This is a genomic window from Streptomyces sp. NPDC107538, assembly GCF_055657445.1.
In genome coordinates this window covers 114863-168951 of record NZ_JBVKAY010000006.1, presented here as the reverse complement: position 1 = coordinate 168951, position 54089 = coordinate 114863, and the positions used below count along the sequence as shown (strand labels likewise).

The window sequence follows — 54089 nt, the reverse complement described above, 5'->3', positions numbered from 1 at the left end:
CCGGCAAGCCGCCGAACCCTCCGCGATGAGGCCTTGAGCGTGCCCGCGGCCGGCGACGGACCTCTGTACGACGACGCCGCCGGGCGTCTGGTGCGCCCCTACACCGTCATCAACGGCCGGACCCGGCCGACCACCGCGCTCGATCTCCTCTCACAGGTGATGGCCACCGGGGCGACCCCCCTCGGCTATCTGGGCCCTGAACACGCACAGGCACTCGACCTGTGCCGGGCACCCGTCTCGGTCGCCGAGGTCGCCGCTCACCTCAAGCTGCCGGCGGCGGTCACCAAGGTGCTGCTGTCCGACCTCGTCGACTGCGGGGCCCTCACCACCAAGCCCCCGGTTTTCCACCACAACCCGACAGACCGGTCTCTTCTGGAGGCAGTGCTCGATGGACTACGACGACAGCTCTGACCCCTTTCCCACCGCACTCAAAATCCTGGTGGCGGGCGGGTTCGGAGTCGGCAAGACGACCTTCGTCGGCGCGGTGAGCGAGATCGCGCCGCTGAGCACGGAGGAACTGCTCACCACCGTGAGCGAGGCCACCGACAATCTCGACGGCATCGAGAACAAGGTCGAGACGACCGTCGCGATGGACTTCGGCCGCATCACCCTCGACCCCCGCCATGTGCTCTATCTGTTCGGCACCCCCGGACAGCAGCGGTTCTGGTTCATGTGGGACGAACTCTCCGAGGGCGCCCTCGGAGCGGTCATCCTCGCCGACACCCGGCGCCTGGAGGACTGTTTCGCCGCGGTCGACTTCTTCGAGCAGCGCGGCCTCGGTTTCATCGTCGCCATCAACGAGTTCGACGGCTCCTTCCGCTACGACGCCGACGAGGTACGGGCCGCCCTCGACCTCGACCCGGAGATCCCCGTCGTCTGCTGCGACGCCCGGATCTCCAGTTCGGGCGTGCAGACCCTACTCACCCTCGTACGGCACCTCCTCGACCACACCCCGGCCCAGCTGCCGAGCCACGGAGCCCACACGTGACGTACGACCCGCCGCGTCCGGTCGGCCGGCTGCTGCTCACCCCCGAGGACCCCGGCGCCCCCGAACGCGTGGAGCGGCTGCGGCTGCTGGGGCTCGGAGCGTGCGCCGAACCGTCCTTCGACGCCTTCGCGGACCGCCTCGCCGAGGTCGCCGCGGTGCCGTACGCGATGGTCAACTTCATCGACGAGAACCGGCAGTTCTTCGCCGGACTGCATGTGTCGGCGGAGCCCACCGCGGAGACCACCGTGCTCGGCGTGGACCGGCGCCTCGCCCGTGACCACGGCTTCTGCCCCTATGTGGTGGTCCGCCGCAAGGGGCTCGTCCTCGAAGACGTGCGCGAATACCCGAAGTTCGCCGGCAATCCCGTCGTCGACGACCACGGCATCCGCTCCTACCTCGGCGCCCCGCTCCTCGACCGTACCGGTGTCGCCCTCGGCACGGTCTGTGTCATGGACGTCCAGCCGCGCCCCTGGGGCCGGGCGGGCCTGGAGACCATCAAGTCGATGGCCGCGGAACTCACCGCCCGCATCGAGGGACGGGAGGCGTTCCCGTGACGCCGGGCGCCCGGCACTTCATGGCAGATCGGCGGGGTGTGTGAAGGAAAGCTGCGGCGGAGGTTAAGAAAACCTCGATGGACCGGGGCGGCGCCGTACGGCAGATTGATCGGCGATCCCACCCCTCTCCCCGGTACGGGCGTGTTCGCCATGCCCCGCGCCGGGGGCGCACCCCACAGGAGCCGTAGCGTGAAGGCGCTGGTCAAGGAGAAGGCGGAGCCCGGGCTGTGGCTCGTCGACGTCCCGGAGCCCGAGATCGGCCCCGGAGACGTACTGATCAAGGTGGAGCGGACCGGGATCTGCGGCACCGATCTGCACATACGGTCCTGGGACGGCTGGGCCCGGCAGAGCATCCGTACCCCGCTCGTGGCCGGTCACGAGTTCGTCGGCAAGGTCGTGGACACCGGCCGTGCCGTCGCCGACATCCGGGCGGGGGACCTGGTCAGCGGCGAGGGCCATCTGGTGTGCGGCAAGTGCCGCAACTGCCTCGCCGGCCGCCGCCATCTGTGCCGCGCCACCGTCGGCCTCGGCGTGGGACGCGACGGCGCGTTCGCGGAGTACGTCGCCCTGCCCGCGACCAATGTCTGGGTGCACCGGGTCCCCGTCGACCTCGACGTGGCCGCGATCTTCGACCCGTTCGGCAACGCCGTGCACACCGCGCTGTCCTTCCCACTGGTGGGGGAGGACGTGCTGATCACCGGCGCGGGCCCCATCGGTCTGATGGCGGCGGCGGTGGCCCGGCACGCGGGGGCCCGCAATGTCGTGATCACCGATGTCAGCGAGGAGCGGCTGGCACTGGCCCGCAAGATCGGCGTCAGCCTCGCGCTGAACGTGGCGGAGGCTCGGATAGCCGACGGGCAGCGGGAGTTGGGGCTGCGGGAGGGCTTCGACATCGGTCTGGAGATGTCCGGCCGCCCCGACGCCATGCGGGACATGATCGCCAACATGACCCACGGCGGCCGGATCGCCATGCTCGGGCTGCCGTCCGAGGAGTTCGCCGTCGACTGGTCCCGGATCGTCACCTCCATGATCACCGTCAAGGGCATCTACGGCCGTGAGATGTTCGAGACCTGGTACGCCATGACGGTGCTCCTGGAGGGCGGCCTCGACCTCGCCCCCGTGATCACCGGCCGCTACGGCTACCGCGACCACGAGGCCGCGTTCGAGGACGCGGCGAGCGGCCGCGGCGGCAAGGTCATCCTCGACTGGACCGCGTAAGCCACCTGCTTCTTCCTGGACCGCGTAAGCCACCTGCTTCTTCCTGGACCGCGTAAGTAACCTGCCTCTTCTGGGAGTTCACGATGTTCGACTCCGTGCGCGACGACCTGCGCACCACCCTCGACGAGATCCGGGCCGCCGGGCTGCACAAGCCCGAGCGGGTCATCGGCAGCCCGCAGTCCGCGACCGTCGCCGTGACCGCCGGTGGCCGTCCCGGTGAGGTCCTCAACTTCTGTGCCAACAACTACCTGGGCCTCGCCGACCACCCCGAGGTGATCGCCGCAGCGCACGAGGCCCTGGACCGCTGGGGCTACGGCATGGCCTCCGTCCGCTTCATCTGCGGGACGCAGGAGGTCCACAAGGAACTGGAGGCGCGGCTGTCGGCGTTCCTCGGCCAGGAGGACACGATCCTCTACTCCTCCTGCTTCGACGCCAACGGCGGTGTCTTCGAGACCCTGCTCGGCCCCGAGGACGCGGTGATCTCCGACGCCCTCAACCACGCCTCGATCATCGACGGCATCCGGCTGTCCAAGGCCCGCCGCTTCCGCTACGCCAACCGTGATCTCGCCGACCTGGAACGGCAGTTGAAGGAGGCCGCCGAGGGCGGCGCCCGCCGGAAGCTGATCGTCACCGACGGCGTCTTCTCCATGGACGGCTATGTCGCCCCGCTCCGCGAGATCTGCGACCTCGCCGACCGCCACGACGCGATGGTCATGGTCGACGACTCCCACGCGGTCGGCTTCACCGGGCCCGGCGGTCGGGGCACCCCCGAGCTGCACGGCGTCATGGACCGCGTGGACATCATCACCGGCACCCTCGGCAAGGCGCTCGGCGGCGCCTCCGGTGGCTACGTCGCCGCTCGCGCCGAGATCGTCGCCCTGCTGCGTCAGCGCTCCCGCCCGTACCTCTTCTCGAACACGCTCGCCCCGGTGATCGCGGCGGCCTCCCTGAAGGTGCTCGATCTCCTGGAGTCGGCCGACGACCTGCGCGTGCGTCTCGCCGAGAACACCGCGCTGTTCCGCCGCCGGATGACCGAGGAGGGCTTCGACCTCCTCCCCGGCGACCACCCCATCGCCCCCGTCATGATCGGCGACGCGGCGCGGGCGGGCCGCCTGGCCGAGCTTCTGCTGGAGCGAGGCGTGTACGTGATCGGCTTCTCCTACCCGGTCGTCCCCCAGGGACAGGCTCGCATCCGAGTCCAGCTCTCCGCCGCCCACTCGACGGCGGACGTGAACGGGGCGGTGGACGCGTTCGTCGCGGCACGGGCCGAACTGCCGGCCTGAGCGGGACCCGATCCGAGGGAGGGTTGAGCCCCGCCGCGGGCCGCCCCGGCTACCCGCCCACCGGGGCGCCCGCGGGTGCCCCGCCCATGCCGGCCGCGCCACCGCCCGGTGGCGGCCGTCCCGGTGCCGTCCCGTTCGGCCGCCCGCCGCCCGCCGCCCGTCGCCCGTCGCTCCGGCGCGCGGCGGGGCGCATGCGCTATCGGATCGAGATCGACGGCCCCCCACCGGGCATTTGAGAGAATCGATCGCATGATCGAGGCACGGCGGCTCCACATCCTCCGTGCGGTGGCCGACCACCGCACGGTGACGGCGGCGGCCGCCGCGCTCTATCTCACCCCGTCCGCCGTCTCCCAGCAGCTGACCGCCCTCGAACAGGAGACCGGGCACCGCCTGGTCGAGCGCGGAGCCAAGGGCGTACGGCTCACCCCGGCCGGTGAGATCCTGCTCGGCCACACCAACGCGGTCCTCGCCCAGCTGGAGCAGGCGGCGGCGGAACTGGCCGCGTACGGCTCGGGCGAGGCCGGCACCGTCACGGTCGCCTCCTTCGCCACCGGTATCGCCCAGGTCGTGGCGCCCGCGCTGGCCCGCCTCGCCGCCTCCGCGCCCGGCATCCGGATCCGCGTCCAGGACGCCGAGGGCGACGCGAGCCTCCCGATGGTCCTGGACCGGCAGGTCGACATCGCCGTGGCCGTCGAGTACCGGGGCGCCCCGGCCGCCGACGACCCCCGCCTGACCCATGTCTCCCTGTACGCCGAGCCCTTCGACGCGGTCGTACCCGTCGGCCACCGGCTCGCCGGCGCGCCCGAGGTGCCGCTCGCGGAACTCGCCAAGGACCCCTGGATCGGGCCCTACCCCGGCAACCCCTGCCATGACGTCGTGGTCCTGGCCTGCGAGAACGCAGGCTTCCAACCTCGCCTCGAACACTCCTCCGACGACTTCCGTGCCGTCCTCGCCCTCGCCTCCGCCGACGCGGGCGTCGCCCTCGTCCCCCGCTCGGCGCTGCGCGGCACGGACCTCACGGGCGTGGTCGTACGCCCCGTGGACGGAGTGGCCCCCACGCGCCGCGTCTTCGCCGCCGTACGCCGGGGCGCGGAGGGCCACCCACTGATCCGGCCGGTGCTGGAGGCACTGGGGGAGGCGGCGGCGGAGTGAGGTGAAGCACTCCCAGTGTTTCCCATATTAGGGATAGCATCCCGGATATGGGAAACGTCGAAGAAGTGGCTACGGCGGCCGTGCTGGACCCCGTCGACCTCCGCCTGGCCGCCCGGCTCGCCGAGCTACGGGCCGAACACGGTTGGTCCCTGGGGGAGTTGGCGGACCGGAGTGGGGTGAGCCGCTCCACCCTCTCCCGGGCCGAACGCGCGGAGACCAGCCCCACGGCCGCCCTTCTGAACCGCCTCTGCCATGTCTATGGCCGGACGATGTCCCAGCTGCTCAGCGAGGTCGAGTCCGAGCCGGTCTCCGTCGTGCGCGCCGGGGAGCAGACGGTGTGGGAGGACGGCGCCTCCGGATTCGTACGGCGTTCCGTGTCGCCGCCGGCGGCCGGGCTGCGCGGCGAACTCGTCGAGGGGCGGCTCGCGGCGGGCGCGGACCTCGCCTACGACGGGCCGTCCGTGCCCGGTCTCGAACAGCACATCTGGGTCCTGGACGGCACCCTGCATGTGACCGACCGGGAGGTCGAACACCGGTTGACCGCCGGGGACTGTCTGCGGATGCGGGTGTGGGGCGCGACCCGGTTCAGGTGCCCGGGGCCCGGCGGCGTGCGGTACGCACTGGTGGTGGTGAAGCCGTGACGGTGAACTCGGTGATCTCCCGGCTCGACGGTGAGTGCCTGCTGGCCCTGGCCGGGGAGTTGGCGGACCTGATGGTCGACACCGTGGCCGGCGGCGCCTCGATCGGCTTTCTGGCACCCCTCGACCGGGAGGCCGCCGCCGGCTGGTGGCGGGAACGGGCCGACGCGGTCTCGGCGGGCGCGCAGGCCGTGTGGGTGGCGCGCGACGGCGGCGGGCGCGTGGTCGGCACGGTCGGTCTCGTCCTCCCGGACAAGCCCAACAGCCGTCACCGGGCCGAACTCGTCAAGCTGATGGTCCACCGGGACGCCCGTGGCCGGGGCCTCGGCAGGGCCCTCCTCGCGACCGCCGAGCGGGCCGCCGCCGACGCGGGCGTCACCCTGCTCCACCTGGACACCGAGACCGACAGCCCGGCCGAGCGGCTCTACGCCGGGACCGGCTGGACCCGGATCGGGGCCATCCCCGACTACGCGGCGGACCCCCACGGGACCCTGCGACCCACCTCGATCTACTACAAGAGGCCGGGAGCGGGGTCGGAGGCGGCGGAACCCGCTCGGTGATTGTCAGTGGTCACCGCTACCGTGCGTCCCATGCCCGATGCAGAAGACGTACGACGTGTCGCCCTCTCCCTGCCCGACACCACGGAGAAGGAGGCCTGGAGCATGCCCACCTTCCGGGTGGCGGGGAAGATGTTCGTGACCCTGCCGGAGGACGAGTCGTCCATGGCCGTGCGCTGCCCCAAGGTGGAGCGGGACGAGCTGGTCCTCGCCGAGCCCGACAAGTTCAGGATCGCCGAGCACGAGGCGGGGTTCGCCTGGGTGCGGGTGCGGCTGTCCGCCCTGGAGGACGAGCCCGAGCTGCGCGACATCCTCGCCGACTCATGGCGCCAGGCGGCCCCGACCAAACTCCTCGACAGCTACCCGGAGTTGGGACTCCCGGCCGCCGACTGACCGGCCGGGTCGCCGATTGACCGCCCGGCCGCCGACTGACCGGTTGGGTCGCCGACTGACCAGCCCGGCCGCCGGCCGTCCTCCTCCCCGCCTCCCCGGGTCCGTCAGCGCAGGAACCCCGTGATCCGCTCCCGCAAGCCGGCCGCGTCCAGCCCGTGCGCGGCCACATGTTCCTCCAGCTGCCCGTAGCGCCGCAGCTCCCGCCGCCCCACGCCCAGTCCGAGCACCCGGTGCGGGACATCGGCGAGCGCCTCGTTCGCGGCGGCCGTCGAGGTGCCCGCCAGATACGGCTCGACGAGGACGACGTCCGTGCCCGCCGCCCCGGTGGCCCGGCGTAGCGCGGCCGAGTCGAAGGGGCGGACGGTGGTCGCGTAGAGCACGGTCACATCGAGCCCCGTCACGGCCGCGAGGACGGAGTCGAGCAGCGGGCCGACGGCGACGACGACCCCGCGCCGCCCCTCGCGCACGGTGAGAAACCGCTGTCCGTCCACCGGGAGCGCCCGCCCGTTGGACTGCGCGGACAGCCGTACGTACACCTTGTCGTCCTTGCCCTCGCCCGCGCCGACCGCGTGCCGCAGCAGGGTCTCGGCCTCGTCGGGGTGGCCCGGCACCTGCACGGTCCAGCCGTCGAGGGTGTCGAGCAGGGCCACGTCACCGGGTGCCATGTGGGTGAAGCCGCCCGCGGGCCAGTCGTAGGAGGCGGCGGCGCTGACCAGTACCGCGCCCACGTCCTGGTGCCCGAGATCCAGCTTCACCTGTTCGAACGGGCGCTCCACCAGGAAGCTCGCGAAGGTGTGCAGCACGGGCCGCATGCCGGCCAGCGCCAGGCCCGCGCCCGCCCCGATCAGCAGTTGTTCCCGGATACCGACGTTGAGCACCCGGTCCGGATGCCTGCGCGACGCCTCCGTGAATCCGTCCCTGCCGATCTCGGCGAGGACCACCGCGACCCGGGGATCCTCGTCGAGCAGCCGGGAGACGACGGGGGCGAGACGGTCCCGCATGGTGTCCATGAAGTCTCAGTCCTTTCAAGGGAGTTGCCCGTTCTCAGGCGTTCTTCGGCTCCACCCGGGCCACCACGACCCGTGGCCGGCCCGGATGCGGCGCGGTGAAGGCGGCGTACAGCGCCTCGTGGTCGCGGCCGTCCACGGTCTCGGCGGACCAGCCCGCCACCTCGAACCGCGCGGCGATCCCGCCGGGCCGGGCATGGCTGGCGGAGGAGTTGTCGATCACCACGGTGTGCAGCCGGTCGAGCCCGGCGGGTCCGGCGTACGCGATCGCCTCATGGTTGCTGCCCTCGTCCAGCTCCGCGTCCCCGACCAGCACCCACACCGCCGGGTCGACCCGCCCCTGGGCGCGCAGCCCCAGCGCCGTCCCGACCGCGATCGGCAGCCCGTGCCCGAGCGACCCGCTGCCGATCTCCGCGCCCGGCACCAGCACCCGGTCCGGGTGGTGGCCGAGCGGCGAGTCGTACGCCCCGAATCCGGGCAGCCGGTCCACGGCCAGGAACCCCTTCGCCGCGAGCACCGCGTAGTACGCCATCGGCCCGTGCCCCTTGGACAGCAGGAACCGATCCCGCTCCGGGTCGTCCAGCCGCTCCGGCCCCACCCGCAGGACCCGGTCGTAGAGCACCCACAACACATCCAGCGTCGACGTGGCCGCCGGTCCGTGCTTCTCGGCCCCCGTCATCAGCCCCATCAACCCGGGCAGATCCATGAACCCGTACGTACGCTCCGCTGTCGTCGTCATACACGAGAGCCTGCAACCTCAACCGAGCTTCAGGTCAAGCGACGGTCGCCGCGCCCCCTCGCCCCGCATAAACGGGTGCGCGACCACCGGCCCGAGTGCGGTATTGTTTCCGTGCGCGTTCAGCCAGGGGAAACCCCAGGTCAGACGGGCAACGGGACGTGGCGCAGCTTGGTAGCGCACTTGACTGGGGGTCAAGGGGTCGCAGGTTCAAATCCTGTCGTCCCGACCAGCTTTTGGCAGGTCGGAAGCCGTTCTCTCGCACAGAGGGAACGGCTTCTCGTGTGTTCGGGGTGTGATCGCCTTCGGGCGGGACGCTGTACCTTCGGGGGCGTGGAGACGACAGCGCAGGCCGGTTCCGTCGAGCGGCCCCGGGCGCCGTTGAGCAGGCAGCGGGTTCTGGCCGCCGCCGTGGTCCTGGCCGACGAGGGCGGTGTCGACGCGCTGAGCATGCGCAGGATCGCGCAGACGCTCGGCGTCGTGCCCATGGCGCTGTACAAGCACGTGGCCAACAAGAACGAGCTGCTGGACGGCATGATCGACGCCGTCGTGGAGGAGATCGATCCACCGGTCGTCGGCGCCGACTGGAAGACCGCCGTGCGCCGGCGGGTGCTGTCGGCCCGCCGTATGCTCCTGCGCCACCCCTGGGCGCCCCAGGTCATCGAGTCGCGGATCAAGGCGCGGACCAGCCCGACGCCCGCGGTCATGGCATACCTGGACTCGATGATCGGGATCTTCCGGGCCGGGGGGTTCTCGATCGATCTGACCCATCACGCCATGCATGTCATGGGCAGCCGACTGCTGGGCTTCTCCCAGGAGCTGTTCGAGGACTCCGCCGGCCGCGAGCCAGATGCGGACGCGCTGCCGCCCGAGGAGATGGCCGCGCGCTACCCGCACATCACCGCGCTGGCCATGGCGGTCGCGCACGACCGGGATTCCGTCGTCGGCTCCGGCTGCGACGACCAGTTCGAGTTCGAGTTCGCCCTCGATCTGACGCTGGACGGTCTGGAACGGCTCCTGGGCCAGGGCTGACGCCCGGCTGAGCACACCCCCTCTGTTCCACTTCCGCACTCACCTCTTGACCGGTGTACGGCGTACACCTACCGTGCCATCGCAGGGGTGTACGCCGTACACCGGCAACTCGGCGAGCGGATGGGGGAGATCGATGAAGGCGATCGTGCAGGAGCGGTTCGGCCCGCCGGAGGTCCTGCGGGAGGCGGACGTCGAACGGCCCGAACCCGGGGCCGGTCAGGTGCTCGTGCGGGTGCGCGCCGCCGCGCTCAACCCGTACGACTGGCACATGCTGCGCGGTGACCCGTATGTGGCGCGGCTGCTGGGAGGCGTGGGGCTGACGCGGCCGAAGTGCCGGGTGGCCGGGATCGACGCGGCGGGGCACGTGGAGGCGGTCGGCGCCGGCGTGCGCGGGCTCAGGTCCGGCGACGAGGTGCTGGGCTTCTGCCCCGGCTCCTTCGCCGAGTACGCGTGCACCACCCCGGATCTGCTGGTGCCCAAGCCGGTCGGTCTGACGTTCGAGCAGGCCGCGGCCGTACCCGTGGGGGCGGTGACCGCTCTGCGCGGCATCAGGACCGTGGGGCGGGTGCGGGCCGGACAGCGGGTGCTGGTCAACGGGGCGGGCGGGGGCGTGGGCACGTTCGCCGTGCAGATCGCCGTGGCGCTGGGCGCCGAAGTGACCGGGGTGTGCAGTGCGGGCAACGCCGACCTGGTGCGCTCACTGGGCGCCGCGCATGTCGTCGACTACACCCGGGACGACTTCACCGACCGGCTCGGGCACTACGACGTCGTCCTCGACAACGTGGGCAACCACCCGCTGGGCAGACTGCGCCGGGCGCTCACCCCGACGGGGACGCTGGTGGCCAACGGCGGTGGCTCGCCCGGCCATGTGTTCGGGGCGATGGGTGCCATGCTGCGACTCGCCGCTGTCGGCCCGTTCGTCCGACAGCGGCTTCGTCCCATCCTTCCGTCGCCCCCGTCCGGACCCGTCCACGAGGACCTGCTCGCCGTCATCGCCCTCATCGAGGCCGGCGGCCTGACCCCGGTCGTCGACCGGACCTACCCCCTGGCCGACACCGCCGAGGGTGTGCGGCACGTGGAGCGGGGCCACGCCCGCGGCAAGGCCGTGGTCGTCATGCCGTGACCGGTCGGGCGGGCACCGGGCGGCTCGGGTAGTCGGTGAGCGGGGCGCGGGTGAGGGCGCGGCGCATGGTGGTGATTCGGGGTGTGTCGGGGGTGCTCGGTGGACTGGACGGAGAGGTGGTCGGTTGGATGGGGGCGCGGGGTGATCCGTGGTGTCACGGGTCGACGACCGCGGGCCCACGACACACCCGACACGCGCCGGAGATGAGCTGCCATGGTGACCGACCGGTACGGCAACCGCCTGCACGAGTGCACCGCCGAAGGGGCCGGCCATCTGGACCGGGCTGTGGAGGGCTTGCTGTTCTTCCGGCCCGACTTCCCTACCGCCGTCGCGGACGCGGTGGCCGCGTCACCGACCGCACCGATGGCACAGGTCTTCTCCGCCTATCTGGGGCTCCTCGGGACCGAGTCCCGGGACGCCGCCGAGGCGCGCCGCCGGTTCACCGAGTTCGGCGCCGGACTCGACCGCTCGGCGCTGCCCCGGCGCGAGCGGATGCACATGGCGGCGGCGGACGCCTGGCTCGGCGGCGACCTGGGCCGGGCCGGACAGGTCCTGGAGGAACTCGTCGAGGAGTGCCCCCGTGACCCGCTCGCCCTGGCCGTGGGCCATCAGCTCGACTTCTTCACCGGCGACGCGACACGGCTGCGGGACCGGATCGGCGGAGCCCTGCCCGCTTGGGACGCCGACGACCCCCACCGCGGCCCGCTGCTGGGCATGTACGCGTTCGGTCTGGAGGAGTCGGGGCACTACGGCCGGGCCCAGGAGGTGGCACGCGCCGCCGTCGAGCGGAACGCCCATGACATCTGGGCCATCCACGCCGTCGCCCATGTGCACGAGATGCAGGGGCGGTTCGCCGAGGGCATCGACTTCTTCGACGCACACCTCGACGGCTGGGCGAGCGGCAGCCTGCTGACGGTGCACAGTTGGTGGCACTACGCCCTGTACGCGCTGGAGGCGGGCGACACCGGCACGGCCCTGCGGATCTACGACGCCGTCCTGCACCACAAGGACTCGTCCGGGTTCGTCATGGAACTCCTCGACGCCGCCTCGCTGTTGTGGCGGTTCCTCCTGGACGGCTCGGACCAGGACGCCCGTTGGCAGGCCCTGGCCGAGGCGTGGGCCACGCGCGAGGACCCGCCGTTCTACGCCTTCAACGACGTGCACGCCGTCATGGCCTTCGCGGGAGCGGGACGGCTGGACACGGCCGACGCGTTCGTCGCCGACCGGCGGCGCTGGCTGCGGGCGGCCCGGGAGGACGGGCGGCCCTCCGCGCACGACACCAACCGTGTGATGACCGGGGAGATCGGCCTGCCCGTGTGCGAGGCGCTCGTGGCGTACGCCCGCGAGGATTACGCGACGGCGGTGGAGCTGCTCTGGCCGATCCGCCGCCGGCTGCACACCTTCGGCGGCAGTCACGCCCAGCGGGACGTGATCCAGCGGACCCTGCTGGAGGCGGTCCTGCGCGCGGGGCGGCACGACCTGGCACGGCTCCTGCTTGGCGAACGCACCGGACTGAGCCCGCACAGCCCCTACAACTGGCTCGGGCAGGCCCGGCTCGCCGACGCCCTCGGCGAAGCCGGCCGCGCGGCCGTCGCCCGCGATCGGGCGACCGCACTGGCGGCACCCGCGGCGGAGAGGCTGAGCCGCGGCCCGCACGACGCCCGTCTCGCACGGACGCCCTGAGCCCCGGCGCGCGCCGCCGGGTCCCCGGGCCGCGCCGCCGCGATGTCCTCCGGCCGCCACGGCCCGCGTGCGTGACCGGGCCCGCGTGCGTGACCGGGCCCGCGTGCGTGACCGGGCCCGCGTTCGTCGCTAGGACAGACAGCCCACGTGGGCCAGGGCCTGCTTCAGCAGGACTCCCTGGCCGCCCGGCATCTCGTTCTGGACCGACGCCGACGCCGCCTCCTGCGGGCTGAACCACACCAGGTCGAGGGCGTCCTGCCGGGGGCGGCAGTCGCCGGCCACGGGGACGATGTAGGCGAGCGACACCGCGTGCTGACGCGGGTCGTGGAACGGGGTGATGCCCTGCGTCGGGAAGTACTCGGCGACGGTGAAGGGCTGCAGCGCGGACGGGACACGGGGCAGCGCCACCGGACCGAGGTCCTTCTCCAGGTGGCGCAGCAGCGCGTCCCGTACCCGCTCGTGGTGCATCACGCGGCCGGAGACCAGATTGCGGCTGACCGTCCCGTCCGGGCCGATGCGCAGCAGCAGCCCGATGCTGGTCACTTCGCCGCTGTCGTCGACGCGCACGGGCACGGCCTCGACGTACAGGATCGGCATCCGGGCGCGCGCCGACTCGAGCTCGTCGGACGGCAGCCAGCCGGGCGTGGTTTCGGTCATGTCAGACATTGGCCGATCATACTTTCAACGTCAGCCGGAGCGCGCGTCGCTCCGATCACACCTGTCAGAGATGCCCCGGCCGCCGCGCTCGCATGCGCGACGTCGGTGACCGGTCCTGGGTCGGCCGTGGATCAGCCGACGATCGGCCGACGATCAGTCGTGCGCGGCCCACATTCCGCGGACGTGACCGAGGTGGCGGGTCATCACCGTGTGTACGGCGGCCTCGTCGCGGGCGAGCAGCGCGTCCAGGAGTTCCAGGTGTTCCTGGGCCGAGGACAGCAGCAGGCCCGACTCGGCGAGTGCGGTCAGACCGTAGAGGCGGGCCCGTTTGCGCAGGTCGCCGACCACCTCGACGAGATGCGCGTTGCCCGCGAGGGCGAGCAGTCCGAGATGGAAACGGGTGTCGGCCTCGACGTACGCGATGAGGTCCCCGGCGGCCGCGGCGGCGACGATCTCCCGGGCGGCCGGGCGCAGCGCCTCCAGGGAGACCGGGTCGGCGGTCCGGGCCAGGCCCACGGTGGTCGGGATCTCGATGAGCGAGCGGATGTGGGTGTACTCGTCGAGCTGCTTCTCGGTGACGACGGTGACCCGGAACCCCTTGTTGGGCACGGTGTCGACCAGACCCTCCTTGGCCAGATCCAGCATCGCCTCCCGCACCGGTGTCGCCGAGACACCGAAGCGGGTGGCGAGCGCGGGCGCGGAGTACACCTCGCCCGGCCGCAGCTCACCGGCGATCAGCGCGGCCCGCAACGCGTCGGCGACACGCTCGCGGTAGCTGCTCTTCTTGCCGCCGAGCACGGGCAGGGCGGGGCCGGCGGCAGGGGCTGACGGGGCCATCGGGCCACTCCTGGAGAACGGGTCCGGACGGGAGACGACGGGAGACTTCCGGACGGGAAACATCCGGACGAGAGATATCCGGACGAGAGATATCCGGAGAGAGACTGGAGAGACTAGAGAACGAATCCGGACGGGAACGGGTCGGACGGGTCGAGCAGATACTGGGCCGTGCCCGTGATCCAGGCGCGGCCGGTGAAGCTTGGCAGCACGGCGGGCACACCGGCCACCTCGGTCTCGCCGAGCAGTCTGCCGGTGAAGTGGGTGCCGATGAAGGATTCGTTCACGAACTCGGTGTGCAACGGGAGTTCACCCCGGGCGTGCAGCTGTGCCATGCGCGCGCTGGTGCCCGTACCGCAGGGGGAGCGGTCGAACCAGCCGGGGTGGATGGCCATGGCGTGACGGGAGTGCCGGGCGGTGGCGCCGGGCGCGTACAGATGGACGTGGTGGACGCCGTGGATCGACGGGTCCTCCGGATGGACGGGCTCCGCCTCGGCGTTGATGGCCTCCATGAGGTCCAGGCCCGCCCGCAGGATGTCGTCCTTGCGGGCGCGGTCGAAGGGCAGCCCGAACTGCTCCAGCGGCAGGATGGCGTAGAAGTTGCCGCCGTACGCCAGGTCGTACGTCACCGTCCGCCCGTCGGCGAGCGTGGCCTTGCGGTCGAGGCCGACGGAGAACGACGGCACGTTCCGCAGGGTGACCGCCCTGGCCGCGCCGTCCTCCACCGCCACCTCGGCCACGACGACGCCCGCCGGGGTGTCGAGGCGGATGGTGGTGACCGGTTCGACGACCTCGACCATGCCGGTCTCGACGAGCACGGTCGCGACGCCGATGGTGCCGTGGCCGCACATGGGCAGATAGCCGGAGACCTCGATGTAGACCACGCCGTAGTCACAGTCGGGGCGGGTCGGCGGCTGCAGGATCGCACCGCTCATCGCCGCGTGCCCGCGCGGCTCGTTCATCAGCAACTGCTTGACGTCGTCGCGGTGTTCACGGAACCACAGCCGGCGTTCGTTCATGGTCGCGCCGGGGATCGTACCGATCCCGCCGGTGATCACCCGGGTGGGCATGCCCTCGGTGTGCGAGTCGACGGCGTGCAGGACGAGTTTGCTGCGCATGGGCGGTCCTCCCTTTCCGCTGTGTCTGCTGTGTCTGCTGTGTCCGCTGTGGGTTACGCGAGCCCCGCCGCGACGGCCTTCTCGGTGGCCGCGCGGATCACGGCCTCCTGCTCCGGCAGCAGTTCGACGCGGGGCGGGCGGCAGCGTCCGCCGTGCCGGCCCACGATGTCCATCGACAGTTTGATCGCCTGTACGAACTCGACCTTGGAGTCCCAGCGCAGCAGCGGGTGCAGTTGCGCGTAGAGGTCCTTGGCGGTGGCGAGGTCGCCGTCCACCGCCGCGTGGTACAGCTCCACGGTTGCGGCGGGCAGCGCGTTCGGATAGCCCGCGACCCAGCCCTTGGCGCCCGCCAGCGCCAGTTCCAGCAGGACGTCGTCCGCGCCGATCAACAGGTCCAGTTCCGGGGCGAGTTCGGCGAGCTGGTACGCGCGGCGGACATCGCCCGAGAACTCCTTCACCGCCCGGATGTACCCCTCGCCGTGCAGCTTGGCGAGCAGTTCGGGGACCAGGTCGACCTTGGTGTCGATCGGGTTGTTGTACGCCACCACCGGGACGCCCGCCTTCGCGACCTCGGCGTAGTGCGCCAGTACCGACCGCTCGTCGGCGCGGTACGCGTTCGGCGGCAGCAGCATCACCGAGGCGCAGCCCGCGTCCCGCGCCTGCTCGGCCCAGCGCCGGGACTCGGCGGAGCCGTACGCGGCGACGCCCGGCATCACCCGCGTACCGCCGATCGCGGCGACGGCCGTCTCGACGACCTTGGCCCGCTCCTCGGGCGTCAGCACCTGGTACTCGCCAAGCGAGCCGTTCGGTACGACACCGTCACAGCCGTTCTCGACCAGCCAGGCGCAGTGCTCGGCGTACTTGTCGAAGTCGACGGAGAGATCGTCGCGGAGGGGGAGCGCGGTGGCGACGAGGACGCCGCGCCAGGGGTGGTTCGGGGTGCGGGTCATATCGGGGTCCCTCTCGGTCTTGGTGGGGTGTGTCAGGTGGGGTGTGACATGTCACTGATGGTGATCGGGGTCGCGGGCCAGCACGCCCAACGGCACCGGCTGGGCGAACGGCCGCCGGGTCACGCCCTGTTCGCATCCGGCGAGTCCCGCGACCGCGGGCCCGCACATCCGGCCCTGGCACCAGCCCATCCCGGCACGGGTGAGCAGTTTCACCGTGCGGATGTCCCCGGCGCCGAGGTCTCCGACGGCCTCGCGGACGGCCCCGGCGGTGACCTCCTCGCACCGGCAGACGATCGTGTCGTCCGTGACCTGCTCGGTCCAGTGCGCCGGGGGAACGAAGACGGTGTCGACTGCCGCGAAGAACTCCCGCAGTTCCGCACGGGACTTGGCGGCCCCCGCCCACGCGGCCGGGTCCGGCACCCACCCCTGGAGCCGGGCGGCCGCCGAGCGTCCGGCGATGTGCCCCTCGGCGAGGGAGAGCGCGGCGCCGCCGATCCCGGTGGTCTCGCCCGCCGCCCAGACCCCCGGCACGTCGGTGCGCTGCTCCTCGTCGACCCATACGCGCGGCCCGGCGGACTCGATCCGGCAGCCCAACGTCTCGGCGAGGTCCGTGTGCGGCACCATGCCGTGCCCGACGGCGAGCGTGTCGCAGGGGATGCGCCGCTGGCTGCCGGGCCGGACCCGCCCTTCGGCGTCGAGCGCGGCGACGGTGACGGCCGTCAAGCGGTGGGTGGTTGCGGCCGTCAAATGGTGGGCGGTTGCAGCCGTGGTCTGGTCGGCGGTGGCTACCAGTTGGTCGGCGGGCGCGGCCTCGTGCCGGTTGCCGGTCGCGGGCTTCGATCGGTCGGGGGTCGAAGTATTTGGCTGGTCGCCGGGCGCGGCCTTCAGCCGGTCGGCGGTCGCAGCCTTCGGTTGGTCGTCGTGCGGTGCCTCCCGCCGGCCGCCGGTCAGCGCCCCCTGCCGGTTGCCGGGCGGTGCCTCATGCTCGTCGGCGGTCAGTTCCTCGTGCCGGTTGCCGGTCAGTGTCTCCCGACGGTCGCGGGTCAGCGCTTCCCGCAGGTTGCCGGGCAGTGCCTCAGGACGGTCGGCGGGCAGTGCCTCATGCCCGTCGGCGACGTGCGCTTCGATCACGGTGTGGCGGACGAGGGTTCGTACCCGGTGGCGTAGCAGCTCGGTCGCGTATCCGGCCCCTTCGGCGAGTTTGTCCGCTCGGCCGGTCAGCGCTCCGGCGTGGCGTGCCAGGGTCCTGGGGTCGGCGGACTCCACCAGCGCGGTGACCTTGACGCCCGCCGCCGCGAGGCCGGTGGCCACCGGTAGCAGCAGGGGGCCGGTCCCGGCGACGACCGCGGTACGGCCGGACACCACCAGTCCGCCCTTGAGCATGGCCTGCGCGCCCCCGGCGGTGACCACGCCGGGCAGGGTCCAGCCGGGGAAGGGCAGCACCTTCTCGTAACCACCGGTCGCGAGCAGGACGGCGTCCGCGTGCACCTCGACGCCGGTCTCCTGGCCGGGGCCGAGCAGGGCGTGGACGGTGAAGCGCCGGGGGTGGACGGCGGAGCGCGGGGGGCCGTCCTCGGGATGCCGTTCCACGCACCACACATGGTGGTCCGGGAGGTGGGTGACGCGCCCGGCCGCGATCTGCCGACCCAGGGCGTCGCGCAGCCGCCGCCAGGTGCGCCACTGGTGGTGCAGGGCCTGCGGGCGCCGCGCCCCGAGCCCGGCCGCGGGCTGCCGGTAGAACTGCCCGCCGGGTGCCCGCGCCGCGTCGATCACCGTGACCCGTACGCCCTGTCCGGCCGCCGCCAGGGCCGCGGCGAGACCCGCGGGGCCGGCACCGATGACCGCCAGGTGGGGCGCCCCCGGGACGGTGGAGGTGGCGGAGGCGGTGGTGGGGTCAGTGCTCATGGCCTGTGCCCTCCTGTGTGCTGATGGCGTCACCGGGGCGGACCGGGACGAGACAAGCCCGTTGGTTGGGAAGGCCGTTGACCGTGACGAGGCAGTCGAAGCACACGCCGATGCCGCAGAAGATCCCGCGCGGCCGGCCCTCGCCCCGGGTGGTGCGCCAGGACGTGACCCCGGCGGTCCAGAGCGTGGCTGCGACCGTCTGGCCGGGCAGGGCCGCCAGCTCACGGCCGTCCAGGGTGACGGTGAACGCGGGCCCCGGTTCCGCCCGCGCCAGCTCCCGTGGGTTCATGCCGGGTCCCCCTCGTTCTCCGCGAAACGGTCCGGGCGGAACGGCGTGAGGTCCAGCTCGGGTGCCTTGCCCCCGATGGCCTGGGCGATCAACTGCCCGGTGCCGGTGGCGAGTCCGATCCCTGCGCCCTCGTGACCGCAGGCGTGGAACAGACCCGGGACCCGGGGGTCGGGCCCGATCGCGGGCAGATGGTCCGGCATGTACGGCCGGAAACCGATGTACGTCCGCATCGCCCGCACCCGCTCCAGGAACGGGAACAGCCGGGTCGCGCCCGCCGCCAGCGCCCGTACGACGGGCAGGGAGAACGACCGGTCGAAGCCCACCCGTTCGCGGCTCGCGCCGATCAGTACCGGCCCGGCGGCCGTGCCCTCGACGACCGGGGAGGTCTGCAGAGCCGCCGAGTCGCTGGCCACGTCGGCCACATAGTCGGCGGCGTACACCTTGTGCCGCACCAGGGGAGGCAGGGGTTCGGTGACGAGGACGAAACCGCGCCGGGGGAGGACGGGGAGGGCGACTCCGGCGAGCGCGGCCAGTTCGCCGCCCCAGGTCCCGGCGGCGTTCACGACGGCCGGGGTGTGCAGGTCGCCCCGGTCGGTCCGTACGCCCCGTACCGCACCGTCCGGCGTGCGCAGCACCTCGGTCACGGTCCGGCCGGTGAGCAGGCGGGCGCCGGAGGCCCGTAGGAGGTGGGCGGCGGCCAGGGTGGGCATGACCTGGGCGTCCTGGGGGTAGTGGATGCCGCCCGCGAGGGTGGGCGCCAAGTGCGGTTCCAGATCGGGGAGTTGCCGCGCGGTGACGGTGTGCGCCTCGACCCCGGCGGCGCGCTGCCCGGCCGCGAACGTCTCCAGCGCGGCGAGCCCGTCCGGCGTGGAGGCGACGACGAGGCCGCCCTTCGCCTCGTACTCGAACGCCGTGCCCAGGCCCGGCTCGGCGGCCAGCTCCGCCCACAAGTGCTGGGACAACAGGGCGAGTTCGAGCTCGGGGCCGGGCTCCTTGTCGGAGACCAGCAGATTGCCCTCACCGGCGCCGGTCGTGCCGCCGGCCACCGGGCCGCGGTCCACCACGACGACGCTCAGACCCGCTCGGGCCGCGTACAGGGCGCAGGCCGCGCCCACCATTCCCGCTCCGACAACCACGACGTCGCAGGTCAGTCGCTCGGTCACGCCAGTACTATGTCACATGGCGCTGGGGCGGGGAATACCCCGAGCGGGGGTCCGGCGGCGGTGGGTTGGGTGGGGTGAGGGTGGGGTGGGTGGGAGGCGCGGGCTAGTGTGCGGCCGTACCCCCACCCCCATCTGCCTTTCTGAGGACGGCACGCGATGGCACACGACAGGCCCTGCTGCGCGCCCGGCCGCGAGCCGGTGGCTGAGCCGGTGTCCGGGCCGGTGTCCCGGCCTCTCGGCGATCCCGTCGACGTCCCGTCCGACGCCGTGTCGGCACGAGGTGGCGAACGGCTGCTGTCGTTGCCCGGCGGGGCGTTCCTGATGGGTACCGAGGACGAGGTCGGCTACCCGGCGGACGGGGAGGGGCCCGTCCGGGAGGTCGAGGTGAGCCCGTTCCGGATCGCCGCGACGACCGTCACCAACGAGCGGTTCGCGGAGTTCGTGGACGCGACCGGCCATGTGACCGAGTCCGAACTCTTCGACTTCTCCTTCGTCTTCGAGGGGTTCCTGCCGGCCGACGTGCGCGCCGTCTCCCCGCGCGTCCCCGGCACCCCGTGGTGGCGTGGCGTCCGGGGCGCCACCTGGCGGCGGCCGACAGGACCCGGTTCCGCCGTGGACGCGCTCCTCGACCACCCGGTGGTGCACGTCTCCTGGAACGACGCTCAGGCCTACTGCGCCTGGTCCGGCACCCGGCTGCCCACCGAGGCCGAGTGGGAGTACGCGGCCCGCGGCGGCCTCACGGGGAAGCGCTACCCGTGGGGCGACGAACTCGCCCCCGGCGGCCGGCACGCCTGCAACATCTGGCGCGGCACCTTCCCGACCGACAACACCGCCGCCGACGGGTACCGTTCGACGGCCCCGGCCGACGCCTTCGAGCCCAACGGCTTCGGGCTGTACAACACCGTCGGCAATGTGTGGGAGTGGTGCGCCGACCGGTTCAGCCCGGACTTCCATGTCACCGGCCCGCGTACGGATCCGACGGGCCCGCCCGACGGCCCGGCCCGGGTCATGCGGGGCGGCTCCCACCTCTGCCACGCCTCCTACTGCAACCGCTACCGGGTGGCCGCGCGCTCCTCCAACACTCCGGACAGCGCGGCGGGGAACATCGGGTTCCGGGTGGTGGCGGCGGTCTGACACCGCTTGCCGCCGGTGCCGGTGCCGGTGCCGGTGCTGATCCCCGTCCCGGCTTGGCCCCAGCAGGATGCCCGGCAGCGATCAGGCGCCCGGTGGCGACCGCCGGACGACCGGACGCGTCGACCGCTGGACCGCCCTGACCCGGCGGTCGAACTCACGGTTGAGCAGCGGCATCAGGACGCTGCCGAAGCGGGCCGGCGCCCGGGTGCCCGTGTCGGGGCAGATGGTGAAGCGCCGCTGTTCGACGCCCTTCACGATCGCCGCCGCGACCCGCTCCGCCGGGAGGGGCTTGATCGTGCCGCCGACCACACGGGTCTCCGCCGGCTTCCACCGGTTCTCCTCGGCGAGCTGCGGCGTGTCCACGTCCGGCGGGAACACCACCCCGACATGCACACCACGCGGGGCCAGCTCGGCCCGTACCGACTCCATCAGGCCGCGTACGGCGAACTTGGCCGGCCCGTACGCGCTGTAGCCGAACACGCCGAGCAGCCCGGCGGCGGACGACACCGCGACCACACTGCCGTGCCCGCGCTCCACCATGCCGGGGGCGACGGCACGGATCGCGTGGAGCGTGCCGAAGTAGTCGACCTCGATCATCTGCCGGAAGACGTCGTCGGGCAGTTCGAGGAAGTACCCCGGGCGGGCGAGCCCCGCCGAGGTGATCAGAATGTCGCAGGGCCGCGCCTGTTCGTCCTCCAGTTCGGCCATGGCCCGCGTGAGGGCCGACCGATCGGCGACGTCGGCGGCCCGTGCGGCGACCGACCCCGGTTCACCGGTGGCCGCGTGCCGCCAGCAGCCGGGCCGTGGCCAGACCTATGCCGCTCGACCCGCCGGTGACGATGACATGAGCCGAACTGAAGTCCATGGGGCGGGTGTTCCGCAGTGTCATGGCGGGGAGCGTAGCGGCCGTCGGCGCGGGTGGGGCCGTCCCGGCGTCGGCGGAGGAGCAAGCGGTCTTCGGCCTGGTCGATCAGAGCCCGAGCCCTTGCACCATCTCGTCGACCACGACCCGGCATCGGGGCAACGGACGCCGGCCCACTCGTGCGGGTGCCGGTGCCGGTGCCGGTGTCGGTGCGTCGTCTTCGGATAGGTCCGATCGGTCCGATCGGCCCGCCGGCTCCGCTCGGTCGGCCCGGGCCGTCGGCGCGGCTACCGGGATCTCCCGCAGCCACTGCTGGACGACCCGTACCGGGAGGCCGTGGTGGCGGGCGGCCTCCCGTGTCGTGAGCGTGCCGGAGAGGATGTCCGCGAGGATGCGGATCCGCTCGGCCGGGGAGATCTCCGAGGCTTTCGAGGAGGTTTTCAAGAGCCAGTCCCTTCCCTGGACGTTCACCGGTGTCGCGGTTGTGCCGTCGGAACTGCGTACGTGGAACTCGGTACTCGGCAGCTTCGGGCCGCGCGAGAGAGTGACCCTTGCCGGGGCGTTGACTGCGACCGTCCGGAAGATGAAGAGCCGCGACTCGCCCCCCTTCCCGGGACACGTGGAGCACCCGGCCACGCGGTCACCCTCTCGGCCGAGTACCGAGGTGGCCCCTGGGCAGTCCTCCCGCGCACGGGTCCGATGGCCCCATGACCGACTCCGTCGCCGGCCACCCGGACCTGCCGCGAGCCCCCGATTCCCCCGAGCCGTACGGCTACGGGCTGAAGCGGCGGGTGCTGGTCACCGTCGTCGGGGTCGGCGCCCGCGAGTACATCGGCCCGGACCTGGCCCAGGTCGCGGCGGTCGCGCCCCTCGTCGACCATGTCGTGACACCGGACCCGCACCCCCATCCTCACCCGCACCCCCATCCTCACCCGCACCCGACAACGCCCCGACCCCCCATGGCACGAACTCGAACGCCCCACCCCGCATGCTCACAACGGACAACCCCCTGACACTGACCCCATGCCAGGACAGCCCAGCCGTATCGAGGACTACGCGCTCATCGGCGACCTCCTCACCGCCGCCCTCGTGGCCAAGGACGGCAGCATCGACTGGCTCTGCCTGCCCCGCTTCGACTCACCCGCCTGCTTCGCCGCCCTGCTCGGCGACGAGGACAACGGCCGCTGGCGCATCGCCCCGGCCGAGGAGCACGGCCCGTACGCCCGTCGCCGCTACCGGGACGACACGGCGATCCTGGAGACGGAGTGGGAGACGACCCGCGGCCAGGTCCTGGTCACCGACTTCATGCCGTGCCGCAAGACCGGCGCCCCCAGCCTCGTCCGCATCGTCGAAGGCATCTCCGGCACTGTCGACATGCGCATGGACCTGCGGCTCCGCTTCGACTACGGCCGGGTCCTGCCCTGGATGCGGCGGCGCGGCGGTGCGCTGACGGGCACGGCGGGGCCGGAGTCGGTGTGGCTGCGCACCCCCGTGCGGCCGGTCGCCCACGGCACGGCCCACACCGCCGTCTTCCCGGTCACCGCGGGCGAACGCGTCCCCTTCGTGCTGACCTGGCACCCCTCGCACCTGCCCGCGCCGCGCCCCGTGGACGCCTTCGAGGCGCTGCGCAGCACCGAGTCGTACTGGCGGCGCTGGCTGCGCAGACTGACGTACGACGGGCCGTACCGGGACGCCGTCGCGCGTTCCCTGATCACGCTCAAGGCGCTGACGTACCAGCCGACCGGCGGCATCGTCGCCGCGCCGACCACGTCCCTGCCGGAGGAGATCGGCGGGGTGCGGAACTGGGACTACCGGTTCTGCTGGCTGCGGGACGCGGGGATGACGCTGGAGGCGTTGCTGCGCAGCGGTTTCAAGGCGGAGGCGGACGCCTGGCGGGGCTGGCTGGAGCGGGCGGTGGCGGGGCGGCCGGAGGACGTGCAGATCATGTACGGCATCGCGGGGGAGCGGCGGCTCACCGAGTGGGAGGCCGACTGGCTGCAGGGGTACGGGGGGTCGCGGCCGGTGCGGATCGGCAACGCGGCCGCCGCACAACGGCAGTTGGACGTGCCCGGGGAGGTGATGGACGCCATCCATCTGGCCATCGGCTGCGGTCTGCGCCCCCGTAAGCATCTGGCCTCGCTGCAGGCGGTGTTCCTGGAGCATCTGGAACAGGTCTGGGTCGAGCCCGACCAGGGGCTGTGGGAGATGCGCGGCGCCCCCCGCCACTACACCCACTCCAAGGTGATGTGCTGGGTGGCCTTCGACCGGGCGGTCAAGCTGGCCGAGTCGCACGCCCGCCCCGGCCCGGCGGAGCGGTGGCGCGCGGTCCGCGACCGTATCCACCGCGACATCTGCGAGAGGGCCTACGACCCGGAACGGAACACCTTCACCCAGTCGTACGGCTCCCGCGAACTCGACGCCGCCCTGTTGCTGATCCCGCAGACCGGGTTCCTGCCGGCGGACGACCCGCGGGTGATCGGCACCGTCGAGGCCGTACAGCGCGACCTCCTGCGCGACGGGCTCGTGGCCCGCTACTCCGCGGGCACCGCCGACTCGCCGGACGGTCTCACCGGCGGCGAGGGCGCCTTCCTCGCCTGCTCCTTCTGGCTGGCGGACGCCCTGCGACTGATCGGCCGCGAGGACGAGGCCCGCGTTCTGTACGAACGGCTGCTGGGGCTGCGCAACGACGTGGGACTGCTCTCCGAGGAGTACGACCCCCGCGCCGGCCGCCAACTGGGCAACTTCCCCCAGGCGTTCACCCACGTCCCGCTGATCCGCGTCGCCTACGAACTCGACCGGCACGCGCTGCACGCCCGCCGTGAGGACCCCAAGGCGCCACCCGGCGGACCCTCCGGCGCGACGGAGGGGTGAGCCGTGCTCCCCGGGTTCCTCACCAGGGCCGTCGAGCTGCTGCTCGGCCGGGACGGCCGGGGCCGCCCGCTCCATCTGCGGGCGGCGGGCGGTGCCACGCTGGTGCTCGTCGTGGTGATGCTCCTCGGCTCGTGGGCCGTGATCGTCGCCGAGCACGGCGCGCCGCGCGCCAATCTGACCTCGTACCCGAAGGCCCTGTGGTGGTCCGTCGAGACGGCCACGACCGTCGGGTACGGCGACTTCTTCCCGGTGACGCTCTGGGGCCGGGTCGTCGGCGCGGTCGTCATGGTCGTCGGCATCACCACCTACGGCATGGTCACCGCCGCCATCGCCACCTGGTTCGTGGGCCGGGAGCAGCGACGCCACGAACTCGCGCACAGGGCACATGAGTGGGGCGACGAGACCGCGCACGCCCTGCACGAGCGGTTCGACCGGCTGGAGCGGATGCTCGGCGGGAAGAGCGACGGCGACTGACCGGTGGGTGTCCACGCCTCGGACGATGCTCCCATTTCCTGGACAGCCCCTTGACGCACGGCGTGGTCGGATCGACACTCCAGGTGGGGTATTTCCTAGTGAACAGGTAGGGAATGATGGGGCGCCTGGAGCCGGTGGTCACGCGTGTGCCGCGCACACGCCGGCAGTCCCTTCTTCTGACCTCCCGCCGTCACATCGATCTGCTGCGCGTCTGCAGCGCGATAAGCCCCCTGAACTGACCCGAGTCGACCGAGCCGACGAGCCGACGAGTCGACCGAGCCGACCGAGCCGCCGGCGCGACGCGCCACCGCGCCCGCGCCCTGCCGTGTACTCGCGTCACCACGCGACCGCGCACCAGAATCCCCGGGGAGACACATGTCCGCCATGCCCGTCCACGCCCTGAACGCCGTTCCGTCGCCGCGCCCCCTGCCCTCCTTCCGGGGCAGGATCGGCTGCGACGCGCGCAGCGGCCACTACGCCGTGCCGCGCCGCTACCGGCTCCATCTGTCGCTGTCCTGTCCCGGCGCCCTGCGCATCGCCATAGTGCACAGCCTCCTCGGGCTGGCCGACGCCTGTCCCGTGACCCTCCTGCCGGCCGTGCCCGACGGCCCGGACGGCGAGCACTCCGCGCTGCGCCCGCTGTACGAGGCGAGCGCCCACCGCTACCTCGGAGCGGCCGTGGCGCCCGTCCTCAGCGACGACTGGTCCGGACGCATCGTCAGCACCCACGCCCCCGACATCACGCGCGACCTTGCGCGGCGCTTCGGCGGCGGCCGTCCCGAGCTGTATCCGGAGGGCGCGGAGGCCGAGATCGAGGGGGTCGCCCGCCTCTGCGAACAGGGTATGGACGGTGCCGCCCAGCGCGCCGGACGCGCCGACGCCGACGACCTGGAACGCGGCGCCGCGCTCGGCTCCCTGCTGCGCACCCTGCGCTCCCTGGACGCCCGGCTCGGCGAGCAGGAATACGTCCTCGGCGGCGAACTCACCGCCGCCGACGTCGAGTTGTGGGTCTCCCTGGTGCGGCTCGACACCGTGCACCGCTGGCACCTGGACGCCTCCGCCGTGCACCGGATCGCCGACCACCCCCACCTGTGGGCCTACGCCCGCCGGCTGGCCGCCCACCCCGCCTTCGGCCCCCACCTCGACCTCGACGGCATCGCCCGCCGCCATCACGCCCACTGTCAGGGCCTGGAGGCGGCCGGCGCCGCCGTACAGATCCTGGACTGGGCCTCGCACGTCCCGGACCAGGGCGTATCGACAGACGGACAAGCGTCCCATGTACTGGACTGACGTTGACAGCGGCCCGCCGGGCCTGAGTTACTTACGGCCACCCGAAGAGCGCGAGGCCCCACCGGGCCGGAAGACCGCCGGAAGAACGATGGTGACGGACGTGTACGCATCCCCGAGGCCCGCCGCATGGCGCCGCCAGGGCTGCGTGCCGCTCTGCGCCGACCGCGCCGTCGATCTGCTCCGGGTCAACAGCGCACTGTGTAGCGCACGTTAGCGCGCCGTCCGGGCCCGACCCGGCGCCGCGCTCCCGTCGAGGCTGACGGTTCCCTGAACCCCTGAGACACCGCACCAGCGGTTTCGTCTCTCTCCGCCAGCCCCGGTGCCGTGCGCATCCCGTGACTTCCTTCCGTGCCTCCGTGTCCCCGTACGGCGAGCGGCGCCCCGTCGCCCGCCGTACCCGTCACGGCCGAAGTCGCCCGCGTCGCCTGGGGTTTCGACACTCCTCCGGAGCCCTTGATGAGTGAACCCCCAGGCACCGCCGTGTCCTTGACCGAGGCGCCGCCGCCCACCGACACCGCGTCGAAGCAGCTCTCCGCCCAGCGGGTACTGCCGCTGCGCCGCCCCGGCCGCTGGATCGCCACCGCGGTCGTCCTGGTCCTCGCGGCCCAGTTCGTCCACGGACTGATCTCCAACCCGTTCTACCAGTGGGACCGCTTCGCCTACTGGTTCCTGCGGCCGACGATCCTCGACGGACTGCTCATCACCCTCGAAGTCGCCGTCTACAGCGCGGTGTTGGGCCTCCTCGGCGGTATCCTCCTTGCCCTGGCCCGGCTCTCCGACAGCCCCGTCCTGCGCTCGGTCAGCTGGGTCTACATCTGGGCCCTGCGCTCGATCCCGCTGATCGTCGTCCTGCTGTTTCTGTACAACTTCAGCGCCCTGTACCAGACGCTCAGCCTGGGCGTCCCCTTCGGCCCGGCGTTCTTCACCTTCGACGAGTCACGCCTCGCCACCGACATGGCCGTCGCCGTCATCGGCCTCTCCCTCAACGAGGCCGCCTACGCGGCCGAGGTCGTCCGCGGCGGCATCCTCTCCGTCGACCAGGGCCAGCACGAGGCGGCCTCCGCCCTCGGCCTGCCCAAGGGCTACCAGTTCAGGAAGATCGTCTTCCCGCAGGCGCTGCGCTCGATCACCCCGAACTACGTCAACCAGCTGATCGGCCTGATCAAGAGCACCTCCCTGGTCTTCTACGTCTCCCTGCTCGACCTCTTCGGCACCGCCCAGGCCATGGGCTCCACCTACCCCGGCGACATCGTGCCGCTGCTGCTGGTCTCCACCGTCTGGTACCTGATCCTCACCAGCGTCGTCTCCGTCATCCAGTTCTACGTCGAGCGGTACTACGCCCGGGGCGCCACCCGCACCCTGCCGCCGACACCGTTGCAGAAGCTGCGGACCGGGGTCACCGACCTCCGCGCCCGCGTCCGCAAGGAGGCCGCCGTATGACCGCCGGGACACTCGACACGACGCCCGGGGTGCCGGGCAACGCCGCCGCCACCGTCGAGGTGCACGACGTGCACAAGTGGTACGGCGCCCACCGGGTCCTCAACGGCATCGACCTGACGATCCGACCCGGCGAGGTCACCGTGATCCTCGGCCCGTCCGGCTCCGGCAAGTCCACGCTGCTCAGGGTCGTCAACCACCTGGAGAAGCCCGAGATCGGCCACGTCAGCGTCAACGGCGAGCTGATCGGCGTACGCCGCCACGGCGACCGGCTGAAGGAGCTGAGCGAACGGGCGATCCTCACCCAGCGCTCCCGGATCGGCTTCGTCTTCCAGAACTTCAACCTCTTCCCGCACCTCACCGTGCTGGAGAACGTGGCCGCCGCCCCGGTGGCGACCGGCAAGCTCGCCCGCGCCCAGGCCGACGACCTCGCCCGGGAACTCCTGGACCGGGTGGGCCTCGCCGACAAGGCCGCCGCCTACCCACGGCAGTTGTCGGGCGGACAGCAGCAGCGGGTGGCCATCGCCCGCGCCCTCGCCCTGCGGCCCGGCGTCATCCTCTTCGACGAGCCGACCTCCGCCCTCGACCCCGAACTCGTCGGTGAGGTCCTCGCCGTCATCAAGGATCTGGCGCGCGGCGGCACCACGCTGGTGATCGTCACCCACGAGATCGGCTTCGCCCGGGAGATCGCCGACCGGGTCGTCTTCATCGACGGCGGCCGGATCGTCGAACAGGGCCCGCCCGCGGAGGTCCTGGACAAGCCGCGGCACGAGCGGACGAAGGACTTCCTCAGCAAGGTCCTCTGACCGCGCCCACCCCAGCAACAACGAGCCTCACCACCCTCGACACGTCTCGCACGACACCTCTCTCCCGACACCCCTCTCCCGACACGACAAGGACAGCCATGCCCACGCACACCCGGTTCTCCCGGCGCAGCCTGCTGCGCGGCATCACCGCGGCGACCGCCGCCGCCACCCTCGCCACCGGGCTCGCCGCCTGCGGGGGCGACACCGAGGCCGCCACCGGGACCGGCGCCGCCTCCGCCGGCACGGTCACCGTCGGACAACTGTCCAACGGCGCCGCCAAGGAGACCGAGATCAAGGTCTCCGAGGTGAAGTCGATCAGCGCCAAGCTGCCCGCCGCCATCAAGAAGAGCGGCAAGCTGGTGATCGGCTCCGGCACGCTGCCCTCCGGCAGTCCGCCGCTCGGCTTCATCGGCAGCGACCAGAAGACCGTCACCGGCTCCGAGCCCGACCTCGCCAGACTGGTGGCCGCCGTGCTTGGTCTCGAACCCGAGGTGCGCCAGTCGACCTGGGAGAACCTGTTCATCGGGATCGACAGCGGCAAGGTCGACGTCGGCTTCTCCAACATCACCGACACCGAGGAACGCAAGCAGAAGTACGAGTTCGCCGCCTACCGCAAGGACGACCTGGCCTTCGAGACGAAGAAGGACAACGACTGGGACTTCGACGGGAACTACGAGAACCTCGCCGGCCGGACGGTCTCCGTCGGCAACGGCACCAACCAGGAGAAGATCCTCCTGGAGTGGAAGGCCAAGCTCGCGAAGGAGGGCAAGAAGCCCCTCACCGTCAAGTACTTCCAGGAGACCAACAGCCTCTATCTGGCGCTGAGCAGCGGCAAGATCGACGCCTACTTCGGCCCCAGCCCCAACCTCGCCTACCACGCGGCCAAGACCGCCGGTACGCCCCAGGCGACCCGGATCGCGGGCCAGTTCTCCGGCGCCGGTGAGTCCCTCCAGGGCCTGATCGCCGCGACCGCGAAGAAGGGCAGCGGCCTCGCCGAACCGCTCGCCGAGGCGATCAACCACCTGATCGACAAAGGCCAGTACGCCGAGTGGCTGAAAGCCTGGAACCTCTCCAACGAGTCCGTGGAGAAGTCCGAGGTCAACCCGCCGGGCCTGCCGCTCACCAACTCCTGAGTGTCAGTCAACTCGCTTACATCACACGTTAGTTGAATCGAGGAAGAGTGCCGGGAACACCCGCCGGGGCCGCGATGTTGTGACTCGTCAAGAGATCCGCGAGGCGCGCCGCCGTGCGCCCGGACGAGGGAGGTGACGGCCGTGCCCCGTGTGCCGCGCGCCGTCCACCTCCACTCCCGGCCCCATATCGATCTCCTGCGCGTGGCCGGCGCGCTCTGTCGCTCCTGACCCTGCTCCCAGCCGCCGTGCCCCGTGTCGTCCCCGGGGCCGGTGACGGACGTCGTACGCACCTCCAGGAAGGCACCCATCTGTGTCCCCCTCCGCCGCATCCCCCTCGCCCGCTTCCCCGACTCCCTCCTCCTCGACTCCCTCCCCATCGACCCCGCCTGCCGCGCTGCACCTCGCCGTGGCGCTCGACGGCACCGGCTGGCATCCCGCCTCCTGGCGTGAGCCGGTCGCCCGACCGCGTGAGGTGTTCACCGCCGGATACTGGGCCGACCTCGTCGCCGAGGCCGAGCGCGGACTCCTCGACTTCGTGACCATCGAGGACGGCCTCGGCCCGCAGTCCGCGCACTTCCTGGACCCGGACGAGCGCACCGACCAGCTCCGCGGCCGGCTCGACGCCGTCCTCGTCGCGGCCCGGATCGCCCCCCTCACCCGCCACATAGGCATCGTGCCGACCACCGTCGTCACCCACACCGAGCCGTTCCACATCTCCAAGGCGATCGCCACCCTCGACTACGTCAGCTCCGGCCGCGCCGGCCTCCGGGCGCAGATCACCGCCCGGCCGAACGAGGCCGCCCACTTCGGCCGCCGTACCATCCCGCGCATCGAGGCCTACGACAGCCCGGACACCCGGGAGTTGGTGGCCGACCTGTTCGACGAGGCCGCCGACTACGTGGAGGTCGTGCGCCGCCTCTGGGACAGCTGGGAGGACGACGCCGAGATCCGGGACGTGGCCACCGGCCGGTTCGTCGACCGGGACAAGCTGCACTACATCGACTTCCAGGGCCGCCGGTTCAGCGTCAAGGGCCCCTCCATCACTCCCCGCCCGCCGCAGGGCCAGCCGGTCGTGGCCGCCCTCGCCCATGACACCGTCCCGTACCGGCTGGTGGCCCGCCAGGCCGACATCGGCTTCGTCACACCGCACGACACCGACCAGGCGCGCGCGATCGTCGCCGAGATCCGTGCCGAGCAACTGGCCGCCGGGCGCGCCGACACACCGCTGCACATCTTCGGCGACCTCGTGGTCTTCCTCGACGACGACCCGGGCGAGGCGGCGGCCCGCCGGGAGCGCCTGGACGCGCTCGCGGGGGAGCCGTACACGAGCGACGCCCGGATCTTCACCGGTACGCCCGTCCAACTCGCCGATCTGCTACAGGAGTTGGCGCTGGAGGGGCTGAGCGGCTTCCGGCTGCGGCCCGCCGTGGCCGGTCACGACCTCCCGGCGATCACCCGGGGCCTGGTCCCCGAACTCCAGCGCCGTGACGCCTTCCGCGGCGCCTACGAGGCCGACACCCTGCGCGGTCTGCTGGGCCTGGCCCGCCCCGCCAACCGCTACGCCGCCGCCTGAGCGGGCGGGAGAGGACACCCCCATGAGCAAGCCCAGCAAGCCCCTGAACAAGCCCTTCGACCAGCCCTCGGACAAGCCCCTGAAGCAGATCCACCTGGCCGCGCACTTCCCCGGCGTCAACAACACCACGGTGTGGAGCGACCCGAAGGCCGGCAGCCACATCGAGTTCAGCTCCTTCGCGCACTTCGCACGGACCGCCGAACGCGCCAAGTTCGACTTCCTGTTCCTCGCGGAGGGCCTACGGCTGCGCGAACAGGGCGGCCAGATCTACGACTTGGACGTCGTGGGCCGCCCCGACACCTTCACCGTGCTGTCCGCGCTCGCCGCCGTCACCGAGCGCCTCGGCCTCACCGGCACCATCAACTCCACCTTCAACGAGCCCTACGAGGTGGCCCGCCAGTTCGCGAGCCTCGACCACCTCTCCGGCGGGCGCGCCGCGTGGAACGTCGTCACCTCCTGGGACGCCTTCACCGGCGAGAACTTCCGCCGGGGCGGTTTCCTGCCGCAGGAGGAGCGTTACTCCCGCGCGAAGGAGTTCCTGGCCACCGCGAACGAACTCTTCGACTCCTGGGACGGGGACGAGATCGTCGCCGATCAGGAGACGGGCGTCTTCCTGAGGGACGCCAAGGCCGGGGCCTTCGTCCACAGCGGGCAGCACTTCGACATCGAGGGCCGGTTCAACGTCCCGCGCTCACCGCAGGGCCGCCCGGTGATCTTCCAGGCCGGCGACTCCGACGAGGGCCGCGAGTTCGCCGCGTCGAGCGCCGACGCCATCTTCAGCCGGTACGCCGACCTGGACACGGGCCGCGCCTTCTACGCCGACGTCAAGAGCCGCCTCGCCCGCCACGGCCGCCGCCACGACCAGCTGCTCATCCTGCCCGCCGCGACGTTCGTACTCGGCGACACGGACGAGGAGGCACGGGAACTCGCCCGCGACGTCCGCCGCCGGCAGGTCAGCGGGGCCACCGCCCTCAAGCACCTGGAGTTCGTCTGGAACCGGGACCTGTCCTCCTACGACCCGGACGGCCCGCTCCCCGAGCTCGACCCCGACGTCAGCGACACCCACATCTCCAAGGGCCGCGCCCAAGTACGCATGTACCGCGACCCGTTGGCCGTCGCCCGCGAATGGCGAGAGCGCGCCGAGGCCAACAACTGGTCCATCCGCGACCTGGTCATCGAGACCGGCAACCGCCAGAACTTCATCGGCACCCCGGAGACGGTCGCCCGCACCATCGACGACTACGTCCAGTCCGACGCCGCCGACGGCTTCATCCTCGTCCCCCACATCACCCCCACCGGCCTCGACCCCTTCGCCGACAAGGTCGTCCCCCTCCTCCAGGAACGGGGAGTCTTCCGCACGGACTACGAGGGCACGACCCTCCGCGACCACCTGGGCCTGGACGCACTGGGCTAAACCGCGACCGGGCCCACCTGTTGCCGCCCCCTCCCTAACTGCGGGCAATCGTGCCGCTGGGGCGGCACGGGTGGGCGCAGCGGCACCCGGCAAGCGCCGGCGAGCGACAACCCGCCCCCGCCCAGCACCCGCACCGGGTACCTTCTGTTCAACAGAGCTGCACAGCAAGGCCGCCCCGGGAGGGAGCCCGTGTCCCCCGCCGCCACGCCCCCCGTCGGAGCCCGCATCCGACAGGCCCGCCTGGCACACGGCACGACCCTGCGCGCCCTGGCCCGCGAGATCGGCGTCTCGCCCAGCCTGGTCTCCCAGATCGAGACGGGCAAGACCCAGCCCTCCGTCAGCACGCTGTACGCGATCACCACGGCACTGTCGATCTCGGTCGAGTCCCTCTTCAACGGCGACGACGACGCCCCGGCGGCAGCAGCCGAAGCGGCAGCCACCCCCACCCAGGTCACCCCCACCACCGTCCCCCACGCCCTCGCCACCATCGCCGCCGACCACGCCCGCCGCCTCGGCCCCCTGGTCGGCCCCACGGACCGCGAACGCCTGGAGCTGGACTCCGGCGTCGTATGGGAACGCCTCGGCCATGTTCCGGGCGCGGACGTCGACTTCCTGCTCGTCACCTACCGTCCCGGCGGCTCCTCCTCCGGCTCGGGCGGCCTCATGCGCCACACCGGCACCGAGTACGGCTGCCTCACCTCGGGCGAACTCGTCCTGACCCTCGGCTTCGAGGAGTTCACCCTCCACCCCGGCGACGCGGTCTGCTTCGAGTCGGCGACCCCGCACCGTTACCGCAACGACGGCGACGAGCCGGCCGTCGGTGTCTGGTTCGTGTTCAGTACCACTTGACACCCGCCCCGCGCGGTCGTTCACTCCGACAGTGATGGGGGTGGTCGCCGTGGCGATCCGCACATTCGGGCCCAACGCCGTCGACTGGGAAGAGCGCGTAGACCTGGACCGGCTCCGCAGGGAGCGTCTGGCCCGCCTGCACACCGCACTGAACGGCTCCTCCCTCGGCGCCGTCCTCACCTTCGACTTCGCCAACATCCGCTATATGTCCGCGACCCACATCGGCACCTGGGCGATGGACAAACTGATCCGCTTCGCCCTCCTCGTCCGCGGCGGCGAACCGATCGTCTGGGACTTCGGCTCGGCCGCCCGCCACCACCGGCTGTACAACCCGTGGCTGGACCACGGCAACGGCAAGGAAGGACCCGACGCCCCGCCCACCGGTGCCCGCGCCGGTATCTCCACCCTCCGCGGCGCCTTCCACCCGGACGCCGGGATCGCCGCCGACGTGGCCGCGAAGATCGCCGTCGAACTCCGCGAACACGGCCTGGCGGGCGAGCCGTTGGGTGTCGACATCGTCGAGATGCCGATCCTGGCCGCGCTGCGCGCCGAGGGCATCGACGTCGTCGACGGCCAGCAGGTCTTCCTCGCCGCCCGCCGCACCAAGACCCGCGACGAGATCTCCCTGCTCACCCAGGCCTGCTCGATGGTCGACGCCGCCTACGAGGAGCTGTACGGCTTCCTCCGCGCGGGTGTGCGCGAGAACGAGTGCGTGGGGCTGGTCAGCAAGGTCCTCTACGACCTGGGCAGCGAGTACGTCGAGGGCGTCAACGCCATCTCGGGGGAACGCTGTTCACCGCACCCGCATGTCTTCAGCGACCGGCTGATCCGCCCCGGCGACCCCGCCTTCTTCGACATCCTGCACAGCCACCTCGGCTACCGCACCTGCTACTACCGCACCTTCGCCGTGGGCAGCGCCTCGACCGCCCAGCGTGACGCGTACATCCGCTGCCGCGCGTACATGGACGCCGCCATCGCCCTGGTCCGCCCCGGCGCGACCACCGCCGACATCGTCCAAGTGTGGCCGCGCGCCGAGGAGTTCGGCTTCCCCGACGAGACGGCCGCCTTCGCCCTGCAGTACGGCCACGGCGTGGGCCTGTCGATCTGGGAGAAGCCGATCTTCAGCCGGCTCGTCTCCCTCGACCATCCCGAAGTCCTCGAAGAGGGCATGGTGTTCGCCCTGGAGACGTACTGGCCGGCCGCCGACGGCTGGTCCGCCGCGCGGATCGAGGAAGAGCTCGTCGTCACCGCCGAGGGCTGCGAGGTCATCACCAAGTTCCCCGCCGAGGAACTCCTCGTGGCCGGCCGCCGCTACTGGACGGTCGACGGCCCCCTGAACACCCGCCGCGAGGCCCAGTCCCACCTCAACACCCGTACGAACGGGAGCACATGATGCCCGACGACCTGGAGGACCTGGAGGACCCGCGCGTCACGAAGGACACCGGGGCCACCGGGGACGCCGACGACACCGTGGACCCGGGTGAACTCCTCGCGCTCTACGAGCAGATGGCCCTCATCCGCCGCACCGAGAAGGCCGCCCACGACCTGTTCCTCTCCGGCCACGTCAAGGGCACCACCCACCTCGCCGCCGGACACGAGGCCGTCGCCGTCGGCGCGAGCGCCGCCCTGCGCCCCGACGACTACGTCTTCGCCACCTACCGGGGCCACCACCACGCCCTCGCCCGGGGCGCGACCCCCGAGGAGTGCCTCGCCGAACTCATGAGCAGGGCAACGGGGTTGTGCCGGGCCAAGGGCGGCTCGATGCACCTCACGAAGGCCTCGACCGGCATGCTCGGCTCGTACGCCATCGTCGGCGCCCATCTCCCCATGGCCGTGGGCGCCGCCTGGTCCGCCCGGCTGCGCGGCACCGGTCAGGTCGCGGTCGCCTTCTTCGGTGACGGCGCCACCAACATCGGCGCCTTCCACGAGGCGCTCAACCTGGCGGCCGTATGGAAGCTGCCGGTGCTGTTCGTCTGCGAGAACAACCTCTACATGGAGTACACGCCCATCGCCGACGTCACCGCCGTGCCCCGGCCCGCCGCCGACCGGGCACCGGCCTACGGCATCGACGGCGACGTCGTCGACGGCAACGACGTGGTGCTGGTGCGCCGGGCGGTGGCGCGCCTCGCGGACCGGGCCCGGGCGGGAGACGGGCCCGGCCTGCTGGAGGCGCGGACGTACCGGCACTACGGGCACAGCAGGGCCGACCCGGCGACCTACCGCCCGGCCGACGAGGTCGAACACTGGCTGCGGCACGACCCGCTCGACCTGGCCCGCGCTCGGCTCGCCGCCCTCGGCGAGTCCACCCTCGACGCCGACGCGCGCGTGGAGCGGACCGTGAGCGAGGCCGTCGACGCGGCCAAGCGCGCGCCCGGCCCCGACCCCGCCGAGGCGCTCACCGACGTATGGGCCGACGGAGGTGCCGTATGGAGGACGTGATCACCTATCGCGAGGCGGTCGCCGAGGGCCTGGCCCGGGAGATGCGCCGCGACCCGACGGTGGTGTGCCTGGGCGAGGACATCGCCGAGGCCGGGGGAGTGTTCAAGACGACCGTCGGACTGCTGAAGGAGTTCGGGCCGCAGCGGGTGTGGGACACGCCCATCTCCGAACAGGCCATCGTGGGCGCGGCGATGGGCGCCGCGATGACCGGAATCCGCCCGGTCGCCGAGATCATGTTCTCCGACTTCCTGGCCTGTTGCTGGGACTACCTCGCCAACGAGATCCCGAAGGTCCGCTATATGACGGGCGGTCAGGTCACCGTCCCGCTCGTCGTCCGCACCGCCAACGGCGGTGGCCTCGGCTTCGGCGCCCAGCACTCCCAGTCCACCGAGAACTGGGCGCTCACCGTCCCGGGCCTGAAGATCGCGGCACCCTCGACCCCGGCCGACGTGATCGGCATGATGGCCGCCGCCGTCCGCAGCGACGACCCGGTGGTCTTCTTCGAGCACAAGGCGCTCCTCGCCACCAAGGGCCCGCCCCCGCCGCCGGACCACGTCGTCGAACTGGGCCGCGCCCGGGTCGTCCGCGAGGGCGGCGACCTCACCCTCGTCGCGCTCGCCGCCATGGTCCCCGTCGCCCTCGAAGCCGCCCGCCGCCTGGCCGAGGAGGGCGTCGAGGCCGAGGTGATCGACCTGCGCGGACTGATCCCGCTGGACACGGCCACCGTGCTCGGCTCGCTCGCGCGGACCTCGCGGCTGGTGACCGTCGAGGAGAACCCGTACCAGGGCGGCTGGGGCGCGACCCTCGTCTCGGTCGTCGCCGACGAGGGCTTCGGCCTGCTGGACGCACCGGTCCGGCGGGTGGCGGGGGAGTGCGTGCCCCTGCCGTTCGCCGACGCCCTCGAAGAACGGGTCGTGCCCACCGTCGGCCGGGTCATGAGGACGGTCCGCGAGCTCGCCGCATACTGACTGCCCGTCAGCTTTCATACGGACCCACCTCTGGGAGGAACGGCGATGACCAAACGGATGCTCCTGCGCTCGGGCCATGTCGTCACGATGGACCCGGCCATCGGCGACCTGCCCGGGGGCGACATCCTCATCGAGGACGGCACGATCACGGCGGTCGAGCCCTCGATCGACGCGGACGTGGACGCCGAGGTGCTCGACATGACCGGCCGTATCGTCATCCCCGGCTTCGTCGACACCCACCGCCACACCTGGGAGGCGCCGATCCGCGGCTGCGCCCCCGACGCCACCCTCGACGACTACTTCGTCGACGTCCTCGACACCTTCGCGCCCGCCTACACCCCCGAGGACGTGTACGCGGGCAACCTCGCCGGCACCCTGGAGTGTCTCAACGCGGGCATCACCACCCTCGTCGACTGGTCGCACATCAACAACACGCCCGAGCACCCCGACGCCGCGATCCAGGCACTGAGGGAGACCGGCATCCGCGCCCAGTACGCCTACGGCAGCGCCAACACCTCCCTCGCCGACTACTGGTTCGACAGCAAGATCGCGGTCCCAGGCGACGACGTACGCCGTATCCGTGCCGAGCACTTCGCCTCCGACGGCGGTCTGCTGACCATGGGGCTCGCCACCCGGGGCCCCGGCTTCTGCACGAACGACGTGGTCACCCAGGAGTGGGCACTCGCCCGCGAGCTGGACATCCCGATCACCGTCCATGTCGCCATGGGCCGCCTCGCCGGACGCTTCGGCATGGTCAAGCAGCTGCGCGACCTGGGCCTCCTCGGCCCCGACACGACCTACGTCCACTGCTGCCACCTCAGCGAGGACGAGTGGCGGATGGTGGCCGACAGCGGCGGCACGGTCTCCATCGCCGCCCAGGTGGAGACCCAGATGGGCCACGGCTGGCCGCCCGTGATGCAGGCGATCGAACACGGGCTGCGGCCGTCCCTGAGCATCGACGTCGTCACCACCGTCCCCGGCGACATGTTCACCCAGATCCGCGCGGCCTTCGGCGCCGAACGGGGCCGGGTCAACGCCGACTGCTGGCACGCCAACCTGCCCGTTCCCGCCGCCATGTTGACGGCACGTCAGATGCTGGAGATCGCCACGCTCAACGGCGCCCATGTGGCCGGCCTGGAGGGCCGCACCGGCTCCCTCACCCCCGGCAAGCGGGCCGACATCGTCGCCCTCGACGCCACCGCCCTCAACATGGCACCCGTGCACGACCCGGTGGCCGCCGTGACCCTCAGCGCCGACGTCTCCAACGTGGACACCGTCATCGTCGACGGAGTTGTCCACAAGCGCGACGGCCGACTGCTCGCCGACACCGGCCGGGCCCTGCGCCTGGTGGAGGAGTCACGCGACCGCCTGCTGGCCGCCGTGGCGGCGAGGAAGCCCGACGCATGACCCACCATGTGATACGGCGGGCCGCCGAGATCCCCCAACTGCCGTACGACAGCGGGGGGTTCCGGCGGCACGCGCTCATCGGCGAGACGGACGGCGCCGTGCACACCGGCTTCGGCGTCTGCGAACTACGGCCCGACGGCGCGGTCCGCGCCCACGTCCACTCGTACGAGGAGAGCTTCCACCTCCTGTCCGGCGCGGTGATCCTCAACGCCCCGGACGGCTCGTACCTCCTCGAAGAGGGCGACTACGGCCTCCTCCCGGCCGGTGTCCCGCACGCCTGGCGCGGAGCCGGGGACACGCCCGCCCGCTGGGCCGACATGCTCGCCCCGATGCCGCGCGCCCGCTACGGCCACGACACTCAGACCGTGCCCGCGCTGCCGGAGCGCGAGCCGGTCCGCATCGACGTACGCGACCCGCGCACCCGCTCCTTCGGGCACTTCGAGGCCTCCCAGACGGACCCCGGGAAGCAGTCGCAGGATCTCCTCGCGGTGTCGGCGAGCATGCGGACCGCGCTGCTCGTCTACAGCGGGATCACCGTGAAGATGATGGTGGACACCGATCTCGGGGCGGTGGCCTCGACCATGTTCATGGTCCGGTACGCCCCCGACGGGGTCGCCGGCACGCACGACCACCCCTTCGAGGAGACCTATCTGATCCTCGAAGGGCGCGACCTTCGACGGCCGCAGTTACCGGCTGGGCGCGGGCGATGTCGCCTGGGCGGGCGCCGGTTGTGTGCACGGCTTCGCCAACGCCGGTGACACACCGGTGCGTTGGCTGGAGACCCAGGCCCCGCAGCCCCCGTCACGCCATGCGTACCGGTTCACCAGGGACTGGGAGTACCTGGGCCGCATCCTCGGAGACCGGCAGCGGGAGGGGGAGCGGCCATGAGCGCTGTGGTCGTCATCGGCGGGACGTCCGGGATCGGCCGGGAGATCGCCCGGCACCGCGCGGAACGCGGCGACGAGGTGACCCTCACCGGCCGGGACCCGGACCGGGCCGCCGCCGTCGCCAAGGAGGTCGGCGCGGCCCGCGGCCTCGCCCTCGACCTGTCCCGGCCGCGCGAGATAGCCGGAGCCCTGACGGACGTCGGCCGCGTCGACCACCTGGTCCTGGTCGGCGTCTCCCGCGACCACAACCGCGTCGACGACTACGACATCGACGCCGCCCTCCACCTCGTCACCCTCAAACTCGTCGGCTACACCGAGGTCGTCCACGCCCTGCGGACACGGCTCAACGACGACAGCGCCCTCGTCCTCTTCGGCGGCCAGGCCAAGGAACGCCCCTACCCCGGGGCGACCACCGTCGCCACCGTCAACGCGGGCGTCACCGGCCTGGTCCACACCCTCGCCACCGAACTCGCGCCCATCCGCGTCAACGCCGTCCACCCGGGCGTCGTCGGCGACAGCCCCTTCTGGTCGGACAAACCCCTCGGCGCCCTGATCGACAGGACACCGACGGGACGCCTCGCGACCATGGGGGACGTGGTCGACGCCGTGGACTTCCTCCTCGGCAACCGCTCGGTCAACGCCGTCAACCTGAACGTCGACGGGGGCTGGCTGCTCCGCTGACGCAGGGCGCCCCCGCCGGGTCGGCCCGGGCAGGCCCCCGTACGGTCAGTCCTCGCGCGGCCAGTTCTCGGCCTCGAACATCCAACGCTGCTTCTCCAGTTCGTAGGTGATGGAGATCAGCAGGTCCTGCGTGACCTTGTCGGCCTCCTCCGTGGCGTCGATCCGCTCACGCAGCCGCCCGACCGTCGCCTCCAGCGCCTCCACCAGCAGCCGTACGACCTCGGTGTCCCGCAGCCAGCCCTCCTTCGGCCCCTGGAGGTCGAACCGAGCCGCCACGGTCTCCGGCCGGCCGTCCGGGGAGACGCCGATCGCCGCCGCGCGTTCGGCGACCTGGTCGGCGTACGACCGTGCCGTGGACACCACCTCGTCGAGCTGGAGGTGGATCGAACGGAACCTCGGTCCCACAATGTTCCAGTGGGCCTGCTTCCCGATCAGCGAGAGTCCCAGCAGATCCACCAGGCTCTCCTGCAGCGCGTCGCCCGCGATCCGGCGGGCGGGCTCGGGAAGGGTGCTCCTCACTATCGTCATGACGTGCGACTCCTATCGTGTCGTACCGGCGAACGCGGCGTGCCGGGCGGCGTCGGCGCTCCCGGCCCTGCGGAGCAGGTCGGTGCGTTCCACCTCGTCCATGCCACCCCACACGCCGGCCATCTGCCCGTTGCCGAGCGCCCAGTCGAGGCACTCGCGGCGCACCGGGCAGCGGGCGCAGACGCGTTTGGCGGCGGCGACGTCGTCGAGCGCCGGTCCTGTCGTGCCCACAGGGAAGAACAGTTCGGGGTCCTCTCCCACGCAGGCCGCTCTCAGCAACCACTCCATGCGGGGCCGGGTGCCCAGCACGCACGAGGGAAAACGCGGGCTCAGCGCCCCAGCACGCCGTCCACGAACTCCTTGACGTCCGCGAGCACTTCGCCCTTGTTCGTCTCGTTGAACACCTCGTGCCGGGCGCCCGCGTAGATCCGCTCGGTCCAGTCGGTGCCCCGGAACTCCTCGATCCCCGTACGGCTGCCGGGCAGCGGCACGATCCGGTCGTCGTCGCCGTGCAGCCACAGCAGCGGCAGCGCGCCGACAGGCCCGCTCTTGGAGATCGTCTCCAGAGTGCGGTCGATGGCCTCCAACGTCGGCCGCTTGAACGGGCCGTGCCACACCAGCGGATCGTTCGCGTACGTGGCGCCGACCGCCATGTCCCGCGAGAGCAGCTTCGGGTCGAGCGGCACCTCGGGCACCTCCGGCGGCGCGAGCAGGCCTCGCAGCGGCTCCCAGATCCCGATCAGCGGCCCGGACAGCACGACCGCGGCGAGCCCGGTGCCGTACCGCTGGGCGTACCGCGCGCCGATCATCCCGCCCATCGAGTGGCCGATCAGCACCACCGGCAGCCCCGGATACGCGGCCCGCGCCAGCACCTCCACGGCGTGCACATCGGTGACCACGGCCTCGAAGTCCTCGATCAGCACCCGCTCGCCCGCCGATCTGCCGTGCCCCATGTGATCGGGGCCGAACACCGCCGCGCCGTGCCGCACCAGGGCATCGGCCACGTGTTCGTACCGGCCGATGTGCTCCCCGTAGCCGTGCACCAGGAGCACGACGTACCGTGCCCCCTCGCACGGCCATTGCCGTGCGGTGACACCGCCCCGCGTACCGGCGAAGCTGTGCTCACGAGAGTCGGCCATGACTCCTCCAACTACGTCGGTGAAGGTACCCGGGGGATCTTGCCAGCCCGTCGGACGATGGTCCATGGGCCGTCCGAGGCGAAGGCCCGCACCTGTGAGCGAGGGATCGACCCTCCGGGTGGTGGTCGAACCCTCCGGGTGGTGCTCGAACCGTCCGGGTGGTGGTCGAACCGGGCGGGCGGCAGGGTCGACTGGCGAGACGGTCCTGTCGCGCGCCGATAGGTGCGCCTAGCATCGGTCTCCGCATGAACACGATGACTCTCTGGCACCTGTCCACGGCCGAGTTCGCGGCCCTCGCCTTCGCCGCCCTGCTCGTCGGCTTCTCCAAGACCGCCGTGAGCGGTGCCAACACGGTGAGCCTCGCGATCTTCGCGGCCGTTCTCCCGGCCCGCGCCTCGACCGGCGTCCTCCTGCCGATCCTCATCGTCGGAGACGTCCTCGCCGTCCTCACCTACCGCCGGCACGCCCACTGGCCCACCCTGTGGAAGCTCTTCCCGGCGGTCGCCGCCGGTGTCGTCCTCGGCACCCTCTTCCTGGTCTGGGCCGACGACCAGATCGTCCGCACCTCCATCGGCGCGATCCTGCTGCTGATGACGGCCGTCACGATCTGGCGCCGGCGCACGGTCGACAAGGACGACGAACCCGACGCGATCACCACCCGCGCCGGCCGCGCGAAGGCCCGCTCGTACGGCGTCCTCGGCGGCTTCACCACGATGGTCGCCAACGCCGGCGGCCCCGTGATGTCGATGTATCTGCTCTCGGCGGGCTTCCGGAAGCTCGGCTTCCTGGGCACCTCCGCGTTCTTCTTCCTCATCGTCAACGTCTCCAAGGTCCCCTTCAGCGTGGGCCTCGGCCTGATCGACGGACACTCCCTGCTGCTGGACGCCGCACTCGCCCTGTTCGTCGTGCCGGGCGCCTTCCTCGGCAAGTGGGCGGTGAACCGCATCAACCAGAAGGTGTTCGAGCAGTTGGTGATCGCGGCGACGATCGTGGGCGGCCTGCAACTCCTGCTCCGCTGAGCCGCCCGCCCCGGAGGGACGACGACTCCTATTGCCCGGCCGTCCTCGCCCCGGACGGCTCCAACTCCGGGGTCCGCGCGGGCAGCCCGTGGGACAGGTCCTCCCGCAGCAGCCGCTTGGCGATGGTGTCGACCGCGGCCCGCAGATCCGCGTCGGCGGGCCGTCCGTAGTCCTTCTCCAGCCGCTGCCGCAGCCAGTCGCCCCAGGCCGCGCTGATCACGCGGGCCTCACGGGCCCCGGCGTCGGTGTGCGTGAAGAGGGTGTCGTGCCGGGTGAGACAGCCCTCCTCGACCATGCGCTCGAAGACCGGGACCAGGACCTCCGCGGGCACATGGCGACGGGCCGCGATCAGCGTCAGACTGGCGTGCCCGACCATCCGGGTGAACAGCTCCACCTGCATGACCGCCCAGGCGCCCGCGATGTCCAGCCGGGTGTCGGATCCGAGCACGATCCGGCGGGCGGTCTCCAGCTCCTTACCGCCGATGATCTTCCCGACGGCCGCCTCCAGGAGCCGCTGCGAGTCCCCGGCGGGCGGTCGCGCGAACCCCTCGCCCATGTCCGACGAGCCCGCCCGCGCACTGTCCCGCAGCCGCACCTGCTTGAGGAAGAGCCCCACCACGAACCCGACGGCCGCGACCGGCACGGTCCACAGGAACACGGTCTGCAGGGTCTCGGAGTACGCCCGCACGATCGGCTCGGCGGCCCGCGCGGGCAGTTGGTGCAGCCCCTCGGGGCTCTGCACGGCCCTCGCGATCACCGCCGGTTCCGCCGTGCCCGTACGCGCCGCCTCCTCGACGGCGGCGGACAGCTGCGGGGCGAGCGTGTTGGCGTAGATCGTGCCGAACACGGCCGTGCCGAACGAGCTGCCCAGCGTACGGAAGAAGGTGACGCCCGAGGTCGCGGTGCCCAGGTCGGCGTAGTCGACGGTGTTCTGCGCGGCGATCGTCAGCACCTGCATGCACAGCCCGATGCCGGTGCCGAACACGAACATGTACAGCGACTCCAGCCAGGTGTTCGTGCCCGCTGCACGACGTTCCGCTGCCGTCTGCTCAACACGGGTGCCTGTGCGGCGGGCGTGGTGGCGGCGGCTGGGGTGGTCGTGGTCGTCACAGGGTCACGATCACATCCGGCCCTCGACGGTGCATGCGGAGCGGATGCCGGGGTGCGCCTTCCGGGGTGGGGGGTGCGGGTGCGCTTGCGACTGCGGCTCCGGTGGGGCTTCTCACGCAGTTCCCCGCGCCCCTGAAAAGCAGGGGCTGCGCCCCGTGCTTTTCAGCCCCGCCGCCGGTCGCCTTACAGGGCTGCGGGGGCCGGTCTTTCAGGCCCGCGGGGGCCTGTCTTTTAGGGGCGCGGGGAACTGCGCGAGAAGCCCCACCGGGCCCGCACCCGACAACGCACCCGACCACGCACCCCACTAGTCGCCACGCAACCTCGGCGCCCACACCCCCGCGTCCACCGCGTGCCCCTCCCGCTCCACTACCCCCGCCAGACACCGGCCCCAGGCACTCACCCCGGCCAGATCGACCCCGTACGGGCGGGCGCGGCCGCTCCCCGCGCCCCATTCCTCCACGGCACCCGCGCCCCGCCGCAGCAGCAGCGCACCGCCCTTCACATTCCCGCGTGCCGAGTGCGTGAGGCCCACCGCGAGCTGGGCGAGGCCCCGCCACAGCGCGCGCTCCTCGGCCGGCCCGGACTTCCACGCGTCCTCGAACACCTCGTGCGCGTGAAACGGCTTCCCCGCGTCCAACAACGCCTGCGCCTCCACGACCGTGTCCTCGGGCGCCCGCACCACCCCCTCGGGCTGCCGCTGCACACCCGGCGCCCCGTACGGCAGCGGGCGCCCCAGGCCGTCCCGGGGCCGCGCGCTCCGCGCCCGCCCCTCCTCGTCCCGGTCCCGTCCCCGCGCCGTCCCGTCCTCCGCTGTACCGCTCATCCCTCGATTGTCCCCCGCCCTCACCGGCTGCGGGGCAGTGGCCGACGTACGGTAAAGTTCTCACTGCGCGATCACGCGGTTCACCGCGGGCAGCGCACCGGGACGTGGCGCAGCTTGGTAGCGCACTTGACTGGGGGTCAAGGGGTCGCAGGTTCAAATCCTGTCGTCCCGACGGTGCAAGAGGGCTTCGAGCCCAGGTCAGGGCCTTGTTTCACTTCGGTGGGACAGGGCCCTTGATCGTTTTCGGGGACCGTCGTCTCACAATTTCTCACAAGCGCTGTTGATCAAGGTCAGCCGAGCAGTTCGGCCAGCTTCTCCGAACCCGCCTTCAGGGACTGCGGGTCGGGGTGCATGTAGACCCGCTTCGTGAACGACAGGTCCGAGTGTCCGGCCCACGCCGACACCACCGTGTCGGGTACGCCGTTGTTCGCCATTCAGGAGAGGCAGGCGTGCCGCGCGTCGTACAGCCGCACCTTCCGTACGCCCGTCTCCGCCATCAGCTTGTGCGCCTCGCGGCGCAGCTTGTCCGTCTTCCAGGCGCGCCCCAGTTCGTCCACGAGCACGTACCCGCTGTCCTCGTATGCTTTCCCGGCGGCCAGCCTCTCCGCTGCCTGCTGTGCGCGGAACGCCTTCAGCGCCCGCAGGACCGGCTTCGGCAGGGGCAGAGTGCGCTTCCCCGCCTCGGTCTTCGCTCCCTTCTCCACCACCTTGTTCCGCTGGCCGCGCTGGGCGGTGCGGTCGTAGACGATCGTCCGCGTGTTGGTGCCGACCGCGATCGTCCCGGCTATCAAGTCCACGTCCGGGCTCCAGCGGGCACCGCACACCTCCGCCGGACGCTGGGCGATCAGGGCGAGCAGCATGGGGGCGTAGGAGCGGTGGCCCTGGATGCCCTCCAGGAACCGCTTCACCTCCTCCTGGTTCCACGGCTTGTGCTCGATCGCGGCCTTCTTCGCCTTCTCCTTCGCCTGCTTGGAGATGGTCACGTGCTCGGCCACGTTGCGAACCACCACGCCGCGCCGGACCGCGAGGTTCAGGGCCGAGCGCAGGCGCCCGAGGGTGAGCCGCACTGAGCGGATGCCGAGGCCCGTGCCGGGCTTCCCGCAGCGCTGGCGGCCCTCGGTCACCATCCAGTCGATGAACGCTTCCACGTCCTCTTCGCTCAACTCTTGTACTGGCTTGTGTCCCAGGAAGGCGCGCACGGGCCGAAGCGCGTTGTCGTAGTTGCTGGCGGTCGCCTCTTCCACGTCCCTCGTGGCCGACTTCAGCCACACGTCCAGCAGGGCGCCCACGGTCATCTTCGCGGGGGCTACGTATGTGCCCGCGCTGCGCTGGTGGCGGATGCGGGCCAGTTCGTCGCGCGCCTCCCGTTTGGTGTCCTTGGTGACGGTGAGCTGCTTCCGCCGCATCTTCGGCTTGCCGGTGGCCGGGTCGGTCAGCGAACAGCCTGCCCCCCAGGGCCAGGATGAGTGAGCAATTCCGCGCAGCGGCAACGGAATCCGCATTGCATCTCCGAGCCCACATTGCGCGACTCGAAGACCGCGAACTGGCAGCCAGTGTGCTGGAGTGGCTGGAGCCGCACCAGAACGCCGCAGCAGCCCGTACGGCGCTTGACGCGCTTCAGGATCGGCCAAGTCATCAACTCCGGGGGCTCTACGCAGACAGTCCTGCATAGCACTGCTGCGGGCGGCGCCATCGACGCTCTCCCGCAGTCGTGGCGGGCGTAACGTGACAGCGTGGCAAACGAAGACCTGGGGAAGACCCTGCGCCGCTTGCGCCGTCTGGCCTCCCTGACGCAAGAAGAACTGGCTGAGCGCTCCGGCGTGTCCGTCGATGTGATCCGTCAGCTCGAACAGCGGCGGAAGCACTCGGCGCGCCTGCCCACACTGCACGCACTGGCCAACGGTCTCGGCGTGGAACTGACCACGCTGCTGGGCGACCCTCCGGCGGTCGCGGCAGGCGGAGAGAGTGACGGGCCGCGCTTCGTCGCCGTGCGCCGGGTCATCATGCCCGCGCTATGGGGGCCGGAGCCGGATCCAACCGGCCAGGACTTCTCGATGGACCGACTGCGCGAGCACATCGCAGACGGCTGGTCGCAGTACCACGCAGCCGAGTTCGACACCGTGATGAAGAGCCTCCCCGACCTGATCACCGAAGCGCGTTCCGCCTCGGTGTCCGCGAGCGACGACGATCGCAGGGCCGGTTTCGCAGCCCTGGGCAAGGCGCTTCAGCTCGCCGGACACGTCGCCGTGCGCATGGGCAAGACAGACCTTGCCCTCACCAGCCTGGAACGCGCCATAAGTGCGGCGGAGCAGTCCGCAGACCCACTCTTGGTCCCCATGATCGTGAACTCTGTCGCCTGGACCTACCAGCGGCAAGGTCGCCTGGAAGACGCCCTGGGGATCGCCCTTCGCGCGGCGGAGGCCATCGAAAGCGGCGGCCACACAGACACAGCCGACGGGCTGAAGGTGTGGGGCGCCCTCACCATGAGTGCTGCCACGTCCGCCGCACGCAGCGGCGACTACGAACGGGCGGCGGAACTGATGGCAGGAGCGGAGAAGGAAGCGGCCCGCGTCTCCAAGCTGCCTGCGGGCAGTGACAATCGAATGGTCAGCGTTTTCAGTCCGTCGTCGGTGCGCATCGAACGCGTTCGCCTCGCCGTGCAGTACGGGCACCCGCATGACGCCTTGGCTCTGGCCAAGGGAATGCGGCTCAGTAAGGACACTCCGCCGTCCTGGCGGACGTGGCTGCTGCTGGACGTGGCCCGAGCGCACACGGACATCGGCGATGCCGCCGGAGCGGTGAAGGCTCTGGAGTCCTTGCGCCGGGTGGCACCGACGTGGATGCAGCATCACACGTTGGCCGTGGCCATCGTGCGTGACCTGTGGGCGCTCCCCAACCACCCGCCAGGACTCCGGTCGTTGGCGGAGTTCCTGGGGGTCGGCGAATAGCGTGGTGAAAGTGGGACGTTGCGCCCCTGTCACCCTTCTTGGCACGTCGCTTACATGAATGGTCACGCCCCGCGACCTCGTGAACGGCCGGGGCTGCGGCCGACCTGAAAGAGCAACTGACGTGCCGAAACCCACGGACGCGCAGTCACAAAAGCAGCCCCGGCAATGCCTGCCGCTCACCGTAGCCCGCCCCACCGGGCACCCCGGCTACAGCGCGACCATGCCGCGTGAACCGGGGAGCGCGGCCACTGCTCGGCGTCTGGTGCACGTCGCCTTGGCTGCGTGGCGGCTGGACGAACTGGCCGACGTCGCGTCCCTGATCGTCTCCGAGCTGGTGACCAACTCTGTGAAGCACGCCCGGAGCCATTCAATCCGGATCACGGTCACCCGGCCCGAGGCAATACAGGTACGCATCGGTGTTGTGGACAAGTCGAAGAAGCTCCCGGCGCCTCGGGAGTCGAGCGCCGAGGACGAGGGCGGGCGCGGCCTGGCGCTCGTAGAGGCGCTGGCCGAGGACTGGGGCACCGATCCGCTGCCGTGGGGGAAACGGGTGTGGGCAGAACTGCATGGGAAGGGACACGAATGACCGGCAAGAAGGAAGGGCGCGCGTGGGTGGGCGACCTGATCCACGACGAGGACGCCGACCGGCGCGGCATCGTCGCGGACGTACGCGGTGGAGCCACGTGGGAGCTGCGGCCGGAGTGCGGGCCAGGTCAGTGGACCTCGCAACGGCCGGATCGACTACGAGTGATCAAGACCCGTAAGGAGAGGCTGCGGGACCGGGACACCTGAAGCCCGCAACGGCAGAAGCCCCGGCTCGGTGGTGATCACCGGCCGGGCTTCGTCGTCTCACGCTCGTCTCACAGACTCGTTGTGCTGAGCCAGGCTATGTGGGACCTGACCTGGTCTTTTCCGCTCTCTCTGGATCTCACAGACCCCTATGGACGGTATGTCGTTCACTGGGGGTCAGGGGGTCGCAGGTTCAAATCCTGTCGTCCCGACTCGACAGAGTCGCAGTTCAGGGCCGTTTTGGAGTGATCCAGAACGGCCCCTTGAGCATTTTTGGGGACCAGCTAGGCCCTGGACACGGGCAGCGCGGTACTCACCGCGCTGGCGGCGGCAGACCTCGGTATGGATGTGCTGGAGGCAGTCGAGGAGCGGTTTCCCGACGGCCGTCACGTGGACTTGGCACGGGGAATCGCCGCTCTGGCCGAGCGACTCGCCGCCCATCGGCTGCCCCGTACGGCCGATCCGGTGACCCGGGCAGGGGAACTCGACCGGCTCAGCGTGCGGCTCGGCTTCGCCGGACGGCATGCCGAGGCGCTCGTCCGTGCGCGGGAGGCCTTGGAGATCTGGCGGTCGCTCGCGGCGGCGGACCCGGCGCTCATGACGCGGGTCTGGCCGGGGCACTGACCGCTCTGGGGTCCTGCCTGGCCCGGGTGGGCAGGCGGGAGGAAGCGGTGGCTCCGGCGGAGGGAGCCGTACGGATCCGACGCCGATCAGCTGATACGGAAACGGAGACGGAGACCGGGACCGACGTCGACGTCGACGTCGAGGCCCAGGACGGGCTTGCCACGGCGCTCAATGAGCTGGGGATCAGGCTGTCCGAGGTCGGCCGGCGCTGCGGCTCACGGACCGGCTGAGGACGCTCAGGTGACGACGGCGCTGTCGACCAGATCGAGGTCGGGCAGATCGAGGTCGGGCAGTTCGAGCGTGCAGATCCGTGCGGCCTCGTCGGCGGTCATGCCGAAGTGGCGCAGCAGTCCGCGCACGATCACGTCCGAGGACTGCGCGTCGTCACGGTCGGGCTGGGCGTGCAGCAGCGTACCCAGGGCCAGTTGGGCGCTGACCGTCATCGCCAGGGCGAGATCCAGATCCTCCACCTCGAACCGTCCGGCTTCCGCCGCGGTCCGGATGTCCCGGCGCGCGCGGGGAGCCAGGCCGCTGTCGGTGTGTACGACGTCGAGGCCGTGCTGGAGGAGGACTCGGCTGAGCTGCGGATAGCGGCGATGCAGTCGGCCGGTCATGCGGAAGCTCTGGGCGTACGCGACCGCCGGGTCGTCGACGTCGGCGGTGAGCCGGTCCATGAGGCCCCCGAACCACTCCAACGCCTCCTCGACCGCGGCGCGGAAGAGGTCCTCCTTGGTGGCGAAGTGGTTGTAGAACGTGCCGACGCCGACATCGGCGAGCTCGGTGATCTCCAGGATCGCGACGTCGGTGCGCCCCTCGGCCAGCAGGCGCTGCGCCGCGCAGAGCAGCGCGTGCCGCGTCCGCGCCCGCCGCCGGTCGACTCGCCGGGACGTGGTCCGGTCGGCCATCGCATCCTCCCTCGCGACGCACGCAGATTCAGAGTTGAAGATATCATCAACTCCTTTCTGAATATTTCGTCAGCCCCCTTGACTGACATCACTATCGGAAGTGATGATTTATTCAGGATGTGGCGCCGAAGACCGCTCGTCAGTCCGTACAGGAGAAGACATGAGCCGACCTGTGAAGACCACCTCCTTCATGTCTCCGGTCTGGCTGCGCGCAGACCTGTCGAAGGAAGCAGCCCTCGGGTACTGGGCCGGGCCGCACGCGCGGATCGCCGGGCGGCTGCCCAACATCGCCGAGTACGTGCAACGGCACTTCTCGCCCACCGATCACGGTTACTGGCCGTCGTCGCCCACCGTGGGCACGACGGTCCCCCCGGGCTGGCGCTGCGACGGCGTGGCCGAGGTCCGGTTCGGGAGCACGGTCGCCGCGCTGGGCATGCCGATGCGCATGCGAGAGGTCTATCTGGACGAGCAGAACGTCTTCGAACGGGTCCTCGGGCAGGTCACCGGCCCGGGCGGAGGTCGCTGGTGGACCGACGGCCACGACGACGCCCTAGGCCATCGCACGGTGCTGCTGCTGCGCCGACGCAGGGGAGCGAGCGGTCGGACCTTCCGGCGATATGTCCACGACCGTCTCGGTCCCGCGCTCCGGGAGGCCGGCGCTCGGGATCTGCGGACGTACACCTTCCTGCCCTGGTCGCGCTACGCGCACCCCACGTTCGGCGTCAGCCACGACAACCCGGCCCACCGCCGCTACCACGCGAGCGTCGTCGTCGGAGCCGACAGCCGGGCCGCCATGGACGAGCTGCTCAAGTCCGAGCAGGTCGCCGGAATCGTGGCCGATCAGCGGACGGTGCTGACAGCCGTGCACGCCTACACGGTGGAACGAAGCGTGCCGGTCGTCCGTGTCGTTTGATCCCGGCCTTGCCCGGAACGCCTCGCGGCGGCGCCCGCGCAGACGAGGAGATCAGGCGCGCACCCGCTTGAGTCCCGGGTTCTGCCGCCCGGGAGCCGGAAGCAGGAGCCGCCGGGGAGCCGGCCGCAGCAGGCGGCTCACGATCCGCATGGGCAGTCCGGACGACGCCCTGGACAGCGCGGTGGACCAGGCCCGGTCCACCGCTTCCCGGGGGCTGCACCTGCGGTCGGTGACCACCGCCGAGGACGGGATCGGCGCCCGCTTCACAGGCCGCTCGGCCGCCTTCCGGCCGGACCCGTCGTCGAGTGCGTAGGGGGAGGATGGTCAGCCGAGGTCGGGGAGGGGGCGCCGGGCGACCTCGTGGGCCTCGTCCGGCGGGACGCCCAGCATCCGCAGGACCATCTCGGCGAGGTTCCCCGCGGCCTCGTCCCCGTCCACCTCGGGGCGGGCGAAACGCAGCTCGACGAGGGACAGCAGGGTGCCGCCCAGCGCGGACAGGGCGACCACCGGGTCGAGGGCGGTGAAACGGCCGGAGGCGATGCCGGCCTGGAGATCGCGCAGCGCCCGGCGGGCCAGGCCGTTGTCCGCGTGGATGTGCCCGAGGCCACGGCGGCGCAGGACCTGCATCAGCTCCGGGTGGGAATCGGCCATACGGGCGCTGAGCCGGAAGCCGGCCGCGACCAGCTCGGCCGGGTCGTCGATCCCGGTCAGGCGCTCGTCGAAGTTCTGGCCGAACTCCTCCAGAGCGTCCACCACCGCCGTCTCGAACAGCTCCGACTTGGACTCGAAGTGGTTGTAGAACGAGCCGAAGCCCACGTCCGCGCGCTCGGCGATCGCCTGGATGCTGGCGCTCGTGTCACCGGTCTCGGCGAGTATCTGCCGGGCCGCGCGGACGAGGGCCCCACGGGTCTCTGCACGGCGTCGCTCGAAGCGGTTGGCTGACGTAGACATGCGCAGAGTCTAACCGCGGGCACGATGGCGACCACAGTCCTGATGAATTCATCAGTTCCCACCCGTGAACACCTTGACGAGGAAACTGTCACAGTTGATGATTTCCTCATTACGGCAATGTTGCTCGGAGGGCACCCATGTCTGAAACCCACGTCGACGGGGCCGATGTCATCACGGCCCACCAGGACCTCCACAGCGAGCGGGGCGCCCTGCGCGGCGAACACCCCGGCCGCTCCCGGAACCCGGTGATCAAGGTGGCGGACCTGGCCTGGCTGGAGTTCGAGAAGCCCGACCTGGACCGGGCGGAGGTCTTCGCCCGCGACTTCGGTTTCGGGATCGCCGCCCGCACCGAGCGGGAGCTGTGGCTGCGCGGCACCTTCGCCGGCTCGCCCTGCATGGTGATCCGGCGAGGTCGTACGTCCCGCTTCATCGGTCCGGCCTTCAAGGCGGCCGAGCGGGCCGACCTCGACCGGCTGGCCCGCGCCACCGGATCGTCCGTACGGGACGCCGACGTTCCCGGCGGCGGCAACGTGGTCGACCTGCTCGACCCCTCGGGCTTCCCGGTGCGGGTCGTGCACTGCGCCGAACAACTTCCCGCGCTGCCGGAACAGCGGCCGCTGCTCCTCAACTTCGGCACCGACCACCGCCGTACCAACGTCACCCAGCGCCCCCCGCGCGAGCCGTCCCGCATCCAGCGCCTGGGCCATGTGGTGCTGGAGACACGGGTGTTCGGCCGGGCCCTGGACTGGTACCTGGACACCCTCGGCATGATCGTGTCCGACTTCCTGTTCCTGGACGGGCAGCGCGGACGCGGTCCGACGATGGCGTTCATCCGCTGCGACCTCGGCAGTGTCGCGGCCGACCATCACACTCTGGCCATGCACCTGGGCCCGGGCACCGGCTATGTCCACTCGGCCTACCAGGTCACCGACCTGGACTCGATCGCCGCCGGCGGCGAGTACCTGTCCGAGCGCGGCTACCGGCGCAGCTGGGGCATCGGCCGGCACATCCAGGGCAGCCAGCTCTTCGACTACTGGCGCGACCCCGACCACTTCATGCTGGAGCACTTCGCCGACGGCGACCTGTTCTCCCGCGACCTCGAACCCGGCTGGGCGCCCATGTCCACCACCGGCCTCGCGCAGTGGGGCCCGCCCGCCACCCGCGACTTCCTCGGCGCGAGCCCCTCCCCGCAGCGGGTCCGCGACGTCATCGAGGCGTTGCGCGGCGACAACGAGATGGACCCCGCCCGTCTGTTCGGCCTGCTCAAGGCCGCCAATTCCTGAATCCCCCCACCTGAACCCCCCCACCTGAACCCCCCCACCTGAACCCCCGCACCTGAACCCCCGCACCCGAATCCCCTCACGAAGGCACTGACATGAGCACCAATGTCCTGCGTACCGCCGACGGCTGGTGGGTCGTCCGCGACGACCGAGCCGTCCCTGTCGAGACCAAGGCCGTCACCACCGCCGAGCTGCTGGCTGACCGCGCCGCCGTCCAGGAGGCCGCCGCCTCCGCCGAGCCGGGCACGCCGGTCGCCGACCTGGTCGCGCTCTCCCCGGTCACCACGCCCTGCCGGGTCGTCGCCCAGATGGTCAACTACCGCAGCCACGCCCGCGACTCGGGCTTCACCGGCGACATTCCGCCCGCCTTCTTCCGTAAGGCGTCCGGCTCGGTCAGCGGACCCGGCGACGCCGTCGTCCGCCCCGCGCACGTGAAGTTCCTCGACTACGAGATAGAACTCGGCCTCGTCATGGGCGCGCCCCTGCCCCTCGGCACCGTCGTCGAGGAGCGGGACCTGCCCTCGTACGTCGCCGGCCTGGTGATCACCAACGACATCAGCGCCCGTGAGGTGCAGCTGACCAAGACCCAGTTCTACGAGAGCAAGTCGTACCCGACCTTCACCCCCACCGGCCCCCACCTCACGCTGCTGGAACCGGACGACTTCGCCCATCTCCTGGACCTGAGGCTGAAGTTGAGCGTCAACGGCGAGCTGCGGCAGGACCGGACCCTCGCCGACATGATCGTCCGCCCGGCGCAGGCGCTCACTCTGCTGGCCCGGTTCCAGCACCTCGACCCCGGTGACCTGCTGCTCACCGGCACCCCCGGTGGCACGGCCCTGAAGGCGCCGCCGAAGGCCGTCGAGAAGATCGGCGCGCTGCTGCCGCCGGCGATGAAGTGGAAGGCGTTCTTCAAGAGCCAGGCCAAGAACCCGCTCTACCTGCACACGGGTGACGTGATCACGGCGACGATCGCGACCCCCGACGGCCGACTCGACCTCGGCGAGCAGCGCACGCCCGTCAAGCACGCGAACTGACACCCGAGAGGAGAGCCGCACATGACCGTCGATGAAGCCGCACGGGTGCCCGTCGTGATCGTCGGGGGCGGGCCGGTGGGAGTGACCGCCGCACTCCTCCTGGCCCGGCGCGGGGTCCGTGCTGTCGTCCTGGAACGCCATCAGGACCTCTACCCGCTGCCTCGCGCCGTCGCCACCGACGACGAGATCCGCAGGATCCTCCAGGCGGCGGGCGTCGGTGAGGAGTTCACCGCCCTCACTCGTCCGGCCGACGGGCTGCGGCTGCTGGACGCCCGGCACCGGGTGATGGCCGAGTTCCGGCGCTCCCGGCAAGGCCATCACGGCTATCCGCAGTCCAGCATGTTCGACCAGCCCGAGCTGGAGCGCCTCCTGCGCGACGCCCTGGCCCGGCGCCCGGAGTGCGAGCTGCGCGGCGGCGTGGAGGTCACCGGCGTCGGCCCGGACAGCGCGGGCCCCGTCCGGGTGACCTACCGCGACGACACCGGCGAGCACGAACTGTGGGCCGACGCCGTCCTCGGCTG

At 71.6% G+C, this 54089-nt stretch carries 62 protein-coding genes, 2 tRNA genes and 2 pseudogenes (2 of these 66 running past the window's edge); 46 read left to right on the top strand and 20 right to left on the bottom strand.

Translation table 11 applies throughout. The annotated features are described in order from the left end of the window. From ACZ7MG_RS22520 to ACZ7MG_RS22475, 10 genes are all read left to right on the top strand, one after another. A protein-coding gene (locus tag ACZ7MG_RS22520) for a roadblock/LC7 domain-containing protein (RefSeq protein WP_471390965.1) crosses the window boundary here: on the top strand, positions 1–37 show its 3' portion. The gene continues 395 nt to the left of window position 1, outside the view; 37 of the gene's 432 nt are visible here — the last part of the coding sequence; its start codon lies beyond the left edge, outside the window; its stop codon occupies positions 35–37. A 2-nt stretch (positions 38–39) separates the two neighbouring features. After that, positions 40–411 carry a DUF742 domain-containing protein gene (locus ACZ7MG_RS22515; protein WP_471391348.1) on the top strand — a complete coding sequence of 124 codons (372 nt, stop codon included), beginning with the start codon at positions 40–42 and terminating at the stop codon, positions 409–411. Continuing rightward, positions 389–988 carry a GTP-binding protein gene (locus ACZ7MG_RS22510; RefSeq protein ID WP_471390968.1) on the top strand — a complete coding sequence of 200 codons (600 nt, stop codon included), beginning with the start codon at positions 389–391 and terminating at the stop codon, positions 986–988. The genes ACZ7MG_RS22515 and ACZ7MG_RS22510 overlap by 23 nt, the downstream gene beginning before the upstream one ends. Continuing rightward, on the top strand, positions 985–1542 hold the full coding sequence (locus ACZ7MG_RS22505; RefSeq protein ID WP_471390971.1) for a GAF domain-containing protein: 558 nt from the start codon (positions 985–987) through the stop codon (positions 1540–1542). Before ACZ7MG_RS22510 ends, ACZ7MG_RS22505 begins: the two co-directional genes overlap by 4 nt. A 189-nt stretch (positions 1543–1731) precedes the next feature. Then, a complete protein-coding gene (tdh, locus tag ACZ7MG_RS22500) occupies positions 1732–2760 on the top strand; it encodes an L-threonine 3-dehydrogenase (protein WP_471390974.1) in 1029 nt (342 codons plus the stop codon). 83 nt (positions 2761–2843) lie between these two features. Then, positions 2844–4043: a glycine C-acetyltransferase gene (locus tag ACZ7MG_RS22495; protein ID WP_471390976.1), complete on the top strand. Its 1200-nt coding sequence runs from the start codon at positions 2844–2846 to the stop codon at positions 4041–4043. Positions 4044–4292: 249 nt separating this feature from the next. Beyond that, positions 4293–5195, top strand: coding sequence for a LysR family transcriptional regulator (locus ACZ7MG_RS22490; RefSeq protein WP_471390978.1), 903 nt, complete (start codon positions 4293–4295; stop codon positions 5193–5195). 47 nt (positions 5196–5242) lie between these two features. After that, entirely contained in the window at positions 5243–5836 is a 594-nt protein-coding gene (locus tag ACZ7MG_RS22485; protein WP_471390981.1) for a helix-turn-helix domain-containing protein, read from the top strand. A 71-nt stretch (positions 5837–5907) separates the two neighbouring features. Beyond that, positions 5908–6393, top strand: coding sequence for a GNAT family N-acetyltransferase (locus tag ACZ7MG_RS22480; protein WP_471391351.1), 486 nt, complete (start codon positions 5908–5910; stop codon positions 6391–6393). 30 nt (positions 6394–6423) lie between these two features. Further along, the gene (locus ACZ7MG_RS22475) at positions 6424–6783 is read left to right on the top strand and encodes an MmcQ/YjbR family DNA-binding protein (protein WP_471390984.1); all 360 of its coding nucleotides are present in this window, start codon (positions 6424–6426) and stop codon (positions 6781–6783) included. Positions 6784–6887: 104 nt separating this feature from the next. On the opposite strand, the gene ACZ7MG_RS22470 is transcribed toward ACZ7MG_RS22475, so the two are convergent. Together ACZ7MG_RS22470 and ACZ7MG_RS22465 are read right to left on the bottom strand one after the other, a co-directional pair. Further along, positions 6888–7793, bottom strand: a complete 906-nt coding sequence (locus ACZ7MG_RS22470; RefSeq protein WP_471390987.1) for a transketolase family protein — start codon at positions 7791–7793, stop codon at positions 6888–6890. Between the two features lie 34 nt (positions 7794–7827). Then, positions 7828–8529 carry a transketolase gene (locus tag ACZ7MG_RS22465; RefSeq protein WP_471390990.1) on the bottom strand — a complete coding sequence of 234 codons (702 nt, stop codon included), beginning with the start codon at positions 8527–8529 and terminating at the stop codon, positions 7828–7830. A 152-nt stretch (positions 8530–8681) separates the two neighbouring features. Here ACZ7MG_RS22465 and ACZ7MG_RS22460 point away from each other — a divergent pair. From ACZ7MG_RS22460 to ACZ7MG_RS22445, 4 genes are all read left to right on the top strand, one after another. Continuing rightward, positions 8682–8758, top strand: a tRNA-Pro gene (locus ACZ7MG_RS22460). A gap of 101 nt (positions 8759–8859) precedes the next feature. After that, entirely contained in the window at positions 8860–9558 is a 699-nt protein-coding gene (locus ACZ7MG_RS22455; RefSeq protein WP_471390992.1) for a TetR/AcrR family transcriptional regulator C-terminal domain-containing protein, read from the top strand. Between the two features lie 133 nt (positions 9559–9691). Beyond that, positions 9692–10681: an NAD(P)-dependent alcohol dehydrogenase gene (locus ACZ7MG_RS22450; protein ID WP_471390994.1), complete on the top strand. Its 990-nt coding sequence runs from the start codon at positions 9692–9694 to the stop codon at positions 10679–10681. Positions 10682–10894: 213 nt separating this feature from the next. Continuing rightward, positions 10895–12364, top strand: coding sequence for a tetratricopeptide repeat protein (locus ACZ7MG_RS22445; RefSeq protein ID WP_471390996.1), 1470 nt, complete (start codon positions 10895–10897; stop codon positions 12362–12364). Between the two features lie 129 nt (positions 12365–12493). Here ACZ7MG_RS22445 and ACZ7MG_RS22440 read toward each other — a convergent pair whose 3' ends face one another. The 7 genes from ACZ7MG_RS22440 to ACZ7MG_RS22410 form a co-directional block, all read right to left on the bottom strand. Then, positions 12494–13021 carry an NUDIX hydrolase family protein gene (locus tag ACZ7MG_RS22440; RefSeq protein ID WP_405896127.1) on the bottom strand — a complete coding sequence of 176 codons (528 nt, stop codon included), beginning with the start codon at positions 13019–13021 and terminating at the stop codon, positions 12494–12496. A 153-nt stretch (positions 13022–13174) separates the two neighbouring features. Continuing rightward, positions 13175–13858, bottom strand: coding sequence for a GntR family transcriptional regulator (locus ACZ7MG_RS22435; protein ID WP_471390998.1), 684 nt, complete (start codon positions 13856–13858; stop codon positions 13175–13177). Between the two features lie 113 nt (positions 13859–13971). Then, positions 13972–14973 carry a proline racemase family protein gene (locus ACZ7MG_RS22430; protein ID WP_471391001.1) on the bottom strand — a complete coding sequence of 334 codons (1002 nt, stop codon included), beginning with the start codon at positions 14971–14973 and terminating at the stop codon, positions 13972–13974. A gap of 53 nt (positions 14974–15026) precedes the next feature. After that, entirely contained in the window at positions 15027–15923 is an 897-nt protein-coding gene (locus ACZ7MG_RS22425) for a dihydrodipicolinate synthase family protein (RefSeq protein WP_471391003.1), read from the bottom strand. 51 nt (positions 15924–15974) lie between these two features. Continuing rightward, positions 15975–17828: an FAD-dependent oxidoreductase gene (locus tag ACZ7MG_RS22420; protein ID WP_471391006.1), complete on the bottom strand. Its 1854-nt coding sequence runs from the start codon at positions 17826–17828 to the stop codon at positions 15975–15977. Beyond that, entirely contained in the window at positions 17818–18117 is a 300-nt protein-coding gene (locus ACZ7MG_RS22415; protein WP_471391009.1) for a (2Fe-2S)-binding protein, read from the bottom strand. Before ACZ7MG_RS22415 ends, ACZ7MG_RS22420 begins: the two co-directional genes overlap by 11 nt. Then, a complete protein-coding gene (locus ACZ7MG_RS22410) occupies positions 18114–19280 on the bottom strand; it encodes an NAD(P)/FAD-dependent oxidoreductase (protein ID WP_471391012.1) in 1167 nt (388 codons plus the stop codon). Before ACZ7MG_RS22410 ends, ACZ7MG_RS22415 begins: the two co-directional genes overlap by 4 nt. Positions 19281–19436: 156 nt before the next feature. Between ACZ7MG_RS22410 and ACZ7MG_RS22405 the strand changes: the two genes are divergently transcribed. After that, entirely contained in the window at positions 19437–20414 is a 978-nt protein-coding gene (locus ACZ7MG_RS22405) for a formylglycine-generating enzyme family protein (RefSeq protein ID WP_471391015.1), read from the top strand. Positions 20415–20495: 81 nt separating this feature from the next. On the opposite strand, the pseudogene ACZ7MG_RS22400 reads toward ACZ7MG_RS22405, so the two are convergent. Next, positions 20496–21167, bottom strand: a pseudogene (locus tag ACZ7MG_RS22400) (SDR family NAD(P)-dependent oxidoreductase); the annotation flags it as partial. A gap of 217 nt (positions 21168–21384) precedes the next feature. Beyond that, positions 21385–21720 (bottom strand): hypothetical protein, encoded by a 336-nt coding sequence (locus ACZ7MG_RS22395; RefSeq protein ID WP_471391017.1) that lies wholly within the window; start codon positions 21718–21720, stop codon positions 21385–21387. Between the two features lie 263 nt (positions 21721–21983). Here ACZ7MG_RS22395 and ACZ7MG_RS22390 point away from each other — a divergent pair, with 263 nt between their 5' ends. From ACZ7MG_RS22390 to ACZ7MG_RS22300, 19 genes are all read left to right on the top strand, one after another. Then, positions 21984–22289: a hypothetical protein gene (locus ACZ7MG_RS22390; RefSeq protein WP_471391020.1), complete on the top strand. Its 306-nt coding sequence runs from the start codon at positions 21984–21986 to the stop codon at positions 22287–22289. Positions 22290–22299: 10 nt separating this feature from the next. Next, a complete protein-coding gene (locus ACZ7MG_RS22385; protein WP_471391023.1) occupies positions 22300–24147 on the top strand; it encodes a glycoside hydrolase family 15 protein in 1848 nt (615 codons plus the stop codon). Positions 24148–24150: 3 nt separating this feature from the next. After that, entirely contained in the window at positions 24151–24621 is a 471-nt protein-coding gene (locus ACZ7MG_RS22380; protein WP_471391026.1) for a potassium channel family protein, read from the top strand. A gap of 113 nt (positions 24622–24734) precedes the next feature. Next, positions 24735–24860 (top strand): putative leader peptide, encoded by a 126-nt coding sequence (locus ACZ7MG_RS22375; RefSeq protein ID WP_471946154.1) that lies wholly within the window; start codon positions 24735–24737, stop codon positions 24858–24860. 136 nt (positions 24861–24996) lie between these two features. Beyond that, entirely contained in the window at positions 24997–25911 is a 915-nt protein-coding gene (locus ACZ7MG_RS22370) for a glutathione S-transferase C-terminal domain-containing protein (protein WP_471391029.1), read from the top strand. A 456-nt stretch (positions 25912–26367) separates the two neighbouring features. After that, positions 26368–27351, top strand: a complete 984-nt coding sequence (locus tag ACZ7MG_RS22365; RefSeq protein ID WP_471391032.1) for an amino acid ABC transporter permease — start codon at positions 26368–26370, stop codon at positions 27349–27351. Next, on the top strand, positions 27348–28154 hold the full coding sequence (locus ACZ7MG_RS22360; RefSeq protein ID WP_471391034.1) for an amino acid ABC transporter ATP-binding protein: 807 nt from the start codon (positions 27348–27350) through the stop codon (positions 28152–28154). Before ACZ7MG_RS22365 ends, ACZ7MG_RS22360 begins: the two co-directional genes overlap by 4 nt. A gap of 98 nt (positions 28155–28252) precedes the next feature. After that, a complete protein-coding gene (locus ACZ7MG_RS22355; protein WP_471391037.1) occupies positions 28253–29287 on the top strand; it encodes an ABC transporter substrate-binding protein in 1035 nt (344 codons plus the stop codon). A 132-nt stretch (positions 29288–29419) separates the two neighbouring features. Further along, entirely contained in the window at positions 29420–29515 is a 96-nt protein-coding gene (locus ACZ7MG_RS22350; protein WP_471946153.1) for a putative leader peptide, read from the top strand. A gap of 166 nt (positions 29516–29681) precedes the next feature. Continuing rightward, the gene (locus ACZ7MG_RS22345) at positions 29682–30860 is read left to right on the top strand and encodes an LLM class flavin-dependent oxidoreductase (protein WP_471391360.1); all 1179 of its coding nucleotides are present in this window, start codon (positions 29682–29684) and stop codon (positions 30858–30860) included. Between the two features lie 22 nt (positions 30861–30882). Continuing rightward, on the top strand, positions 30883–32274 hold the full coding sequence (locus tag ACZ7MG_RS22340; RefSeq protein ID WP_471391040.1) for an NtaA/DmoA family FMN-dependent monooxygenase: 1392 nt from the start codon (positions 30883–30885) through the stop codon (positions 32272–32274). Between the two features lie 189 nt (positions 32275–32463). Further along, positions 32464–33123, top strand: a complete 660-nt coding sequence (locus ACZ7MG_RS22335) for a helix-turn-helix domain-containing protein (RefSeq protein ID WP_471391043.1) — start codon at positions 32464–32466, stop codon at positions 33121–33123. Between the two features lie 34 nt (positions 33124–33157). Further along, a complete protein-coding gene (locus ACZ7MG_RS22330; RefSeq protein ID WP_471391046.1) occupies positions 33158–34516 on the top strand; it encodes a M24 family metallopeptidase in 1359 nt (452 codons plus the stop codon). Positions 34517–34593: 77 nt separating this feature from the next. Continuing rightward, on the top strand, positions 34594–35562 hold the full coding sequence (locus tag ACZ7MG_RS22325) for a thiamine pyrophosphate-dependent dehydrogenase E1 component subunit alpha (RefSeq protein WP_471391363.1): 969 nt from the start codon (positions 34594–34596) through the stop codon (positions 35560–35562). Continuing rightward, complete coding sequence (locus tag ACZ7MG_RS22320; protein ID WP_471391049.1) at positions 35550–36530, top strand: alpha-ketoacid dehydrogenase subunit beta; 981 nt, start codon at positions 35550–35552, stop codon at positions 36528–36530. The genes ACZ7MG_RS22325 and ACZ7MG_RS22320 overlap by 13 nt, the downstream gene beginning before the upstream one ends. A gap of 45 nt (positions 36531–36575) precedes the next feature. Beyond that, a complete protein-coding gene (locus tag ACZ7MG_RS22315) occupies positions 36576–37937 on the top strand; it encodes an amidohydrolase family protein (RefSeq protein WP_471391052.1) in 1362 nt (453 codons plus the stop codon). Beyond that, positions 37934–38695, top strand: coding sequence for a cupin domain-containing protein (locus ACZ7MG_RS22310; protein WP_471391055.1), 762 nt, complete (start codon positions 37934–37936; stop codon positions 38693–38695). Before ACZ7MG_RS22315 ends, ACZ7MG_RS22310 begins: the two co-directional genes overlap by 4 nt. Further along, the gene (locus tag ACZ7MG_RS22305) at positions 38631–38825 is read left to right on the top strand and encodes a cupin domain-containing protein (protein ID WP_471391366.1); all 195 of its coding nucleotides are present in this window, start codon (positions 38631–38633) and stop codon (positions 38823–38825) included. The genes ACZ7MG_RS22310 and ACZ7MG_RS22305 overlap by 65 nt, the downstream gene beginning before the upstream one ends. Next, positions 38822–39505, top strand: coding sequence for an SDR family oxidoreductase (locus tag ACZ7MG_RS22300; RefSeq protein ID WP_471391058.1), 684 nt, complete (start codon positions 38822–38824; stop codon positions 39503–39505). Before ACZ7MG_RS22305 ends, ACZ7MG_RS22300 begins: the two co-directional genes overlap by 4 nt. 45 nt (positions 39506–39550) lie before the next feature. Here ACZ7MG_RS22300 and ACZ7MG_RS22295 read toward each other — a convergent pair whose 3' ends face one another. The 3 genes from ACZ7MG_RS22295 to ACZ7MG_RS22285 are packed head-to-tail and all read right to left on the bottom strand — an operon-like array spanning position 39551 to position 41172. Further along, positions 39551–40033, bottom strand: a complete 483-nt coding sequence (locus ACZ7MG_RS22295; protein ID WP_471391061.1) for a Dps family protein — start codon at positions 40031–40033, stop codon at positions 39551–39553. Positions 40034–40045: 12 nt separating this feature from the next. Next, positions 40046–40321, bottom strand: coding sequence for a WhiB family transcriptional regulator (locus ACZ7MG_RS22290; RefSeq protein WP_471391064.1), 276 nt, complete (start codon positions 40319–40321; stop codon positions 40046–40048). A 41-nt stretch (positions 40322–40362) separates the two neighbouring features. Further along, positions 40363–41172, bottom strand: a complete 810-nt coding sequence (locus ACZ7MG_RS22285; protein ID WP_471391068.1) for an alpha/beta hydrolase — start codon at positions 41170–41172, stop codon at positions 40363–40365. Positions 41173–41417: 245 nt separating this feature from the next. Here ACZ7MG_RS22285 and ACZ7MG_RS22280 point away from each other — a divergent pair, with 245 nt between their 5' ends. Further along, positions 41418–42191, top strand: a complete 774-nt coding sequence (locus tag ACZ7MG_RS22280; RefSeq protein WP_471391071.1) for a sulfite exporter TauE/SafE family protein — start codon at positions 41418–41420, stop codon at positions 42189–42191. A 28-nt stretch (positions 42192–42219) separates the two neighbouring features. On the opposite strand, the pseudogene ACZ7MG_RS22275 reads toward ACZ7MG_RS22280, so the two are convergent. Next, a pseudogene (locus tag ACZ7MG_RS22275) lies at positions 42220–43224 on the bottom strand (MFS transporter); the annotation flags it as partial. A gap of 381 nt (positions 43225–43605) precedes the next feature. Beyond that, complete coding sequence (locus ACZ7MG_RS22270; RefSeq protein WP_471391074.1) at positions 43606–44124, bottom strand: DUF309 domain-containing protein; 519 nt, start codon at positions 44122–44124, stop codon at positions 43606–43608. A gap of 98 nt (positions 44125–44222) precedes the next feature. Between ACZ7MG_RS22270 and ACZ7MG_RS22265 the strand changes: the two genes are divergently transcribed. After that, positions 44223–44296: transfer RNA gene (locus ACZ7MG_RS22265), tRNA-Pro, on the top strand. 118 nt (positions 44297–44414) lie between these two features. Here ACZ7MG_RS22265 and ACZ7MG_RS22260 read toward each other — a convergent pair. Together ACZ7MG_RS22260 and ACZ7MG_RS22255 are read right to left on the bottom strand one after the other, a co-directional pair. Continuing rightward, complete coding sequence (locus ACZ7MG_RS22260; protein WP_471391077.1) at positions 44415–44558, bottom strand: hypothetical protein; 144 nt, start codon at positions 44556–44558, stop codon at positions 44415–44417. After that, complete coding sequence (locus ACZ7MG_RS22255; protein ID WP_471391080.1) at positions 44559–45626, bottom strand: tyrosine-type recombinase/integrase; 1068 nt, start codon at positions 45624–45626, stop codon at positions 44559–44561. A gap of 231 nt (positions 45627–45857) precedes the next feature. Between ACZ7MG_RS22255 and ACZ7MG_RS22250 the strand changes: the two genes are divergently transcribed. From ACZ7MG_RS22250 to ACZ7MG_RS22230, 5 genes are all read left to right on the top strand, one after another. Beyond that, a complete protein-coding gene (locus ACZ7MG_RS22250) occupies positions 45858–47072 on the top strand; it encodes a helix-turn-helix domain-containing protein (RefSeq protein WP_471391082.1) in 1215 nt (404 codons plus the stop codon). 121 nt (positions 47073–47193) lie between these two features. Next, the gene (locus ACZ7MG_RS22245; protein WP_471391085.1) at positions 47194–47658 is read left to right on the top strand and encodes an ATP-binding protein; all 465 of its coding nucleotides are present in this window, start codon (positions 47194–47196) and stop codon (positions 47656–47658) included. Further along, on the top strand, positions 47655–47864 hold the full coding sequence (locus ACZ7MG_RS22240; protein WP_471391087.1) for a hypothetical protein: 210 nt from the start codon (positions 47655–47657) through the stop codon (positions 47862–47864). The genes ACZ7MG_RS22245 and ACZ7MG_RS22240 overlap by 4 nt, the downstream gene beginning before the upstream one ends. 345 nt (positions 47865–48209) lie before the next feature. Further along, entirely contained in the window at positions 48210–48485 is a 276-nt protein-coding gene (locus ACZ7MG_RS22235) for a hypothetical protein (RefSeq protein ID WP_471391090.1), read from the top strand. A 47-nt stretch (positions 48486–48532) separates the two neighbouring features. After that, positions 48533–48715 (top strand): hypothetical protein, encoded by a 183-nt coding sequence (locus ACZ7MG_RS22230; RefSeq protein ID WP_471391093.1) that lies wholly within the window; start codon positions 48533–48535, stop codon positions 48713–48715. A 6-nt stretch (positions 48716–48721) separates the two neighbouring features. On the opposite strand, the gene ACZ7MG_RS22225 is transcribed toward ACZ7MG_RS22230, so the two are convergent. Next, the gene (locus ACZ7MG_RS22225) at positions 48722–49390 is read right to left on the bottom strand and encodes a TetR/AcrR family transcriptional regulator (RefSeq protein WP_471391096.1); all 669 of its coding nucleotides are present in this window, start codon (positions 49388–49390) and stop codon (positions 48722–48724) included. A gap of 160 nt (positions 49391–49550) precedes the next feature. On the opposite strand from ACZ7MG_RS22225, the gene ACZ7MG_RS22220 reads away from it, so the two are divergent. Then, the gene (locus ACZ7MG_RS22220; RefSeq protein WP_471391099.1) at positions 49551–50303 is read left to right on the top strand and encodes a hypothetical protein; all 753 of its coding nucleotides are present in this window, start codon (positions 49551–49553) and stop codon (positions 50301–50303) included. A 148-nt stretch (positions 50304–50451) separates the two neighbouring features. Then, positions 50452–50616 (top strand): hypothetical protein, encoded by a 165-nt coding sequence (locus ACZ7MG_RS22215; RefSeq protein ID WP_471391102.1) that lies wholly within the window; start codon positions 50452–50454, stop codon positions 50614–50616. Positions 50617–50627: 11 nt separating this feature from the next. Here ACZ7MG_RS22215 and ACZ7MG_RS22210 read toward each other — a convergent pair whose 3' ends face one another. Further along, positions 50628–51254, bottom strand: a complete 627-nt coding sequence (locus tag ACZ7MG_RS22210) for a TetR/AcrR family transcriptional regulator (RefSeq protein ID WP_471391105.1) — start codon at positions 51252–51254, stop codon at positions 50628–50630. 137 nt (positions 51255–51391) lie between these two features. Here ACZ7MG_RS22210 and ACZ7MG_RS22205 point away from each other — a divergent pair, with 137 nt between their 5' ends. The 3 genes from ACZ7MG_RS22205 to mhpA form a co-directional block, all read left to right on the top strand. Further along, positions 51392–52537, top strand: a complete 1146-nt coding sequence (locus ACZ7MG_RS22205) for a VOC family protein (RefSeq protein WP_471391108.1) — start codon at positions 51392–51394, stop codon at positions 52535–52537. Positions 52538–52629: 92 nt separating this feature from the next. Then, positions 52630–53568 carry a fumarylacetoacetate hydrolase family protein gene (locus ACZ7MG_RS22200; protein ID WP_471391110.1) on the top strand — a complete coding sequence of 313 codons (939 nt, stop codon included), beginning with the start codon at positions 52630–52632 and terminating at the stop codon, positions 53566–53568. Positions 53569–53589: 21 nt separating this feature from the next. Then, positions 53590–54089: the beginning of a bifunctional 3-(3-hydroxy-phenyl)propionate/3-hydroxycinnamic acid hydroxylase MhpA gene (mhpA, locus tag ACZ7MG_RS22195; RefSeq protein WP_471391112.1), read on the top strand. Its footprint extends 1081 nt past the window's final position; only the first 500 of its 1581 coding nucleotides appear in the window; its start codon is at positions 53590–53592; its stop codon lies off the right edge, out of view.

Bases quoted from the DNA above. Each gene is read 5' to 3' on its own strand.
- ACZ7MG_RS22285 (WP_471391068.1), bottom strand. From the start codon at position 41,172: ATGGCCGACTCTCGTGAGCACAGCTTCGCCGGTACGCGGGGCGGTGTC.
- ACZ7MG_RS22255 (WP_471391080.1), bottom strand. From the start codon at position 45,626: ATGCGGATTCCGTTGCCGCTGCGCGGAATTGCTCACTCATCCTGGCCC.
- ACZ7MG_RS22480 (WP_471391351.1), top strand. From the start codon at position 5,908: ATGGTCGACACCGTGGCCGGCGGCGCCTCGATCGGCTTTCTGGCACCC.
- ACZ7MG_RS22225 (WP_471391096.1), bottom strand. From the start codon at position 49,390: ATGGCCGACCGGACCACGTCCCGGCGAGTCGACCGGCGGCGGGCGCGG.
- ACZ7MG_RS22405 (WP_471391015.1), top strand. From the start codon at position 19,437: ATGGCACACGACAGGCCCTGCTGCGCGCCCGGCCGCGAGCCGGTGGCT.
- ACZ7MG_RS22340 (WP_471391040.1), top strand. From the start codon at position 30,883: ATGAGCAAGCCCAGCAAGCCCCTGAACAAGCCCTTCGACCAGCCCTCG.
- ACZ7MG_RS22430 (WP_471391001.1), bottom strand. From the start codon at position 14,973: ATGCGCAGCAAACTCGTCCTGCACGCCGTCGACTCGCACACCGAGGGC.
- ACZ7MG_RS22240 (WP_471391087.1), top strand. From the start codon at position 47,655: ATGACCGGCAAGAAGGAAGGGCGCGCGTGGGTGGGCGACCTGATCCAC.
- ACZ7MG_RS22420 (WP_471391006.1), bottom strand. From the start codon at position 17,828: ATGAGCACTGACCCCACCACCGCCTCCGCCACCTCCACCGTCCCGGGG.
- ACZ7MG_RS22315 (WP_471391052.1), top strand. From the start codon at position 36,576: ATGACCAAACGGATGCTCCTGCGCTCGGGCCATGTCGTCACGATGGAC.
- ACZ7MG_RS22205 (WP_471391108.1), top strand. From the start codon at position 51,392: ATGTCTGAAACCCACGTCGACGGGGCCGATGTCATCACGGCCCACCAG.
- ACZ7MG_RS22375 (WP_471946154.1), top strand. From the start codon at position 24,735: ATGATGGGGCGCCTGGAGCCGGTGGTCACGCGTGTGCCGCGCACACGC.
- ACZ7MG_RS22465 (WP_471390990.1), bottom strand. From the start codon at position 8,529: ATGACGACGACAGCGGAGCGTACGTACGGGTTCATGGATCTGCCCGGG.
- ACZ7MG_RS22485 (WP_471390981.1), top strand. From the start codon at position 5,243: ATGGGAAACGTCGAAGAAGTGGCTACGGCGGCCGTGCTGGACCCCGTC.
- ACZ7MG_RS22320 (WP_471391049.1), top strand. From the start codon at position 35,550: ATGGAGGACGTGATCACCTATCGCGAGGCGGTCGCCGAGGGCCTGGCC.
- ACZ7MG_RS22260 (WP_471391077.1), bottom strand. From the start codon at position 44,558: ATGGCGAACAACGGCGTACCCGACACGGTGGTGTCGGCGTGGGCCGGA.
- ACZ7MG_RS22360 (WP_471391034.1), top strand. From the start codon at position 27,348: ATGACCGCCGGGACACTCGACACGACGCCCGGGGTGCCGGGCAACGCC.
- ACZ7MG_RS22330 (WP_471391046.1), top strand. From the start codon at position 33,158: ATGGGGGTGGTCGCCGTGGCGATCCGCACATTCGGGCCCAACGCCGTC.
- ACZ7MG_RS22290 (WP_471391064.1), bottom strand. From the start codon at position 40,321: ATGGAGTGGTTGCTGAGAGCGGCCTGCGTGGGAGAGGACCCCGAACTG.
- ACZ7MG_RS22445 (WP_471390996.1), top strand. From the start codon at position 10,895: ATGGTGACCGACCGGTACGGCAACCGCCTGCACGAGTGCACCGCCGAA.
- ACZ7MG_RS22355 (WP_471391037.1), top strand. From the start codon at position 28,253: ATGCCCACGCACACCCGGTTCTCCCGGCGCAGCCTGCTGCGCGGCATC.
- ACZ7MG_RS22215 (WP_471391102.1), top strand. From the start codon at position 50,452: ATGGGCAGTCCGGACGACGCCCTGGACAGCGCGGTGGACCAGGCCCGG.
- ACZ7MG_RS22300 (WP_471391058.1), top strand. From the start codon at position 38,822: ATGAGCGCTGTGGTCGTCATCGGCGGGACGTCCGGGATCGGCCGGGAG.
- ACZ7MG_RS22425 (WP_471391003.1), bottom strand. From the start codon at position 15,923: ATGACCCGCACCCCGAACCACCCCTGGCGCGGCGTCCTCGTCGCCACC.
- ACZ7MG_RS22510 (WP_471390968.1), top strand. From the start codon at position 389: ATGGACTACGACGACAGCTCTGACCCCTTTCCCACCGCACTCAAAATC.
- ACZ7MG_RS22390 (WP_471391020.1), top strand. From the start codon at position 21,984: ATGACCGACTCCGTCGCCGGCCACCCGGACCTGCCGCGAGCCCCCGAT.
- ACZ7MG_RS22415 (WP_471391009.1), bottom strand. From the start codon at position 18,117: ATGAACCCACGGGAGCTGGCGCGGGCGGAACCGGGGCCCGCGTTCACC.
- ACZ7MG_RS22295 (WP_471391061.1), bottom strand. From the start codon at position 40,033: ATGACGATAGTGAGGAGCACCCTTCCCGAGCCCGCCCGCCGGATCGCG.
- ACZ7MG_RS22280 (WP_471391071.1), top strand. From the start codon at position 41,418: ATGAACACGATGACTCTCTGGCACCTGTCCACGGCCGAGTTCGCGGCC.
- ACZ7MG_RS22270 (WP_471391074.1), bottom strand. From the start codon at position 44,124: ATGAGCGGTACAGCGGAGGACGGGACGGCGCGGGGACGGGACCGGGAC.
- ACZ7MG_RS22450 (WP_471390994.1), top strand. From the start codon at position 9,692: ATGAAGGCGATCGTGCAGGAGCGGTTCGGCCCGCCGGAGGTCCTGCGG.
- ACZ7MG_RS22365 (WP_471391032.1), top strand. From the start codon at position 26,368: ATGAGTGAACCCCCAGGCACCGCCGTGTCCTTGACCGAGGCGCCGCCG.
- ACZ7MG_RS22490 (WP_471390978.1), top strand. From the start codon at position 4,293: ATGATCGAGGCACGGCGGCTCCACATCCTCCGTGCGGTGGCCGACCAC.
- ACZ7MG_RS22470 (WP_471390987.1), bottom strand. From the start codon at position 7,793: ATGGACACCATGCGGGACCGTCTCGCCCCCGTCGTCTCCCGGCTGCTC.
- ACZ7MG_RS22220 (WP_471391099.1), top strand. From the start codon at position 49,551: ATGAGCCGACCTGTGAAGACCACCTCCTTCATGTCTCCGGTCTGGCTG.
- ACZ7MG_RS22310 (WP_471391055.1), top strand. From the start codon at position 37,934: ATGACCCACCATGTGATACGGCGGGCCGCCGAGATCCCCCAACTGCCG.
- ACZ7MG_RS22370 (WP_471391029.1), top strand. From the start codon at position 24,997: ATGTCCGCCATGCCCGTCCACGCCCTGAACGCCGTTCCGTCGCCGCGC.
- ACZ7MG_RS22435 (WP_471390998.1), bottom strand. From the start codon at position 13,858: ATGGCCCCGTCAGCCCCTGCCGCCGGCCCCGCCCTGCCCGTGCTCGGC.
- ACZ7MG_RS22495 (WP_471390976.1), top strand. From the start codon at position 2,844: ATGTTCGACTCCGTGCGCGACGACCTGCGCACCACCCTCGACGAGATC.
- ACZ7MG_RS22440 (WP_405896127.1), bottom strand. From the start codon at position 13,021: ATGACCGAAACCACGCCCGGCTGGCTGCCGTCCGACGAGCTCGAGTCG.
- ACZ7MG_RS22385 (WP_471391023.1), top strand. From the start codon at position 22,300: ATGCCAGGACAGCCCAGCCGTATCGAGGACTACGCGCTCATCGGCGAC.
- ACZ7MG_RS22200 (WP_471391110.1), top strand. From the start codon at position 52,630: ATGAGCACCAATGTCCTGCGTACCGCCGACGGCTGGTGGGTCGTCCGC.
- ACZ7MG_RS22210 (WP_471391105.1), bottom strand. From the start codon at position 51,254: ATGTCTACGTCAGCCAACCGCTTCGAGCGACGCCGTGCAGAGACCCGT.
- ACZ7MG_RS22475 (WP_471390984.1), top strand. From the start codon at position 6,424: ATGCCCGATGCAGAAGACGTACGACGTGTCGCCCTCTCCCTGCCCGAC.